44 protein-coding genes (1 of these 44 running past the window's edge) are annotated in these 42,493 nt (G+C 42.0%); 27 read left to right on the plus strand and 17 right to left on the minus strand.

The genetic code is table 11. From position 1 onward, the window contains the following. On the minus strand, positions 1–97 hold the 5' portion of the coding sequence (locus OFN73_RS04930; protein ID WP_270862485.1) for a hypothetical protein. The gene continues 35 nt to the left of window position 1, outside the view; the window shows 97 of its 132 coding nt (coding positions 1–97); the start codon lies at positions 95–97; its stop codon lies off the left edge, out of view. Between OFN73_RS04930 and OFN73_RS04935 the strand changes: the two genes are divergently transcribed. Continuing rightward, on the plus strand, positions 81–242 hold the full coding sequence (locus tag OFN73_RS04935) for a DUF1328 domain-containing protein (protein WP_270862486.1): 162 nt from the start codon (positions 81–83) through the stop codon (positions 240–242). The genes OFN73_RS04930 and OFN73_RS04935 overlap by 17 nt on opposite strands. Before the next feature lie 93 nt (positions 243–335). Continuing rightward, entirely contained in the window at positions 336–1,520 is a 1,185-nt protein-coding gene (locus OFN73_RS04940) for a replication-associated recombination protein A (RefSeq protein WP_270862487.1), read from the plus strand. Between the two features lie 171 nt (positions 1,521–1,691). Here the strand turns inward: OFN73_RS04940 and OFN73_RS04945 are convergent, their stop codons facing one another. Beyond that, the gene (locus OFN73_RS04945) at positions 1,692–1,943 is read right to left on the minus strand and encodes a hypothetical protein (protein ID WP_270858814.1); all 252 of its coding nucleotides are present in this window, start codon (positions 1,941–1,943) and stop codon (positions 1,692–1,694) included. Between the two features lie 337 nt (positions 1,944–2,280). Here OFN73_RS04945 and OFN73_RS04950 point away from each other — a divergent pair, with 337 nt between their 5' ends. Further along, on the plus strand, positions 2,281–2,421 hold the full coding sequence (locus OFN73_RS04950; RefSeq protein WP_270858815.1) for a hypothetical protein: 141 nt from the start codon (positions 2,281–2,283) through the stop codon (positions 2,419–2,421). 159 nt (positions 2,422–2,580) lie between these two features. Here the strand turns inward: OFN73_RS04950 and hemC are convergent, their stop codons facing one another. The 4 genes from hemC to lolA are packed head-to-tail and all read right to left on the minus strand — an operon-like array spanning position 2,581 to position 4,997. Then, on the minus strand, positions 2,581–3,522 hold the full coding sequence (hemC, locus tag OFN73_RS04955; protein WP_270862488.1) for a hydroxymethylbilane synthase: 942 nt from the start codon (positions 3,520–3,522) through the stop codon (positions 2,581–2,583). Continuing rightward, a complete protein-coding gene (locus tag OFN73_RS04960) occupies positions 3,523–3,963 on the minus strand; it encodes an FxsA family protein (protein ID WP_270862489.1) in 441 nt (146 codons plus the stop codon). A gap of 35 nt (positions 3,964–3,998) precedes the next feature. Continuing rightward, positions 3,999–4,475: a low molecular weight protein-tyrosine-phosphatase gene (locus OFN73_RS04965; protein ID WP_270862490.1), complete on the minus strand. Its 477-nt coding sequence runs from the start codon at positions 4,473–4,475 to the stop codon at positions 3,999–4,001. A 9-nt stretch (positions 4,476–4,484) separates the two neighbouring features. Beyond that, positions 4,485–4,997 (minus strand): LolA-like outer membrane lipoprotein chaperone, encoded by a 513-nt coding sequence (gene lolA / locus OFN73_RS04970; RefSeq protein WP_270862491.1) that lies wholly within the window; start codon positions 4,995–4,997, stop codon positions 4,485–4,487. 121 nt (positions 4,998–5,118) lie between these two features. Here lolA and secA point away from each other — a divergent pair, with 121 nt between their 5' ends. The 12 genes from secA to OFN73_RS05030 all read left to right on the plus strand — a co-directional run bounded on the left by secA (position 5,119) and on the right by OFN73_RS05030 (position 16,574). After that, on the plus strand, positions 5,119–7,785 hold the full coding sequence (secA, locus tag OFN73_RS04975) for a preprotein translocase subunit SecA (protein WP_270862492.1): 2,667 nt from the start codon (positions 5,119–5,121) through the stop codon (positions 7,783–7,785). 95 nt (positions 7,786–7,880) lie between these two features. Further along, positions 7,881–9,014 carry an ABC transporter permease gene (locus OFN73_RS04980; RefSeq protein WP_270862529.1) on the plus strand — a complete coding sequence of 378 codons (1,134 nt, stop codon included), beginning with the start codon at positions 7,881–7,883 and terminating at the stop codon, positions 9,012–9,014. A gap of 24 nt (positions 9,015–9,038) precedes the next feature. Next, a complete protein-coding gene (locus OFN73_RS04985) occupies positions 9,039–9,242 on the plus strand; it encodes a hypothetical protein (protein WP_270858823.1) in 204 nt (67 codons plus the stop codon). Between the two features lie 126 nt (positions 9,243–9,368). Beyond that, positions 9,369–10,223: a bifunctional methylenetetrahydrofolate dehydrogenase/methenyltetrahydrofolate cyclohydrolase FolD gene (gene folD, locus OFN73_RS04990; RefSeq protein WP_270862493.1), complete on the plus strand. Its 855-nt coding sequence runs from the start codon at positions 9,369–9,371 to the stop codon at positions 10,221–10,223. Then, on the plus strand, positions 10,224–11,069 hold the full coding sequence (lepB, locus tag OFN73_RS04995) for a signal peptidase I (RefSeq protein ID WP_270862494.1): 846 nt from the start codon (positions 10,224–10,226) through the stop codon (positions 11,067–11,069). Positions 11,070–11,078: 9 nt separating this feature from the next. Continuing rightward, positions 11,079–11,597 carry an RpiB/LacA/LacB family sugar-phosphate isomerase gene (locus tag OFN73_RS05000; protein WP_270862495.1) on the plus strand — a complete coding sequence of 173 codons (519 nt, stop codon included), beginning with the start codon at positions 11,079–11,081 and terminating at the stop codon, positions 11,595–11,597. Positions 11,598–11,605: 8 nt separating this feature from the next. Next, on the plus strand, positions 11,606–11,848 hold the full coding sequence (locus OFN73_RS05005) for a hypothetical protein (RefSeq protein WP_270862496.1): 243 nt from the start codon (positions 11,606–11,608) through the stop codon (positions 11,846–11,848). Then, positions 11,845–12,408 carry an adenine phosphoribosyltransferase gene (apt, locus tag OFN73_RS05010; RefSeq protein WP_270862497.1) on the plus strand — a complete coding sequence of 188 codons (564 nt, stop codon included), beginning with the start codon at positions 11,845–11,847 and terminating at the stop codon, positions 12,406–12,408. The genes OFN73_RS05005 and apt overlap by 4 nt, the downstream gene beginning before the upstream one ends. Before the next feature lies 1 nt (position 12,409). Continuing rightward, positions 12,410–13,033: a DedA family protein gene (locus tag OFN73_RS05015; RefSeq protein WP_270862498.1), complete on the plus strand. Its 624-nt coding sequence runs from the start codon at positions 12,410–12,412 to the stop codon at positions 13,031–13,033. Further along, on the plus strand, positions 13,002–14,465 hold the full coding sequence (locus OFN73_RS05020) for a leucyl aminopeptidase (protein ID WP_270862499.1): 1,464 nt from the start codon (positions 13,002–13,004) through the stop codon (positions 14,463–14,465). Before OFN73_RS05015 ends, OFN73_RS05020 begins: the two co-directional genes overlap by 32 nt. After that, positions 14,465–15,568, plus strand: coding sequence for a redox-regulated ATPase YchF (gene ychF, locus OFN73_RS05025; protein ID WP_270858831.1), 1,104 nt, complete (start codon positions 14,465–14,467; stop codon positions 15,566–15,568). The genes OFN73_RS05020 and ychF overlap by 1 nt, the downstream gene beginning before the upstream one ends. 190 nt (positions 15,569–15,758) lie before the next feature. Next, positions 15,759–16,574, plus strand: coding sequence for a transporter substrate-binding domain-containing protein (locus OFN73_RS05030; protein WP_270862500.1), 816 nt, complete (start codon positions 15,759–15,761; stop codon positions 16,572–16,574). A gap of 381 nt (positions 16,575–16,955) precedes the next feature. Here the strand turns inward: OFN73_RS05030 and recG are convergent, their stop codons facing one another. Genes recG through OFN73_RS05055 form a run of 5 tightly spaced genes read right to left on the minus strand, consistent with a single transcriptional unit; the run spans position 16,956 to position 22,449 of the window. Next, positions 16,956–18,794 carry an ATP-dependent DNA helicase RecG gene (gene recG / locus OFN73_RS05035; RefSeq protein WP_270862501.1) on the minus strand — a complete coding sequence of 613 codons (1,839 nt, stop codon included), beginning with the start codon at positions 18,792–18,794 and terminating at the stop codon, positions 16,956–16,958. After that, complete coding sequence (locus OFN73_RS05040; protein ID WP_270862502.1) at positions 18,791–20,053, minus strand: M16 family metallopeptidase; 1,263 nt, start codon at positions 20,051–20,053, stop codon at positions 18,791–18,793. Before OFN73_RS05040 ends, recG begins: the two co-directional genes overlap by 4 nt. Then, positions 20,050–21,099, minus strand: coding sequence for a dehypoxanthine futalosine cyclase (locus OFN73_RS05045; RefSeq protein WP_270862503.1), 1,050 nt, complete (start codon positions 21,097–21,099; stop codon positions 20,050–20,052). The genes OFN73_RS05040 and OFN73_RS05045 overlap by 4 nt, the downstream gene beginning before the upstream one ends. 19 nt (positions 21,100–21,118) lie before the next feature. Continuing rightward, positions 21,119–21,517 (minus strand): NfeD family protein, encoded by a 399-nt coding sequence (locus OFN73_RS05050; protein ID WP_270858836.1) that lies wholly within the window; start codon positions 21,515–21,517, stop codon positions 21,119–21,121. Next, positions 21,514–22,449: an SPFH domain-containing protein gene (locus tag OFN73_RS05055; protein WP_270858837.1), complete on the minus strand. Its 936-nt coding sequence runs from the start codon at positions 22,447–22,449 to the stop codon at positions 21,514–21,516. Before OFN73_RS05055 ends, OFN73_RS05050 begins: the two co-directional genes overlap by 4 nt. Positions 22,450–22,604: 155 nt before the next feature. On the opposite strand from OFN73_RS05055, the gene OFN73_RS05060 reads away from it, so the two are divergent. The 9 genes from OFN73_RS05060 to OFN73_RS05100 all read left to right on the plus strand — a co-directional run bounded on the left by OFN73_RS05060 (position 22,605) and on the right by OFN73_RS05100 (position 33,788). Next, positions 22,605–23,807, plus strand: coding sequence for an MFS transporter (locus tag OFN73_RS05060; protein ID WP_270858838.1), 1,203 nt, complete (start codon positions 22,605–22,607; stop codon positions 23,805–23,807). Positions 23,808–24,338: 531 nt separating this feature from the next. Next, the gene (locus tag OFN73_RS05065; protein ID WP_270862504.1) at positions 24,339–27,725 is read left to right on the plus strand and encodes a DUF748 domain-containing protein; all 3,387 of its coding nucleotides are present in this window, start codon (positions 24,339–24,341) and stop codon (positions 27,723–27,725) included. A 514-nt stretch (positions 27,726–28,239) separates the two neighbouring features. Beyond that, positions 28,240–29,001, plus strand: a complete 762-nt coding sequence (gene dapB, locus OFN73_RS05070) for a 4-hydroxy-tetrahydrodipicolinate reductase (protein ID WP_270862505.1) — start codon at positions 28,240–28,242, stop codon at positions 28,999–29,001. A gap of 1 nt (position 29,002) precedes the next feature. Next, complete coding sequence (purF, locus tag OFN73_RS05075; RefSeq protein WP_270862506.1) at positions 29,003–30,349, plus strand: amidophosphoribosyltransferase; 1,347 nt, start codon at positions 29,003–29,005, stop codon at positions 30,347–30,349. A gap of 2 nt (positions 30,350–30,351) precedes the next feature. After that, a complete protein-coding gene (locus OFN73_RS05080; protein ID WP_270862507.1) occupies positions 30,352–30,561 on the plus strand; it encodes a tautomerase family protein in 210 nt (69 codons plus the stop codon). 34 nt (positions 30,562–30,595) lie between these two features. Continuing rightward, positions 30,596–31,063, plus strand: a complete 468-nt coding sequence (gene bcp / locus OFN73_RS05085) for a thioredoxin-dependent thiol peroxidase (RefSeq protein ID WP_270862530.1) — start codon at positions 30,596–30,598, stop codon at positions 31,061–31,063. 109 nt (positions 31,064–31,172) lie between these two features. After that, entirely contained in the window at positions 31,173–31,937 is a 765-nt protein-coding gene (locus OFN73_RS05090) for a polysaccharide deacetylase family protein (protein ID WP_270862508.1), read from the plus strand. Positions 31,938–32,152: 215 nt separating this feature from the next. Beyond that, a complete protein-coding gene (locus tag OFN73_RS05095; RefSeq protein WP_270862509.1) occupies positions 32,153–32,830 on the plus strand; it encodes a hypothetical protein in 678 nt (225 codons plus the stop codon). A gap of 79 nt (positions 32,831–32,909) precedes the next feature. Further along, positions 32,910–33,788: a hypothetical protein gene (locus OFN73_RS05100; protein WP_270862510.1), complete on the plus strand. Its 879-nt coding sequence runs from the start codon at positions 32,910–32,912 to the stop codon at positions 33,786–33,788. A gap of 181 nt (positions 33,789–33,969) precedes the next feature. Here OFN73_RS05100 and OFN73_RS05105 read toward each other — a convergent pair whose 3' ends face one another. The 3 genes from OFN73_RS05105 to OFN73_RS05115 form a co-directional block, all read right to left on the minus strand. Further along, positions 33,970–35,307, minus strand: a complete 1,338-nt coding sequence (locus tag OFN73_RS05105) for an acetyl-CoA carboxylase biotin carboxylase subunit (RefSeq protein WP_270862511.1) — start codon at positions 35,305–35,307, stop codon at positions 33,970–33,972. Further along, positions 35,304–35,765 carry an acetyl-CoA carboxylase biotin carboxyl carrier protein gene (gene accB / locus OFN73_RS05110; protein WP_270862512.1) on the minus strand — a complete coding sequence of 154 codons (462 nt, stop codon included), beginning with the start codon at positions 35,763–35,765 and terminating at the stop codon, positions 35,304–35,306. Before accB ends, OFN73_RS05105 begins: the two co-directional genes overlap by 4 nt. Before the next feature lie 147 nt (positions 35,766–35,912). After that, a complete protein-coding gene (locus OFN73_RS05115) occupies positions 35,913–36,962 on the minus strand; it encodes a type II asparaginase (protein ID WP_270862513.1) in 1,050 nt (349 codons plus the stop codon). 131 nt (positions 36,963–37,093) lie between these two features. Between OFN73_RS05115 and dcd the strand changes: the two genes are divergently transcribed. The 3 genes from dcd to OFN73_RS05130 are packed head-to-tail and all read left to right on the plus strand — an operon-like array spanning position 37,094 to position 41,095. Beyond that, the gene (gene dcd / locus OFN73_RS05120) at positions 37,094–37,654 is read left to right on the plus strand and encodes a dCTP deaminase (RefSeq protein WP_270859947.1); all 561 of its coding nucleotides are present in this window, start codon (positions 37,094–37,096) and stop codon (positions 37,652–37,654) included. 9 nt (positions 37,655–37,663) lie between these two features. Further along, the gene (gene topA / locus OFN73_RS05125; protein WP_270862514.1) at positions 37,664–39,892 is read left to right on the plus strand and encodes a type I DNA topoisomerase; all 2,229 of its coding nucleotides are present in this window, start codon (positions 37,664–37,666) and stop codon (positions 39,890–39,892) included. Between the two features lie 54 nt (positions 39,893–39,946). After that, positions 39,947–41,095, plus strand: coding sequence for a cation:proton antiporter (locus tag OFN73_RS05130; RefSeq protein ID WP_270862515.1), 1,149 nt, complete (start codon positions 39,947–39,949; stop codon positions 41,093–41,095). A 76-nt stretch (positions 41,096–41,171) separates the two neighbouring features. Here OFN73_RS05130 and OFN73_RS05135 read toward each other — a convergent pair whose 3' ends face one another. The 3 genes from OFN73_RS05135 to OFN73_RS05145 all read right to left on the minus strand — a co-directional run. After that, positions 41,172–41,759 (minus strand): hypothetical protein, encoded by a 588-nt coding sequence (locus OFN73_RS05135; RefSeq protein ID WP_270862516.1) that lies wholly within the window; start codon positions 41,757–41,759, stop codon positions 41,172–41,174. Between the two features lie 187 nt (positions 41,760–41,946). Beyond that, positions 41,947–42,270, minus strand: coding sequence for a tetratricopeptide repeat protein (locus tag OFN73_RS05140; RefSeq protein ID WP_270862517.1), 324 nt, complete (start codon positions 42,268–42,270; stop codon positions 41,947–41,949). Positions 42,271–42,286: 16 nt separating this feature from the next. Further along, the coding region (locus tag OFN73_RS05145) for a hypothetical protein (protein ID WP_270862518.1) at positions 42,287–42,493 on the minus strand (207 nt) is incomplete at its 5' end.

Here is a 42,493-nt window from a genome sequence, read left to right on the forward strand (position 1 = left end):
CACAAATCTTTATCATTTCATTACCAAATAGAGTTAAAATTTCCCCAATCGCTTTGGCGAAATTTTTAATGGAGGCTAAAATGCTAAGATACGCCATAATCTTCCTAATCATCGCAATCGTGGCTGGAATTTTCGGCTTTGGCGGGATCGCTGGTACAAGCGCAGGTATTGCGAAAATCCTGTTTTTTGTCTTTCTTGTGCTTTTTGCGATTTCATTTGTTTTAAAATTCATCAAACGCTAGCTTACGAAGCCTTTGCGCTTCGTAAATTTGGCGTGTAACTTAAAATTTATCCTTACTTCGCTACAATCACGCATTAAATTTCAAAGGTTAATCATGCAAAGTCTAGCGCTAAAATTTCGTCCCAAAAGCTTAAATGAAATTCTAGGTCAGAAAAAAATCGTGGAGCTTTTTAAAAAATTTATCGCTTCTGGCAAAATTCCGCATAGTATATTTTTCGGCGCGGCAGGGTGTGGCAAAACCACTATGGCGCGCGTGCTCGCAAGCGAGCTGAACTACGATTTTTACGAGCTTGACGCCACGAGCCTAAAAGTCGAAGATATCCGCAAAATCCTATCTGCGCACTCTGGCGTGCTAGCCAAACCGCTGATTTTCATCGACGAAATCCACCGCCTAAGCAAAACCCAGCAAGAGGTTTTACTAATCCCAATGGAAAATTACGAAGCGATTATCATCGGCGCTACCACGGAAAATCCGCAGTTTGTCATAAGCTCCGGGATTCGCTCTCGCTCGATGATTTTTGAGTTTGAGCCTTTGGGGGCGCAGGAAATGAGCGAGCTTTTTGAGCGAGTGCAGGGCGAGCTGGACTTCGCGTGCGATGATGACGCCAGAGAGTATCTTATACACACTAGCGCAGGGGACGGGCGAAGTCTTTTAAATTTGCTCGAATTTGCGATTTTGGCTGATAGCAAAATCTCTCTCGATACTCTAAAAACACTGCGCGCGAGTGCCGTCGCACAGGGGGTAAGCTCGGACGATACGCACTACGAGCTAGCAAGTGCGATGATAAAAAGCCTGCGTGGAAGCGACGCGGACGCCGCCCTATACTATGTGGCGCGCCTAATCGAGGCTGGGGAGAGCGCGGATTTCATCGCTAGGCGCATGGTAATTCTAGCTAGCGAAGATATCGGCAACGCCAATCCAAATGCCCTAAATATGGCGGTTAATACACTTTTGGCAGTCAGCAAAATCGGCTACCCAGAAGCTCGCATAATACTGGGACAATGCGCGGTATATTTGGCACACTCGCCCAAATCAAACTCCGCTTACAACGCCATAAACGAGGCTTTGAAATTCGTGCGAGAGGGGGAAATTTTGCCTACGCCAAGGCATTTGATAAACTCGGACAAAGAGATCGCAAACTACCTTTATCCGCATGATTTCGGCGGCTGGGTGGAGCAAGAATACACTAGCGCGAGAGTGAAATTTTACCACAGCAAACAAATCGGCTTCGAAAAAACGCTAGATGAGTGGCTTAAAAAGATAAAGGGTGAAATTTGAATTTTACGCAAAATTTAGCGTAGAATTTTACAAATTTATCATTGCAAAAGCGATATTTTGGCTTTTATATATTTTTTTATCTTTAATCTTTGCTATTTTCTTGCTATAATCTTTGTAAAACCGCAGAAAATGGGAGTTGAAATGTTTTTGGTCATTTTGTTTTCTATCATCTTATTTTTTTGATAAAAAAATATGGCTCTTTGGTTTTTGCGCTGTTTTTAGCCATTTTTGGTGGCGAGTATGATACAGACTTTTAATCATACTATGCGTTAAGCTCTCGCTCTCGCGAGTTGTTTTTAAATTCTTTATTTTGGTAAATTTCACTTTTTTGATACAATACAAGCGTAATAAGTGGCAGATATACCATGTGGTCGTGTTGCGCCGTTTAAATAGTGCCATCGCGAGTTCAACTCTCGTCACCATTTATTACCTTTGAAATTTTTATTAAAGCTTTATGTTGAATTAAGACTGCGATCGCCACCCAAAAGTAGCCACTTTGGGTAAGTTCAGCCCTTTTGTTAGGGTCGCGGGTATAAGTCTTTACCGCAAACATAAATGCCAAGAGCTTGGCTAGCTCTTTTAAAATCTAAGAGTTGATGGCGGTAACATAGTAGTCCGGGCAATCCCTTTAAAAGCAGGATAAGATTGCGTATTGTAGGTGCGAGTCCTACCGCTCTTAGATTTAAATTTTATATAATCTAAATAAGCAAAGCAAAGGCGTAGCCAAAGCAGAGCAAATTCATCATACAAAGGCAAATTTATGGAAAATGTCGCGCTAGGACTTTTATATGTGTTTATCATAATCGGCTTAATTTCATGGGTGGGAAAAAGGTTTTTTGATTTGCCGACTGGCTGGTCGATTTTAGGCTTTTTGGCTCTTTTGGGCGGTTGTAGCGAGTAAAAACTTGTTTTAGCCTTTCGATGAGTTCTTTGAAATAAGCGCAAATTATCCAAAAATAAAATTCAAGCTTAGTGTTTCGTGGAATTTGAAATTTTAAAATTTTGTAGATTAATGCCCTGCAATGGTAAATTTGCGCCACCGCAAGGCATGAAGTGTGATTTACGCCATAGCTTCGGCGCGGGCTAGAAGCTCTTTTGCCCCTTTGGCGATAAATTTATCGCCAAAATCTGTGCCGATTTTTTGCGCCATTTTCGCATTGATTCCTGCGCGTGCAAGGCAGAGTTTATCCTCGATAAACTCGCTTCCATCAGGCAGTCCCACGACTGCGCGCACGATCACGCTATCATCTGAGATTTGCGCATTTACGCCGATTGGCACTTGGCAACCGCCCTCCAATCTCGCCACAAATGCCCTTTCTAAATTTGTCGCAAGCACGCTGTTTTCGTCGTTTATGAAATTTAAAATTTCGAGCAACTCTTTTTTGTCGGCACACTCAATCCCAAGTGCTCCTTGACCCATTGCAGGCACCATTTCATCGAGCTCGAAGGTATAAACATACGCCACTTCGGCTCTTAAATTTAGCCTATTTATCCCAGCCATTGCCAAAATTATCGCGTCAAATTCGCCGTCTTTTAGCTTTTTGAGGCGTGTTTGGACATTTCCGCGAAGCGAAATAATCTCCAAATCAGGGCGCATTTTTAGTAGTTGCATTTTACGACGAAGGCTTGTGGTGCCGATTTTCGCACCCTTTGGCAGGTCGCTAAATTTAGCGTATTTTTCGCTAATCATCGCGTCCCTTTCGTCCTCCCTAGCACCGATTGCAGCCAAAACTAGACCCTCGGGAAACACAACCGGCACATCTTTTAGGCTATGCACGGCTAGGTGGGCTTCGCCTCGGAGCATACACTCTTCTAGCTCTTTGGTAAATAGCCCCTTGCCACCGATTTTTGCAAGCGGTGTGTCTAAAATTTTATCGCCCTTGGTTTTCATACTTTTTAGCTCGACCTTAACTCCGTGTTTTTGCTCGATTAGCGATTTTATGTGTTCGCTTTGCCATAGAGCCAGCACGCTTCCGCGGGTGGCTATGATTAAATTTTGCATTTATTCTCCTTTTTTCTCTTCGATGATTTCAGCGTCGATTATATCGTCGTTTGCGTGGTTTTTGGGTCTGTAATGGGTGCTGTTTTGCGCGCTATAATCACTGCTGTTTCGATAAAATGTGTCGTTTTTGGAAGCGGGGTTTTTCAGGTATAAAATTACTGCCGCTACGAGCAAGCAAACGCCCAAAATATCGCTAAGTATGAGTGGCACACATAGCGCAAAACCAGCCGCGACAAAGCCAAATTCACTCAAAATATATTTTGGCGTGATACGGGCGAAATTTGCCAAATTTACCATTGGGTGTTTTGTCATCAAAAATAGCCCCAAAATCGTGCTGGCAAGGACTTCGATGACAAAAATCACAAATCCGTTTGCATGCAAAAAATGGTATGTGATTATCATTTCTAGCACCAAATACGGAAGTATCAAAAACCTAAACATTTCTATCCTTGCTGAAATTTAAAGCGCCAATTTTATCAAAAGCTTTCTAAATTTTCTATTTTTTGCATTAGCGCTTCGCACGATTTGGCGATATCGTCATAACAGCTCTCAAAATCGCGTGTGTAGTATGGATCTGCGATGATTTTTTGCGATTTTGGCGCGTTTTGGCCTACCGCAAATTCGAGTAAGAATTTTACTTTTGGCGAATTTAGCCCAAAAATTCGGGCAAGGGCGCGCATATTTTCCTCGTCCATACACAAAATCAAATCAAAATTTTCAAGATCAGCTTTTGTGATTTGCGTGGCAACATGAGTCATGAGAGGCACGGCCTTTTCGCGTAATACTCGCTTGGTTTCGTAGTAGGGCGCAGAGCCGATTTCATCGGTGTGAGTGGCTTTGGAATCGCAATGAATTTTATCCTGCAAACCGCGAATTCTTACTAAATTTTCCATGATAGCCTGCGCCATTGGCGAGCGACAAATATTTCCGTGACAAACGAATAAAATTCTCATTTCTGCCCTTTATTGCGTGATTATGTCGTAGTGATTAGGGATATTTGGTGCGAAAATTTTCTCGTCTATTTTCTCATTTTTGCGCACGCTTTGCAGATTTATCACGACTTTATTATCGAGTTTGTCGGTGTATGAGATTTGGCTAGGGGCGTCGTTTTGGGTGGTGATGAAGTATTTCACGCCGTCAAGCTCGGCTTCGTAAGCGCCTGATTTGTTTTGTTTCGCGCCAGATAAAATCGCCACTAAATTCGGCGTTTCTTTGATATTTGTGATGATAGCTTGCTCCAAATCAGGCTCGATGACCGTAACCTTTGTGAAGCTAAAAAATATATTTTTTTTCGTTGGGCTTGTGTAGTGCCACACGGCATGCTCTTTGGTCGCGCTAAAATCGCCTGTGTAGTTGATTTTGGCGTCTTCGCTTTGGACGCTTTGGGTGAAATTTGCGCTTAGAGTGTCGAATTCGAGCGGATTTGCGAGCGAAAACGAAGCGCAAAGTGCCAATACAAAAACAGATTTTTTCATATCTCAAACCTCTTTAAATTTAAAATTTTGCGTTATTATAGCTGTTTTTATTAAGTTTAATTAAATAAAAACTAAAAATATGGTAATATGTTCGGTTAAAATTTTAAAATGAAGGTTTGAAATGTTTAAAAGAGTAGTTAGAGGGATTTTTGGCACGAAAAACAATCGTGTGGTCAAACAATACGCAAAACGCGCAAAAGAGATAAACGCGCTAGAAAAAAAATACGAAGCACTCGATGACGAGGCGTTAAAGGCTGAATTTAACGCGCTTAAAGAGCAAATCCAAAATGGCGAAACGACAACTGATAAAATTTTGTATGATGTTTTTGCTATCGTCAGAGAGGCCTCAAAAAGGGTGCTAAATATGCGCCATTTCGATGTCCAGCTAATCGGCGGTATGGTTTTAAACGACGGCGCGATAGCTGAGATGAAAACAGGCGAGGGAAAGACACTGGTCGCAACTCTTCCTGTGGTTTTAAATGCTATGAGTGGCAAGGGCGTGCATGTCGTGACGGTCAATGACTACCTAGCCAAACGCGACGCCGAGCAAATGGGCGTTTTGTATAATTTCTTAGGACTTAGCGTTGGCGTAGTAGTCGGTGGCGAGTATAACGATACTAAGCGCAAAGAGGCTTACGCTTGCGACATAACTTACGGCACAAACAACGAATTTGGCTTTGATTATTTGCGTGATAATATGAAATTTAGCAGCGAAGACAAAGTGCAAAGAGGTCATCATTTCGTAATCGTCGATGAAGTCGATAGTATCTTAATCGACGAGGCTAGAACTCCACTAATCATTTCAGGCCCTACAAACCGCACACTTGATGGCTATGTCAAAGCAAACGAAGTAGCCAAACAAATGGTGCAAGGCCAGGCGCCAGATGATCCAAAAGAGAAGCCAACTGGCGATTTTATCCTAGATGAAAAAAATAAAAGCGTGCTAATTACCGAAGCAGGTATCGCAAAGGCTGAAAAACTCTTTGGCGTAGATAACCTATATAAGCTTGAAAACGCCGTTTTGAGCCACTATTTAGACCAAGCATTAAAAGCAAATTATATATTTAAAAAAGATGTCAATTATGTCGTGCGCGACGGACAGATAATCATCGTAGATGAATTTACAGGCAGACTAAGCGAGGGGCGTCGTTTTAGCGAGGGCTTGCACCAAGCCCTAGAAGCCAAAGAGGGCGTGCAAATCCAAGAAGAGAGCCAAACCTTAGCTGATATTACATTTCAAAACTATTTTAGAATGTATGAAAAACTAGCAGGCATGACCGGCACAGCCCAAACCGAGGCGACTGAGTTTTCTCAAATTTATAAATTAGAGGTCGTTTCAATCCCTACAAATATCCCAGTGCAAAGACTAGATCAAAACGATTTGATTTACAAAACAGAGCGCGAGAAATTTAACGCCGTAATCGAGGAAGTAAAAAGGCTAAACAAAAAAGGTCAGCCAGTCTTAGTGGGCACCGCGTCGATCGAAAAATCAGAGCTACTTCACGAACTTTTGGTTAAAGAAAAAATCGCTCACTCTGTGCTAAATGCCAAAAACCACGAAAAAGAGGCGCAAATCATCGCCGAAGCCGGTGCAAAGGGCGCTGTAACAATCGCTACAAATATGGCGGGTCGCGGTGTAGATATCCGCATAAATGATGAAGTCAGGGAGCTTGGCGGGCTTTATATCCTAGGTACAGAACGCCACGAAAGCCGCCGTATCGACAACCAGCTCCGTGGTCGCTCAGGCCGTCAGGGAGATCCAGGCGAGAGTAGATTTTATCTGAGCTTAGAGGATAATTTGCTTCGAATTTTTGGTAGCGATAAGATTAAAAATATCATGGAGCGTTTGGGTTTGCAAGACGGCGAACATATCGAGTCGAAAATGGTCTCTCGTGCCGTAGAAAATGCGCAAAAAAAGGTCGAGAGCCTGCATTTCGAGGCCAGAAAACATATCCTAGAATACGACGATGTCGCAAACGAGCAGAGAAAGACGATTTATAAATACCGAAACGAGCTTTTGGATAAAGAATTTGACCTAAAAGACAAAATTTTGCAAAACCGCGAAGAGTATATAGCAAGCGTGCTAGATGATTTGGAGATTTTCGACGGAGATGAGAAGGAAAAATTTGATTACGAGGCGATAATAAACCGCATTTTAAATGATACTGGCGAGATGCTAAATGAGGCGAATTTGAAAAATGCTAATGATTATGGCGAGCTAAAAAGCGTGATTGTAGAGCAACTTCAAAACTCTTACGAGGAAAAAATGAGCCAAATCGATCAGGCTCAGCGCAAAGAGATCGAAAAAATGCTTTATCTGCAAATCGTAGATCGCGATTGGAGAGAGCATTTATACCAAATGGATACCCTAAAAACGGGCATTGGACTAAGGGGATACAATCACAAAGACCCGCTAACCGAGTATAAAAAAGAAAGCTACAATCTCTTTATGGAGCTTGTTTTGCGCCTAAAAAGCGATAGTATCCGCACCTTGCAACTAATTCGCTTCAAAACCCAAGAGGAAATCGACGCCGAAAGAGAGGCTATGCAAGAGCAAATGCGTAGCGAAGCGCAGGACGAAATAAACAAAGCTAACACAAATGAAGATGAAATTTCAAATTCAAGCGAAAATTCAAATTCGAGTGAAAATCAAACCGCAGAAAATAGCGAATTTTCGCTAGGCGCGAAAAAACCTAAACGAAATGACCCATGTCCATGCGGAAGCGGTAAAAAATACAAAGACTGCCACGGTAAAGGTGGCCCTAAAAAAGGCGGTTTTGCAAGGTAACTTGCAAACGCCTAATTTTAAAATTCGCAGGGCAGACTTTGATAAAATATCTACTTTTTAAATATTTGCGTTTCGACAAATCTCAGCCATTTATCATGCTTTCTGCGATTTTGGCGTTTTTGGGCGTGAGTATCGGACTAATGGTGCTAATCATCGCAATGGCGATAATGAATGGTTTCGATAAAGAATTCCAGCGCAAACTCTTTACGATGAACTATCCTATCACGATACACAGCCAGTTTCGTGGCGGTATCACAAACGATGATGTCGAAATTTTAAAGGGTGATTTCCCAAATTTAAAATTTAGCCCATATATCAGCTCGCAAGTCATCGCTAAAAATGGCGATAGATTAGAGGGTGGAATAATCTTTGGCGTAAATTTGGCTGATGAAATTCAAATAAACTCAGTCGTCGCACAGGGGGCGAAAGACGCGAATTTGAGCGAATTTGGCATTATGGTCGGTAAGGGCATAAGGGACGAATTTATGCTGGATATGGGCGATAAAATCACAATGATTTTTACCAAAAACGACCCAGGCGGATTTGCGCTGATTCCTAAAATGAAACGATTTGAGGTGCGCGCTAGCTTTGATTCTGGTTTGATTGCTTATGATAAGGCGTATTCTTACGCTAGCGTGGGCGATTTGGCGAAAATTTTGGGCTATGACGATGGGCGATATGACGGGGTGCATGTTTTTTCAGACGATCCATTTAAGGACTTAGAAATCATTAAAGAAAACCTCCCGCCGAGCGCGCGCGCCGTTGGCTGGTGGCAACAAAACGGCAACTTTTTCTCAGCCCTTGCGCTTGAAAAACGGGCGCTTTTTTTGGTACTTTTGCTAATAATCTTAGTGGCTAGCTTAAATATCATTAGTTCGCTTTTGATGACCGTGATGAATCGTCGCCAAGAAATCGCGCTTTTGCTTAGCCTTGGAGCGAGCAAAAAAGAGGTGAAAAAGACATTTTTCTCGCTTGGGGCGACGATTGGCGGAAGTGGAATAATCTTTGGCCTTATTTTGGGGCTTTTTGGGGTTTGGTTGCTTGGAAATTTCGATATCATCGACCTGCCAGCCGATGTTTATGGAAGCAGCAAACTGCCTATGGAGCTCTCATTTAGCGATTTGATTTCTACCGTGGTAGGAGCTGTGATAATAGTAGCGCTCTCATCGTGGTATCCAGCCAAAAAGGCCACCGAAGTCGATGTTTTGCAAACTTTGCGTAATGAATAATTTAAATTTAATAAAGGAGAATTTATGAAAAAGTTAATTTTATGCGCCCTAGTGGCTGGGTTTTTTATCGGTTGTGCTGGCACAAAAGAGCCGGGCGTGAGCGAGAGCGCGCCAATCGAGCAAAAAAAAATTGAGCCAAATTTCAACCAAAATAGCGCTGGTTGCACCACAGGCTGCATGGACGCCGTAATCAAAGCCCAAGAAGCAAACAAAAATATAAAAAGATAAAATTCAATGGTAGTTTTTTTAACTACCATTTCCACTTAAAATTCCCAAATTTAGCCCAAAAATAAATCTGATTTTTATTAAATTTAAGGTAAAATTGAAGCTTAAATTTTTATTTAAAGGTTTTTTATGACTTTAATCGACGGAAAAGCGATAAGCGCAAAGGTCAAAGAAGAGGTAAAAATCGCAGCCGCAGGGCTTAGTGCGAAGGGTGTAACTCCGGGGCTTGCGGTGATTTTAGTGGGCGAGGACAAGGCTAGTGCTACTTATGTGGCTAGCAAAGAAAAGGCGTGCGTAGCGTGCGGGATAAATTCTTACCCATATCATCTAAGCGCGCAAACTACCGAAACTGCGCTATTAGAGCTAATTGATGAGCTTAATGCTGATGAAAATGTCGATGGCATACTTGTCCAACTTCCACTTCCAAAACACATTGATACAAATAAAATTTTAGAAAAAATCGATCCTAGCAAAGATGTCGATGGATTTCACGCTGTAAATGTCGGCAGATTGGTTAGTGGATTAGAGGCTTTTGTGCCATGCACGCCACTTGGCATTATGCGACTTTTGGCTGAATACGGCATAGAAACAAACGGCGCAAACGCTGTGGTAATTGGCAGAAGCAATATAGTCGGCAAACCTATGGCAAATTTGCTTTTAAACGCGAATTCTACCGTTACTATCACACACTCTCGCACCAAAAATTTAGCCGAAATTTGCTCGCAGGCTGATATCTTAGTCGCAGCGATTGGAAAGCCAAATTTCGTAACCCCTGATATGGTAAAAGATGGCGCAGTGGTCATTGATGTAGGTATAAACCGCCTAGAAAACGGCAAACTAACTGGCGATGTGGATTTCGACGCAGTCGCGCCTAAATGCTCGTTTATCACGCCAGTTCCTGGTGGCGTGGGTCCTATGACCATAGCAATGCTACTTCAAAACACAATCACATCGGCGCGCAACCGCCTAAAAAGAAGCAAATAAATGAAATTTTTAGGTTCGCTTTATCGCTTTTCATCTAGCTGGGTTGGCACGATTTGCATTGTGCTTTTTATCATACTTTTTGTGGCGCAAGCTTTTGTGATTCCAAGCGGATCGATGAGAGTTACGCTTTTGGAGGGCGATTTTTTGTTTGTGAAAAAATTTAGCTACGGAATACCAACTCCTCATATCCCATTTATCGAGGTTCCAGTAGCCCCAGATAGTGACGGAGATGGACATTTAATCCAAGGCAAACGCCCAGCTCGTGGGGATATTGTGGTATTTCGCTATCCAAAAGACGAGAAAATTCACTATGTTAAGCGAAATTTCGCCGTTGGTGGAGATGAAGTGATTTTTGATTTGGAAAATTTTTATCTTCGTCCAAACGAAGGCGATGAATTTATAGAGCAAAACTACGATAAAAGCGATATTGTCATCTTAAACGGACAAAAATATGTAAAAGAGCCGTATAAATTCAAAGGCATAAATTATAATCCGCATTTTAGAAACGCTATGCGGGCAAGCATGCTTGGAAATTTAGAGCGCAAAAGCCTAGCAATGCGCCCTATAATGGTGGCTGAGAGCGAGAAGGTCTATGAATACGGCAGTGTGAAATTTAACGCATTTTATATCAAAGTTCCGCAAGATGAGTTTTTTATGATTGGCGATAACCGCAACAACTCGGGCGATAGCAGGTATTGGGGCACCGTGCCGTATCGCCTAATCGTAGGCAAGCCGTGGTTTACTTATTTTAGTATCGACTCGGATAAAAAAATCCGCTGGGAGAGAATAGGGCGTTTCATCGACACGCTTCAAAGCGATGAGAGCTTGATTTATGAGCAAAAATAAAGGGAAAATATGCAGATAAAAAAGGTTTTTATTGCGGGTGATCACGCTTCGCCGGCTGTGAAGGAAGAGGTCAAAAAAATAATCGCAAATTTGGGCTATGAGTTCGAAGATTTAGGCACAAATGACGCAAATATCAGCGTGGATTATCCTGATTTCGCGAAAATTTTGGCTGATAAAATTTTGGTTGAAAGCAAAAATTTAGCTAGCGCAAACGGCGAGCAAAACGGCGAAGATAGCACAAAATTTGGAATTTATGGAATTTTAATTTGTGGCACAGGCATTGGGATTTCGATTGCGGCAAACCGCCACGCACATATTCGTTGCGCGCTTTGCCACGATAGCTTAACTGCTAGGCTTTGCAGGGAGCATAATAACGCAAATGTGCTTGCATTTGGCGCAAGAGTGCTAGGAATCGCCGAGATCGAGGATATGATAAAGACATTTTTTAGCACAAATTTTAGCGGCGGCAGACACGAAAGACGCGTGAATAAGCTAGGCGTGATTGCCTGCGATATGAGCGCAAAATAGGGCGAGATATGATAGTGGTTTTTGAAATTTTAAGCTTTGTTTTGGCTGTATTGTTGGTGCTTTCGATTCGTAAAAATATAAAAATTTACGATAAATTGGCAAAATGCGAAGACGAAATTTCAAAACTAAAAGAAAATCAAGAAAAGCTAAAATCTGCGTTGGAGCTTAGCATACAGGCCTTGCAAAGCGACGAAGCAGAAAAGTTAAATTTAAGATTGCAAAATGCAAAATTATTAAAGGATAAACAATGAAAAATCTAAGCAATGATGATAAAGCTTATCTTTTTAAATCATTAAGGACTATCGAGGATTTCCCTAAACCTGGGATTTTGTTTTACGATGTAACGACGCTTTTGGGCGATAAAAAGGCATTTAGCTTTTTACTAGATCATCTCGTAGATCGCTACAAGGATTACGAGCTTGATTATATCGTAGGGATTGAGAGCAGGGGATTTATCTTTGGTGCGGCACTTGCGGCTAGGCTGAATTTAGCTTTCGTGCCGATTCGCAAACCAAAAAAACTTCCATATATCACCATTTCGCAAAAATACTCTCTCGAATACGGCTTCGATCAAGTTGAAATGCATGTCGATGCCTTTGACGCAGTCGCAAACGCGCAAAACCGCAAAGCCAGAGTGCTTTTAATCGACGATTTAATCGCTACTGGTGGCACTGCCAAAGCCGCGCTTGATTTGATCGCACAAACAAACGCCGATTGCGTGGAAGCGTGCTTTTTGCTAAATTTGCGCGCATTAAACGATTTGGGTGAATTTGAAGCAAGAACGAAAGTTTATTGCGTTTTAGAGGCTTAGTTTGGAAGAAACGCTCAAAGAAATTCTAACCCAGTATCATCAATACGCTTATATCGTGCTTTTTGCGTGGTGCGCATTAGAGGGCGAAATCGCGCTAGTTTTGGGCGGGATTTTGGCACACGAGGGGCATATAAATTTACCGCTTGGAATTTTTGTCGCGGCGTGTGGGGCGTTTGCGGGCGATCAATTTTATTTTTATATCGGCAGGTATAATAAAAACTACATTAGCAAAAAATTAGCCACCCAACGGCGCAAATTTGCTATCGCGCACCTGCTTTTACAGCGTTGGGGCTGGATTTTGATATTTATCCAGCGATATATGTATGGGCTTCGTATGATTATTCCGATGAGTATCGGCATTACTCGTTATAGTGCCAAAAAATTTGCATTTATAAATTTTATAAGCGCGGTTGCGTGGGCGAGTATGACGATGATACCTGCGTGGTATTTCGGCAAGCAAATTTGGCAAGCGATAAATTTGATCGAGCAATACTGGTATTTTGCAATACCGCTGATTGCCGGAATTGTCTTTGGGTTTTATAAAATTTTTGCAAGATTAGAAAATCATTTTATAAATTTAAGAAAGGATAGAGATGAAGGTAACATTATTGAATCAAAATTTTGACGCGATAAATGCGGATTTTGAATTGATTTTTATCGTCGGTGGCGACACAGCTCACCGCTTTGTCAAAGACGGCGATAAATTTGATTTTTTTGATTACAAAGGCGAGGGAAATTTGCTTTTAAGCGAGCAAAAAAGGCTATATATAGGCATAAAAGCCCTAGAATATGACCGTGTGAGAGTGGGCGTAGCGCAGGCATACAACACGCTAAAAAATCTTAAAATTTCAAATTTTAAAATCGCATTTTATGATTGCGGTTGCACGAAAAAAAGCGCAATGGCTATGGCCGAGGGCGCAGTGCTAGGCGCGTATGAGTTTAACAAATACAAAAGCGAAAAAAAATCCTACACTCTAAATGAAATTTTTATCGCTAGCGACACATACACAGGCTCTACGCTAGAAGCCGATAAAGCTGGTCGTGGCGTGAAATTTGGCATTATTATGGCGGACGCGGCGAATTTCGCCAAAAACGGTGTCAATGAAATCCCTGAAATTTACACTCCGCACAAAATGGCAGACGAGGCTGAAATTTTGGCTTCAAACTACGATGATGTCAGCGTAGCTGTGTATGATGAGAGATTTTTGGAAGAAGAGAAAATGAACGCGTTTTTGGCTGTCAATCGCGCCTCAGCTCATCGCCCACGCCTAATCCACCTTACCTACAAACCTGAAAAATGCCTTCAAAAGGTCGTTTTCGTGGGCAAGGGTTTGACCTATGATAGTGGCGGACTTAGCCTAAAACCGAGCGATTATATGCTGACAATGAAAGCCGACAAAAGTGGCGCGCTTGCAGCTATGGCGATTATCAAAGGTGCTGCCGAGCTTGATTTGCCTTTTGAAATACACGCTATCATCGGCGCTACCGAAAACATGATAGGCGGCAACGCTTACAAACCAGATGATGTGCTAATCTCTCGCTCTGGCGTGAGTATCGAGGTGCGAAACACAGACGCAGAGGGTAGGTTAGTGCTAGCTGATTGTCTAAGCTACGCTCAGGATTTAAACCCTGATTTGCTAATCGATATGGCGACACTTACAGGGGCTTGCGTAGTGGGACTTGGCGAATACACAAGCGGAATTTTAGGAAATAACGAAGAGTTAAAGCTAAAATTTAAAAATTTAACCAAAGCTAGTGGCGAGTTATTTACGATTTTAGAATTTAATGATTATTTGCGAGAACTTATCAAATCAAATATCGCAGATGTCGCAAATACAGCATCTAGCAGATACGGTGGCACGACCACAGCGGGACTTTTCCTTGATAAATTTATCAAACCTGAATTTAAAGACAAATGGCTCCACCTCGATATTGCAGGCCCAGCCTATGTCGAAAAAGCGTGGGGATATAACCAATTCGGCGCGACAGGTGCGGCAGTTAGAGCAAATCTATACTACCTAATGGCTCTGCAAAAAGAGCTAGAAAAGAGGGGCTAATGGGGCTTTCTGTTGGAATCGTAGGTTTGCCAAATGTGGGCAAATCTACCACTTTTAATGCACTAACAAAGGCGCAAAATGCCCAGGCGCAAAACTATCCATTTTGCACGATCGAGCCAAACAAGGCTATCGTGCCGGTGCCTGATACTAGGCTCGATGAGTTAGCCAAAATCGTAAATCCAGAGCGTATCATGCACTCGACAATCGAATTTGTCGATATCGCTGGACTTGTCAAAGGTGCTAGCAAGGGCGAGGGTTTGGGAAATAAATTTCTCTCAAATATCCGTGAAGCTGAGATTATTTTGCATATAGTGCGTTGCTTCGAAGACGGCAATATCACGCATGTCGAGGGCAGTATCGATCCGATCCGCGATATCGAAATCATCGAAACCGAGCTTGTTTTAGCCGATATCGAGCAGTTAGGCAGAAAAATCGAGCGGCTAAACAAAGAGGCCAAAGCAAACGCCAAAGGCGCCAAAGAGGCCTTGGCACTCGCAAATGAGCTTTTGGAGCATTTAAATTTAGGCAAACCTGCTTCAAATTTCGCAGACAAAGACAGCGAAGTGTTTGCGAGCCTAAACAAAGAGTTGCGTCTGCTTTCTGCAAAAGAGGTGATTTATGGCGCAAATGTCGATGAGGACGGCATAGCGCAGGATAATGAGTATGTAAAAGCCGTCAAAGAGTATGCAAATGCGCGAAATGCCGAAGTTATCAAGCTTTGCGCTAAAATCGAAGAGGAATTAATCGGTCTAGGTGATGATGAGGCGCACGAAATGCTTCAAAGCCTAGGCGCAGAAGAAAGCGGACTAGATAATATCATCAGAAGATCTTTTGCGAAGCTAAATTTGATAAGCTATTTTACCGCTGGGGTTATGGAAGTGCGCGCATGGACGATAACCAAAGGCTGGAAAGCGCCAAAGGCGGCTAGCGTGATACATAATGATTTCGAGCGTGGCTTTATCCGTGCAGAGGTCATTAGCTACGATGATTTCGTGGCGCATGGAGGCGAAAGTAGGGCAAAAGAGGCAGGAAAAATGCGCCTAGAAGGCAAGGATTATGTCGTAAATGATGGCGATGTAATGCATTTTAGGTTTAATGTGTAATTTAATTTTTTTTTGAAATATGCAAATTTTGATTTTTTTTCTTAAAATTTAAGTTTTTTTACATTAAAATTGCTTGAAATTTTTGAGGTGAAATTTGCAAATTTATCTAAAATTTATGGTAAATGGGCGCGCGTTATCTTTCTATTTACTTTTTTTAGGTATTTTTCGGTTTTATTTTTAAGGAGTTAAAATGAAAAAGTTTTTAGGTCTTTTGGCATTAGCAGGCGCAGTGACTTTTTCTGGTGCTAACACACTAGAACAAATCAAAGCGAGCAATACGCTAAGAATTGGTGTAGGTGAGCACGATGCTCCAATGAGTTCTATTTCAAAAAGTGGCAAATTTCAAGGTTTTGAAATTGAGTTGGCGAAAGAACTAGCAAAAGCTATTTTAGGTGACGGCGGTAAGGTAGAATTTGTCGCTGTTAAAGATGCTGAGCGTATGGACGCAGTAACTCAAAACAGAGTTGATTTGCTAATCCACAATTATTCAAGAACACCTGAGCGCGAGAAATCAATGGACTTTTCTATGCCTTATCTTTCAACAATGGATGCTGTTGTTACTAAAAAAGATTTAGGTGTCCAAAGACTAAGCGATTTAAGAGGTAGAAGAGTTCTAGTTGTTCCAGGCACATCAGCTGAAGTCGCTCTTAACAAAGAACCACAAATCCAACAAGTTCCTTGCTCTACATCAAAAGAGTGTTTGGATAAGCTAAGAGCTGGCGAAGCTGACGGCTATGCTAGAAAAATCACAGCAATCGCTACTATTCCTTTTGTTGATGATAGATTTGAGCTTGCTATCAAACGCATAGGAGCTATCGCTTTCAACTGCGTAGGCACTCAAAAAGGCAACCGCGATTTAATGGAAATCGTGGATAGCAAAATCCTATCTCTATCACAAGAAGGCTTCTTTGCTGATATGTATGAGCAAACTTTCGAGCTATTCTATCGTGGTGAGCTAGAAGAGAAAATGTTCGTTCTAGATGATATTTATGAAGCATTACTATAATTAGTGCTTTTTGATACTATACTTGGGCGCCTTTTTTAAGGCGCCTTTTTTTATGGCTGAAAATTTTATTTGTCTAATCTGTCATTGCGATAAAACTAAGTTTTTGAGGCAATTCAGTAAAATTCTTTAATCTCTAATTTGTCATTGCGAGGCGACGCAGTCGCCGTGGCAATCTACGAGTGAAAAATTTAAGGTCAGTATTTTTGCAAATTCACCGCAAAGAATTTTAAACTCGTAGATTGCTTCTCTTTCTACGAAAGCTCGCAATGACAAATCGGGGCAGTATTTAAAAACTTGCGGTAGCGAAAATATCGCAATGACAAATCAGGGCGAATTTACTCCACTAGCTCGCAATGACAAATCAGGGCAAATTTGGCGATTTTAAAATTTAATCTCGCTACTTGTTTGCGTATCGGCGAAATTTTGCGCTCTGCTTTTGGCTCGTTCGGTTATATCTTCTTCATAATCATACCACGAAAATGTCGCTCCGTGCTGAACCGAGCCATCGAGCAAATCCCCGCCTTGGCGGTTTTTCAAATCAATTCCTGCGACCTTAAATCCATCTAGCGTTTGCGCGAATTCTTTTAGCCTTTCTGGTGCTTGCTTTAATTTCGTGTAGAGATAGCACCAGCCCTCGCCGCCGTTTCGCCCCACGCGACCGCGCAATTGGTGAAGCGAGGCTAGTCCCATGCGCTCGGCTCCGACGATTAAGATTATGCTAAGTCTTGGTAGCGAAATGCCCACTTCTACGACGGTCGTGGTGATTAGTAGTGAGCCATTGTCGCGGAATTTCAGCAAAATTTCCTCTTTTTCCTTGTCGCGCCCGTGCGTAACATACACGCCAGAGAATTTCGCCTGCCAAAACGGCGCGGCTTCCTCGACGCTTTGGTAAATCAGCTTTTCGGATTGTTCGACGAGCGGATAGACGATGATTGCTTGATTTTCTTTGTCGATTTCGCGCTTTAAATGGCTCATAAAGCCCTCAAATCCGTCATTTTGCAAGATTAGCGTGTGGATATGTTTTTCGTAAGGCATTTGCTTTAAAAAGCTAAAATTTACAAGCTCGGATTGGATTAGCGAGAGTGTGCGCGGGATCGGCGTGGCGCTAAATTGCACGAAGTGCGCGCGATATTCGCCATACTGGGTGAGGGCGTTGATTTTTTCGCGTTGATTTGAGCCGAAGCGGTGCTGTTCATCGACCATGATGAGATTTGAGGGCGTCAAATCATGATAGAGCAGGGCGTGCGTGCCGATGACTAGGTGCGCACCCTCTAAATTTAGCGATTTCTCGCCACCTTTAACTTCCAAAATATTCATAAACTCTGGCAAAAGCCGCACCGCTTCTGCGTAAATTTGATCGGCTAAAATCGAGGTTGGCACCATTAAATAGCTGGTGCGTGGATAGTTTAGCAAGGCTGCGCCAAGGATTATTAGCGTCTTGCCCGAACCCACATCGCCCATTACCACTCTGCGCTTTGCAAGCGGGCTAGATAGGTCGGCTCTGATATCATCAAGTGCCTTTATTTGGTCGTTTGTGGGGGTAAAAGGCAGGGTGCTAAGCCACGAGGAAATGTCGTTTAAAGGGTAAATTTGCGCTTTAAAATCCATTTTTTTGGCTTTTAATTTTCTTAAATAATTATAAATTTCAACGAATTTTAAAATTTCAAGCCCGTTTTCGTTTTCTTCTAAATTTTGCACCAAACGCACGCTGTTTTGGTCGTTTTGGTGAATTTGCATTAAAAATTCAGCCTCATTTTCACCAAGCCCCTCATCAAGCAAGGCCTGCTTGGAAATGTAGCTTGAAATGAGCTTTTGCGTCGCAGCGTCCGTGAGGGCGTTTTTGTATTTGGGGATAATTTCGCCTACTTTGGTGACGATTTTGGGATTTACGAACTGCCACGCGCCGTAAGCGTTGTCGCTTTTGCCGTGGATAAACATCTGCTTGCCGATTTTAAAGACGCCGTGGTGCCAGCTTTTGGCGTTGAAGATGACGATTTTGATTTCGCACTCCCAGCTTAGGCAAAATGCGCTGATGATGAGCATGCCATTGGCGCGACGGCTTGCTGTTTTGCACTCGATCAAAACCGTGTTTTCGCCGGTGTTTGGCTCATCTTTGACGCTTAAATCATCATAGCTTTTTGGAAGTGCCAAGGCTAAATCAAGCAGTGAAAAAACGCCGATTTTAGCGAGCGTTGCGCTGTCTTTGGGGCTAAATTTCATAATTTAAAATTTGACTTTGCGACTTCTGAGCAAACCACGCAAAAGCTTAAATTTAAAATTTCAGCGTGCGAGGCGATAAATTCATTTAGCGTGCGCAAATCTAGGTTTTTCGTGCGCTCTAAATTTCGCTCAAACTCGCCAAATTCGAAGCCTTGATAGTATTCGTTGGCGCTGATATTTGCGCGCTTAAACATAGTCTCTTTTTGCAAAACTGCGCTTCCTAGGATAAATTTTTTCGCACTTTCTAGCTCGCTCTCGCTTACGCCGTTTTGGACGAAATTTGCGATTTCGGATTTGATTAGCTCGTAGGCTTTGGCTAAATTTTCGTTTTTGGTCTGCAAAAATCCCCAAAAATCGCGCTTAGACAGGTCAAAATTCGCTCTGGCATACACAGAGTATGCAAGTCCGTGTTTGACGCGGATGTTTTCCATGAGGCGTGAGCCAAATCCGCTCGAACCAAGGATAAAAAGCGCCACATTTGCGATATATTTTTCTGCGATCTCGGCGTAAAATGGCGCGCCAAAATAGATATAGGCTTGCTCGCTTTTTTGGGCGATGATTTGGGATTTGGGGGTAGAATTTGTCGCAAAAACGGGTAGTTCGCGCGCGCTTGTGGCATTAAAATTTTCTAAAATTTTGGTTATGTTTTTGCGCACAAGGCTAGCCTCATCGCTTGCGCCCTGCGCGTCGCCCACTACGAGGACATAGGCGTTTGCAAGATCAAGCGAGGCGAAAAATTCCTTGACATTTTCAAGGCTGATTTGCGCGATACTAGCCTCGTCGCCGATTAGTGGTGAGGCCAGTTTGGTGCCCAAATAAAGGCAGTTTTGCAAGCCTTGGTTTGCGATATAGTCAAATTCGCTCTTTAACATATCAATTTCGCCTAAAATTTGGGTTTTGATTTTATCTAAAATTTCATCTGTGAAATTTGGCTCTTTTAGCAAGCTATCCAGCATTTCTAGGGCAAATTCGAAGTGTTCTTTGAGCGAATTTACCTCGATTACGAAGGTCTCAAACCCTGCGTCGATATCGAAATTTATCGCATAGATATCGAGTTTTTCGTAAAATTTATTTACTCCTAGGCTCTTTGTGCCCTCATTTAGCATTTTTGCGGTGAGTTTGGCTAGGCCATTTATCTTTTCGCTCACTGCGCCACTGGCTTTGAAAACGAGCTTGAAACTCGCCACCGGCAGGGAATTTTCGATTTGTGTGAGAAAATCTACTTTGGTGTTTTTTGCCAAAATTTCGCTTTTTATCATTTATAAATCTCCAAAATATCATAGTTTGTGTTGCGTTTGGCTGGGATTTCGCCGATGTCTTTGATTAAGTTTATCATTTCGTTTGCGCTCATGCGAAAGGACGCACCAGCGGCTTTTACGACATTTTCTTCCATCATGGTCGAACCCAAATCGTTTGCACCAAATTTTAGTGCGAGTTGCCCTATGTAACTGCCTTGCGTAACCCACGAGCTTTGGATATTTTTAAAATTATCCAAAAACAGCCTTGCCACAGCTAGAAGCCTTAAATAGCGATTTGAGCTTGTTTTTTTGATTTCTGGGTATTCGGCGATTAGTTTTGTGTTTGCTGACTGAAAACTCCACGAGATAAAAGCGCGAAATCCACCCGTAATATCTTGCAAATTTCGCAGTTTTTCCCAGTGCTCGATGATTTCTTCATCTGTTTCGACCGTGCCAAACATCATCGTGGCTGTGGTTTTCATGCCTATTTCGTGGGCGGCTTTATGCACGCCTAGCCAACTGTCTGCGCCGATTTTTTTAGGCGAGATTATATCTCTAACTCTATCGCTTAAAATCTCAGCTCCGGCTCCGGGAATTGAATAAAGTCCTTTTGCTTGAAGCCTAGATAAGACTTCCTTGTGCGTTAAATTTGAAATCTTTGTGATATAATCAATCTCGATTGCAGAAAAGCCGTGAATCGTGATTTGCGGGTATTTTTGCGCTATGTGCTCCACTAGATTTTCATACCAATCGATTTTTAGTTTCGGATGAACGCCGCCTTGAAAGAGAATTTGCGTCCCGCCGATTGCGATTAGTTCGTCGATTTTCGCGTCGATTTCATCGAAGCTCAAAATATAAGCGTCTTTTTCATTGATTTTACGACAAAACGCGCAAAATTTGCAATCCACAAAGCAGATATTTGTGTAATTAATGTTGCGATCGACTACAAAAGTCGTGATTTTATCAGGGTGCAATTGCAGCTTTTTTTCATACGCCATAGCTCCAAGCTCGTGAAGCGGGGCGTTTTTTATCAAATTTAATGCCTGTGATTTAGTGATTCTACTCAAATTTAACCTTCTTTTTGATTTATTTTTCTAGTATGATTTGTCCGTCTTTGACGCCACGCACGCGCACTTTCGTGCCTTCTGCCATGTTTTTTACCTCATCGCTTTGCCATAGCGTGCCCTTGAAATAGACCATGCCCTCTTTGACATAGCCCTCGCCACTCTCGTCTAAGAAATTGTCTTTAATCTCTTCGGTTGGCTTGAAAAATTTTGATTTTAGTGGCTTTTTTAGGGCGAGCAAAAGCGCGAAAGATAGCACGAAAGAAGCTAGGATTTGCACCTCCCATGATAGCGGAAGCGCGAAGCTAAATAGCCCCACGATCAAAAATCCTGCGCCAAAAAACACAAAGGTGAAATCAAGCACCAAAAGCTCGATAATCACCAAAATAACGCCAATTATGATAAAAATAAGTGGGCTCATTGATTGTTTTCCGTGATTAAATTTTTATCCCCAGCCTTGCCTAAAAATTCGCTTAGCACAGAGAGCGAGCCGATGATTTCGCTGGTTTCATACGGTATGATGACCTTGTCCTTGCTTGCGCTTTTTGCTAGCTCGTTGAAGGCATTTACGCGACTTTGCGCGAGCAGGTATTCAGCGGCGAATTTCGACGCAGCCATAGCCATATTGATATTATCCATAGCGTGTTTTTGACCCACAGCTAGGGCGATTTGCTCGTATTTTTTCGCGTCTGCCATTCGCTCGATAGCCTCAGCTTCTAGCACTTTTTCTTGTTTTTGCGCTTCGGCTGTGCGAATAAGAGCAGCTTTTTCGGCTTCGGCTTTTAGCTCGATTGCCCGTTTTTCGCGCTCGGCTTTCATTTGCATATTCATAGCGTCTTCTATGCCTTTTGGGACTGAAATTTCAGAAATTTCGACACGCATGATTTTCACACCCCAGTTATCGGCCGCATCTCCAAGGGCGACTTGAAGTTTTGAGTTTAGTTGATCGCGGCTTGATAGGGTCTGATCTAGGCTCATTTCGCCGATTGCTGAACGAAGTGTAGTCATAGCCAAATTTGATATTGCTTTGCGATAATCCTCGACATTATAAAGCGCCATTTTGCCATTTACGATTTTCAAAAATACGATTCCATCGACCATGATATTGACATTGTCTTTGGTGATGACTTGCTGTTTTGTGATATCTACTAGCTGTTCGCGAACGCTCATTTTAGCGCGCACGCTGTCAAAAAACGGCACAATTACATGAAATCCGCCGTCTAAAACCTTGTGAAATTTACCAAGTCGCTCGATAATCATAATCTCAGATTGCGATACGATTTTGACACCAAGCTTCAAAACTAGCGCGATTAGCGCACAAATCACCACAACGGTAGCTGCGAAACCTTCCATTTTTTCTCCTAAAATTTCTAAAATTTAAATTTGGCGATTATAGCAAGTTAATGTTTAATACTAAATTTAAGATTTTTGGTAGTTTTATTTAACAAATCCAAAACACATAATTAAGCCAAATTTGGCTAAAATGCGAAGTTTTTTGAAAGGCAAAAATGGTTAGATATTATATTTTACTTCGCAATTTTCGCAACTATCGCTTGCTATTTAGCGCGGGATTTATCTGCATGTTTGGCGTGTGGTTTTCGATCGTAGGTATCGCTACGCTACTGATCGAGCTGGGCGCGCCTGTGTGGGCGATCACCGCTGTGGGCGTGGTGTCATTTATACCAAATATATTTTTAGCCCCGATTAACGGCATTATCGTGGATAAATTTCGCCCAAAACCCCTAATGGTGAGCATGTTCGCCATAGAGATTGTGACGATTTTCATGCTGATTTTTATCAATGATTTGGCGTATTTGTGGCTACTTTTGGGTATCGTCGTGGTGCGAAGCGTGGCTGGGACGCTCTTTTATCAAACCGAGTCTTCGACCCTGCCGAAATTTCTACCAAAGCCGTATTTGAAGCTAGCAAACGAGCTAACTAGCATTAGCTGGACGATTACTTATACCCTTGGTATGGCGCTAGCTGGGGTGTTTATACATTATTTTGGGGTTAGAGCGGCGTTTATTTTGGATTTTTGTTTGTATGTTTTTTCGTTTTTTATCCTAATTCGCCTAAATTTTAAAGATATTGCAGGAAGTAGCACGCAAGGCGCGATAAAAATGCTAAAAGAGGGCTTTACTTACATACGCTCGCGCCCTTTGGTGGTGCATTTAATCGTAATTCACGCCTTTGTGGCGGTTACGACTTATGATAATCTCATCGCGTTACTAGCGAAATTTGAGTATAAAGAAATCCTAAGCGCGTCGCTGGTGATTGGGCTGATGAATATGGCGCGCTCAGCCGCGGCGTTTTTTGGGCAGATGTGGCTGACGCGTATCGTAAATTTGAAACGGTATTTTTGGATTTTGCTAGGGCAGGGCGGTGGAATCATGCTTTGGGCGGCGTTGGAGTTTAATTACTGGCTTTCGTTTATCGGTATTGTGATGGCTGGATTTTTTATCACGACGGTGTGGTCGTATTCTTTCACGCAACTCCAAAGCCATGTCGATAGGGAGTTTTTCGGGCGGGTGATCGCGTATAACGATATGGCGTATTTCATCGTGGCAACTCTGACCTCAGCGGCTATCGGTGCGCTGTATTCGCTAGGGCTGGCGCTGTGGCAGATAACATTTCTAATGGGATTTATGTTTATAATCGCTGCGGTGTATTATAAATTTATCGTGTATGATAGGTATCTAAGCAAGGAGTGAGGTTTGATGCTTTGTCGTTGCGAGCGAGTGTAACGAGCGTGGCAATCCAGGGAAATTTATATAGAATTTATTAAAATTTATTTGAATTTCCCTGGATTGCTTCGTCGCTGTTAAAACAGCTCCTCGCAATGACAATAGCGAGCAAATTTGCCTAATTTGTCATTGCGAGAGCCGAAAGGCTCGAAGCAATCCAGTAAAATTTAAATTCAAAATTCAACCTAAATTTAGCATTGAATTATTTTTTGAATTTAACCTGTGCCGTGAAATTCCTTGTAAGGGGGAGGGCGCGCTTTTTAGGAGACGCTACCCTCCCCCTTACCAACCCCCACCCCTGTAAAACCTTAGAAGTGGCTAAATTTTAAAAAGCGTTGCTTTTTAAAATTTAGCTGGTTTTATTTTTCGTTACGGCTTCGCCGTGCTGGATTGCCACGGCGACTGCATCGCCTCGCAATGACACGAATCATAGCGTTCGGTTATTTTTAATTTGCTATAATTTTAGATTATTAAATTTAACAATCAATAGGCGCAAAAATGGTGAAATTTTTACAAAAACACAAGAAAAAATTTATTTATAGTATTTGTGGGATTGGCGCGTTTTACACGCTTTTTGGCTTTTTTGGCGTGCCGCTTCTCATCGAAAAAGCAGTTCCAAAAATCCTAGAAAACGAGGCAAATTTCAGCGTTAAAAGCGCGAAATTTAACCCCTTTACCTACGAGCTAAACATCACAGCTCCCTCGCTTTCGACTTTCAAACCGCTATTTTCGGCCGAGAAAATCGATGTCAAGCTGAAATTTGGCGAGCTGTTTAACAAAACCATAGATATCCAAACCCTGCGCCTGCAAAGCCCTAAAATCAGCATTTCGCGCGAAAATAACGGCTCGTTTAATTTCGAGAGCCTTTATGCTAATAGCGAGAGCGAAAAAAGCGACGAAAATTCGAGCATAAATGTCAAGCTGGATAATTTCAAAATCGAAAACGGCGGAGTTTTTTACGAAGATTTGAGCCTAGAAAGACCCTTTAAAATCGAGCTTGGTAGCTTAAACTACGAAATTGCTGGCCTAAATTTGGCTAGCAATTCTATCGGAAACCACGATTTTAACGCCTCTTCGCAGACTTTCGATAATATCTTTCACTCAGGCTCAATCAGCCTAAATCCGCTTAAAATCGAGGGAAATTTAAGCGTAGAAAATCTCAAAATCAATCCGTTTTGGTTATCGTTTTTGGACATAAAAGACCTTAATCTACTCGGTGGAAAAATCAGCGCAAATGCCCTTTATGAGGTGATTTTGGACGAGGAAATCGCGCTAAATTTGAAAAAAAGCAAAATCGCACTAAACGACCTTGCCCTGCTTGCTAGTCAAAATTTAATCAAATCGGAGCAAATTTCGCTTGCAAATATCGATTTTGACGCCAAATTTGGCCGAAATTTAGCCGCCACTTTGGGCACTGGTGAAATCACGCTTAAAAATAATGATTTTCTAAGCGCAGAAAATAACGCGAGTTTGGGCGAATTTAGGGCTTTTGATTTTGGTTTAAAATTTGGCTTGGAGGGCGAAAATTTGGGCTTAAATGCGAATTTAGACAAGATAAATTTAAGCGAGTGCAAATTTAACGATAGCCTAATAAATTTAAGCGCAAATGGTGGCGAAATTTCGCAAATCAGCGCAAATTTTAGGGGCGAAAACAACGCCTCCAAAACAGAGGCAAAAGTCGCAAAAATCGAAATTTTGCCACTAAATTTAGCCTTGGCGAAATTTGACAAAATAAATTTGGCAAATTTAAGCGCAAATGATTTTAGCTTCCAAATGGGCGAAAAAGGTTCAAATTTGGCCCTAAATTCGGCCAAATTTGGCGAATTTGACCTAGCTAATAAAAACGAAAAATTTAGCGGAATTAAAAATTTAAGCGTGCAAAAACTAAGCTTTGCCCTAGATAAACTTGCCCTAAATATCGACAAAATCGGCATTGACGCGCCGTTTTTTAACTCAGAGATTAGCGAAGAGGGCGCAAAAAGCATAAACGATTTAAGCGTGATTTCTTACGCGCCTAGCAAGGCAAAAAATGCGAAATTTAGGCAAAATTTATTAGCTCAGATACACTCGCTCGCCCCAGAGGGAAATTTCACGCAAAATAGCGAAAATAACGGCTCCACGCGCAGTATTTCACCAGCCAAAAATGAGCCAAAATTTAGCTTTGCTATCGCGCAAATCACGCTAAATGGCGGCCACGCGAAAATCACAGAGAGCTTCGTAGCCCCACAGATGACCCACAACCTCGCTAAAATTGACGCTAGCGTGCAAAATCTATCTAGCAATTTTAGCGCCCCTTTTAGCGCCAAAGCAAGCGTCGCAAGCGATGAAATAGGCGCCAACGCAACCTCGAAAATCACCATAAATCCGCTAAACTTAGAAATTGATTTTGATGTCGCTCACCCTGATTTGCGCAAAGCGAACCCGTATTTGGAGCAGTTTTTAAACGCAAAAATCGCAAGCGGTAGCGCAAATTTAAAAGGAAATTTCAAATTTAGCGATAAATTCGCGCTAAATGCTGAAATTTCGGGCAAAAATTTGGCCCTAAACGACGCAAAAGGGGCGAAAGTTTTTAGCATAAATAGCGCAAAAGTGGGCGCACTAAGCCTAAATGAGAGCAAGATTGATATCAAAAATATCGCCATAAACGCCCCTTACGCGAAAATCCATATCGCCAAAAACGGCGAGATAAACCTAGCCAAACTAGCCAAAACTTCGCCAAAATCCACAAGCAAACCAGCCTCCAAATCGCCCGCACCAAAAGCCCAAACAGGTGGGCAAAAAGGCGCTTTTGGCGTAAATATTTCAAATGTGAGCGTGCAAAACGGCTCGTTTAATTTCATCGACGATACGCTCTTTATGCCACTAAATATCACGGTCTCCAAAATCAAAACTACAATAGATAAAATCAGCGACAAATCCCAAGCAAACCTCAAATTTAACGGCCTTGTGGGCAAAAGTGGCTTAGGGCAAATAGCGCTAAAAGCCTATCCTTTCGCGCCAGAGCAAAAAAGCGATATTAGCGTGGTTTTAAAAGATGTCGCACTCAGTGATATCACCCCATACAGTGCGAAATTCGTGGGCTATGAGATAAAAAGTGGCAAGAGCAATTTAAAGCTAAATTATAAAATCAACGCCTCCAAACTAAACGCCACAAACGATATAAACCTCGATAATCTCGTGCTTGGCGAAAAGGTTGAGAGTAAAGACGCGCTGGATTTGCCGCTGGATTTAGCGATTTCGATTCTCAAAGACAGCGACGGCCAAATCAATGTCAGCCTGCCAATCAGCGGGAATCTAAACGATCCGAAATTTAGCTTTGGTGGCGTGATTGTGGGGGCTGTGACAAAGCTATTTAGCGATATCGTGCTAAGTCCGTTTAGGTTTTTGGGCAAAATCGCTGGAATCGATACTGCCTCGCTTGATGGGATCGATTTCGAGCCTGCTAGTAGCGAGATTTTGATCAGCGAAAACGAAAAAATCGAGAATCTTGCCACGATTGCAAAATCAAAGCCAGAAATCAAAATCACCCTAACCCCAGCATATAACGAGAAGCTCGATACTAGGGCGTTTAAGCTCGTCACGCTAAACGAAAATATAGACAGGGTAATGCTAAAAGAAAATCTCTCATCTGACGCTGCGATTGCGAGCCTAAGGGCGAAACACCGCATAAAAGAGGGTGGCGAAGAGGGGTTTGAAAAACTCATACAGGCGCAAAAATTCACAACCTCGCGTTTGGAGAATTTAGCCGTCGCGCGCGCTAAATCCGTGCAAAGCGCGCTTGCGAATTTGGGCGTCTCAGACTCACAAATCGTGATTAAAAAGCCTGCAAATGTCAGCGCGAAGCAAGATAGCTTCATCAGCGTCGGCCTTGGCGTAGAGAAGTGAAATTTAAAATTTCGTAATTGCAAGAGAAATGCGAAACATTTCCGTAAAAATAAGATCAGCTAAATTTAGAAAAACGCAGTTTTTTCTAAATTTAGCCACCTTAAAAGCGTCGTCGGGGGTTGGGGGTTTGTAAGGGGGAAGGGGCGCGACCTCGCAATTCAAGCCCCCTTCCCCCTTACGAGAAAAGCACGGCGCAGGTTAAATTCAAAAAATCGTTCAATGCTAAATTTAGGTTGAATTATTTTTTAAATTTTAGGCAAAATTTTGAAATTCTTCGTAAGGGGGAGGGCGCGCTTTTTAGGAGACGCTACCCTCCCCTTTACCAACCCCCACCCCTGTAAAACCTTAGAAGTGGTTAAATTTAGAAAAACTTCGTTTTTCTAAATTTAGCTGGTTTTATTTTTCGGAAATACTTCGCATTTCTTTGCGCTATAAATTAATCACAACACAATTCAGAAATAAGCTAAATTTGGCTATACTACGCCAAATTTTTACAAATTCAGAAAGGGTTAAAATGGTTAGGATTGGTATCCACGGCGGCAGCGGTAGAATGGGAAGTATGATTTATGAGTGTCTGAAAAACTACGAAAACGCGGTAGTTAGCGCGATTTATACTATCGAGGAGCTATCATACAGCCCCAAATGCGTAATCACGGACGATTTGGCGAAGTTTTTTGATTCTTGCGATGTGGTGATTGATTTTACCATTAGAGATGGGGCGATAAATTTATTAAAATTCGCCCAAACTCACCCAAAACCCCTTGTCATCGGCACTACTGCCCTAGGCGATGAGGGCGAAGCACTGCTAAAAGAGTGCGCGCAAAAAATGCCAGTTTTTCACGCGACAAATATGAGCCTTGGCGTGGCTGTGCTAAACAAGCTCGTAAATCTAGCTAGCAAGGCTTTGCGCGATTTTGATTGCGAAATAGTCGAAATGCACCACAAACACAAAAAAGACGCCCCAAGTGGCACAGCTATGACACTAGCCACTACTGCTGCAAATGCGCGAGATTTAGATATCAAAAAAGTGCGAGTTAGCGGGCGCGACGGGCTAATCGGCGAAAGAAGCAAAGACGAAATCGCTGTCATGGCGCTTCGCGGTGGCGATATCGTCGGACGCCACACGGTAGGGTTTTACAACGAGGGCGAGTATATCGAGCTAAACCATACCGCCACGAGCCGTGCAACCTTCGCCAATGGCGCGATTAAAGCTGGAATTTGGCTTGCCACACAAAAAAATGGCCTTTATAGCATAAATGATTGTTTAGGATTTTAAAATGTGTGCGATAGTAGGAGTTATAAATTCAGCCAATGCGGCTAAAACGGCGGTTTATGGGCTATTTTCGATGCAGCACCGTGGCCAAGAGGCAAGCGGAGTAAGTGCTAATCACAACCACCATATAAACACGGTAAAAGGTCAAGGACTAGTAACTAAAATTTTCACCCCACAAGCCCTTGAAATTTTAAAGGGAAATAGCGCTATTGGCCACAATCGCTACTCCACAGCGGGCAACGAGAGTATCCACGACGCGCAACCAATCTCCGCTAAATACGCCCTAGGCGAAATTTCAATCGTGCATAATGGAAATTTGATAAACAAAGATAGCGTTAGATCTGAGCTAATCGCCGAGGGAGCGATATTTCAGTCAAATATGGACACAGAAAATATCTTGCATTTAATCGCTAGAAGCAAAGAAAAAAAATTGCAAAACCGCATAATCGAGGCTGTGAAAAAATGCGCTGGAGCGTATTCGCTTCTGATTTTAAGTCGTAGCAAAATGTTTGCCCTGCGCGATCCGCACGGTGTAAGGCCTCTTAGTATCGGAAGACTCGGCGATGGCGGATATATCGTAGCGAGCGAGACATGCGCCTTTGATTTGGTGGGAGCGGAGTTTATACGAGATGTGAAGCCCGGCGAAATGGTAATTTTCGAAGAGGGCAAAGATGAGATAAAATCGCTTCAAATTTTCGAAGAGGTTGATCCTAGAATTTGCGCGTTTGAATACATATATTTCGCCCGCCCAGACAGCACGGTCGAGGGCAAAAATGTCTATAATATCCGCAAAAAACTAGGCGCAGTTTTGGCCGAAAAATGCAAAAATATCAAGGCTGATTTTGTCGTCCCTGTCCCAGATAGTGGCGTGCCAGCGGCTTTGGGATACTCGGCTGCAAGTGGCGTGCCTTTTGAGCTGGCAATCGTGAGAAATCACTATGTGGGGCGCACCTTTATCGAGCCGACACAAGAAATGCGAAATTTAAAGGTCAAACTCAAACTAAACCCTATGAGCGAGGTTTTGAAAGACAAAAGCATAGTCGTCATCGACGATAGTATCGTGCGAGGCACAACTAGCAAAAAAATCGTCGAGCTTCTGCGCCACGCTGGGGCGAGGGAGATTCACATGTGTATCGCAAGCCCAGAAATCAAACACCCAGATAGATACGGCATAGACACGCCAAGCTACGCCGAGCTAATCAGCGCAAACAAAAGCACCGAAGAGGTGCGCGAGTATATCGGCGCGGACAGCCTGACATTTCTAAGCATAAATGAGCTTGTCGGCGCGCTAGGAGATGAGCGAAAATATTCGCTAATCAGTTTTGACGGAGATTATTTTATAAAGGAGTAAAAATGCCAATCATCAATATCCACCTAACCAAACCAGCCCCAAGCAAGGAGCTACAAGACAAAATCGCTGGTGAAATCACCAAAACAATGGTCGAAAACCTGGGCAAGGTGCCAAGTCGCGTGGTCGTGAAATTCGAATACGACGAGGCTGAAAATTTCTATTTCGGTGGCGAAAGCGTCGCAGATATGCGCAAAAAGGCGCAAAATGGCTGAGACTACATTTAGCGCAGAGGATTTAGCGCGCAAAATCACGCTTGCTAAGGGCGATATGGCGCCAAATTTCGCCCTAGAAAACGCCGATGGCGTGCAAATTCGCCTAAGCGATTTTATCGGCAAAAGGGTCGTTTTGTATTTTTATCCTAAGGATAATACGCCGGGTTGCACCACCGAGGCGTGCGAATTTAGCGAGCTTTGGGATAAATTTATCGCCGAGGACGCCCTGATTATAGGCATTAGCCCAGATAGTGTGAAATCACACGCCAGCTTTATCGCCAAAGCTAGCCTGCGCCATATCTTGCTAAGCGACCACGAACGCGAAGTCGCCAAGGCTTACGGCGTGCTTCAAGTGCGCAAAAACTACGGGCGCGAGTATCTAGGGATCGTGCGCTCGACATTTCTCATCGGCAAAGACGGCAAAATCGAAAAAGTCTATAAATCTGTCAAAGCCAAAGACCACGCCGCAAAGGTGCTTGGCGACATTTTGGCGCAAAAATAAACAAAATTTAAGCGCAAATTTGGGGTAAAATTTCGAAATTTAGCGAATTTCAAAATTTGCCCCTTTTTAAATTTAGCCAAAATTTAGCCGAATTTACAAGGGGAAATCAATGAAAAAATTTTTAATTTTTATCTGCGCTTTGGGGGTTTTGTGTGGCGCGCAGGGCGAAAATTTGACCAAAGAGCAAATTTTGCAAAAATACTCTGACGCAAAGCCTAGCCTTTGGGGCGAGGAATTACAGGGCGTGATTAAAAATTTCAAAACTGGCAAAAAACAAATCGCCCTCACGCTCGATCTGTGCGGAAGCAAAACGGACGATTTGGACGAGCGAATCGTGGAATTTTTAGAAAAACACAGCATAAAAGCTACATTTTTCGTAAATTTGCGCTGGATAGAGAAATTCCCGCAAAAATTCGAGCGTTTGCGCCAAAATCCAAATTTCGAAATCGAAAATCACGGCACCGCACACTCCCCAGCCTCGCTAAATGGGGCTAGCATTTACGGCATAAAGGGCACGGCGGATGCTGGCGAGCTATACGATGAAATCGCGCGAAACGCCGATTTAATCGAAAAAATCACCGGCGCACGCCCGAAATTTTACCGCTCAGGCACGGCGTATTACGACGAGTTTGCCGTGGCGCAGATTTATGATATGGGATACGCGCCCGTGGGATTTAGCGTGCTAGGAGATGCTGGGGCTACGATGAGCGCAGAAGGGGCGCGCACTGCTGTGTCTAGTGCGCATGGTGGCGACATCATCATCGCTCACGCCAACCACCCCCAAAAGCCAAGTGGCGCAGGCGTGGTGGGGGGCCTTAAAATTTTGGTTAAAAATGGCTTTGAGTTCGTGCGATTAGACGAGGTTTTGGAGTAAATTTCGCCCGTTTTGTCATTGGCAAAATTTGCGAAATATTTTGTGGCGATTCAGAGAAATTCCCTAGCCCTTGATTTGTCATTGCGAGCAAGCTTGCTTGCGTGGCAATCTACGAGCTTGAAATTCAAAAGTAAGTTTAAATTTGTGAATTTAATAAATTCGGTATCGGCGATACTGACCGAATTTGAATTTGCAAAAAAACACAAAGGAATTATATGGATATTTTAATTGTTAATTTAATTGTGGCATTTGCTTGTGCGTTGTGTATAAAATACATCGCAAATTCACAGATAAACAAATTTGCAAAAGTATTTTTTATCATCTTATTTTTGCTTTTTATTTTCTTTGGATTTTTTGTGTTTGTGTTTTTTCTGACTTTCTTATTTTTAGCATTAATCAAGAAAAAATACAGAGTTAAAATTCACAAAATAGACGAAAAAATAACTTATGAAAAAGTAGAAATTTCAAAAAATGATAAATTTTTATTTGCAAGTAAAGCCCGTTTTTTTGCTACTTTAATGGTTTTATTTTTCACTTGCGGATTTGTATTTGACGGGTTTAAGGCTGTTATCTTTTATTATGATTGTTTGATAAAAAAAGACTATAAATTTGAAATTTTAGATAATAACTACACATTAAGCGATATAGAAATAAAAAATTGGAGATGGAAAGATAGTCAAACGCTGTATATCCACAATAAACCAATAGGCAAATGGATAAATAATTGCTATATGGAATATAATCCATTTATTTCTAAAATGCTTTCTATTGAAACAGATATCAATGGTGCTTCATGCGATAGCCTACTTGGCAATAAACGAGCCAAAATTATACAGCAAACATTAAAAGAAAATCTAATAAACACCAATTTACAAGGAGCAAAAAATGAGTAGTAATTTCTCAAATTACAAAATTTGTAAATTTAAAAAATTCGGTATCACAGATAACTGATACGACCTGAAAGGAAAATTTATGGACTTAATTATAACTTTTGTATTTGCCGCTTATGTAGTAGTAAGCGTTATAATATGCGTTATTGTGGGTGCAGTTTCAAAAAGCAATAAAGCAGTGGCTATATCTGTTGCCTTGTGTGTTTTGGTGCCGTTTTACGATGTTGTTCCTACTAGGATTATCGCAAATAAATATTGCCAAATAGAGCCTAAATCCAAGATTGATAAAATTGTAGAATATCCAAAAAGTGTATATGTCAAAATTGACAACGCCAAAGTCGGTGATATAGATACTAGCTTACATTTAATAGAGGCTTTATTAGACGGAATTCATATTGAAAAAATAGCAATCGAGTGTAATAGCAAAATAACGGATAAATATAAATGCAGCAATGGAAAAGTAGAAGAAGTATATTTTGATAAAAATTCAACCCATTACACGCAATACATAAATTTAATTTCGCAATATCAAAATTTACACACCGATAAATCAGCTCAATTTCACTTTTATAGAGAAAATGAAAAGGCTATCAAAGAAGCCAAATTCAAAATAACAAAACGCAACGAAGCGGAAAAAGATAGAGATATTATCAAAAATTACAACTATTCTATAATAATAAATAAAAGTGAAAAAATCTCTGATAGTTTATTTGAAAATGCTTTTTATCATATCGTAAATGTATCTATTGTAGAAAATAAAACAGAAAAAGAGATAGCTTTTTGGAAAATGTATATTAGAAATAGAGAAGAAGCGACTTTTATTTTCCCTGAAATATTAATGCCGCATTTTACCGATGATTACCAATTTACGAATAAAGTATGTGGCAAAATACAAGAAATAGAAAAAGTCTTCGATATGGATAAATGGAGCAAAGGTTTATCTATTGATATTTATCAATAATTATTTAAAATAAAATTTTTCAATAAGGAGAAATCTAATGAATACATTAGAACAAAACATTACAGAATTCGGGCTGTTAGCCGAAATGGCTTATTTAAAGCACAATAAAATTTTTAATGAAATGAAATAAAAATGAATAATTTAGCTAAATTTAGCCCAAAAATGGGCTAAATTTAGAATTTTAGTGTTTTGACAGATAATTTGTATCGTAGTCGTTGTTGATAAAATCAGGGTTATTCATCATAGCGATGTGGAAATCGCGGGTTGATTTGATACCGCCGATGACGAGCTGGGATAGTGCGATTTTCATCTTCGAAATCGCGCGAAGCCTGTCTTTGTCATGCACGATGAGCTTGCCAATCATACTATCGTAAAATGCCGGCACGCTGTATCCCTCATACACATGGCTATCCATACGCACATTGCGCCCACCTGGGGCTATGTAGCGAGTGATTTTGCCCGGATTTGGCATGAAGCTTTTCGGATCTTCGGCTGTGATTCTGCACTCAATCGCATGTCCGCTAAATTTAATCTCATCTTGGCTAGGGAGCTTATGACCCTCGGCTACCCTTATCATTTGCTCGATCAAATCAAGCCCTGAGCGCATTTCGCTGACCGTATGCTCGACCTGCAAGCGCGTATTCATTTCGATGAAATAAAATTTCTTATCCTTGCTGTCGTATAAAAACTCAAATGTTCCCGCACTGACATAGCCAATCGCCTTAGTCGCGCGAACAGCTGTTTCTAGGAGCTTGGCGCGTGTTTCTTCATCGAGTATCACCGCTGGGCTCTCTTCGATTAGCTTTTGGTGGCGGCGTTGCATAGAGCAGTCGCGCTCGCCCACATGTAGGACATTTCCGTGCTCGTCGCCGATGACTTGAACCTCGATATGGCGCGGATTTGTGATATATTTTTCCATATACATTGTCCCGTCGCCAAACGCGCTCATAGCCTCGCTCTCAGCCGACCAAAAAAGCTTTTCTAAATCCTCTTCTTTTTCTACCACTCTCATACCGCGTCCGCCACCACCAGCGGCTGCTTTGATGATGACAGGATAGCCGATTTCTTTGGCTAGTTTGCGCGCAGCCTCGACATCGGCAATCGCGCCATCTGATCCTGGCACTACTGGGATTCCAGCTCTCATCATTACTTGCTTAGCCTTGCTTTTATCGCTCATTAGCGTCATAGCTTCAACACTTGGGCCGATAAATTTAATGCCGTGTTTAGCGCAAATTTCGACGAAATTTTGATTTTCGCTCAAAAATCCATAACCAGGGAAAATCGCATCAGCCTCTGTCAGCTCGCATGCTGTGATGATTGCGGGGATATTTAAGTAGCTATCGGTTGAGCGCGGCCCACCTATGCAAATCGCAGCATCAGCGTATTTGACATAAAGTGCGTCTTGATCGGCTGTTGAATGCACGACAATGGCCTTTTTGCCCATTTCCTGAATAGTGCGAAGTGCGCGAAGTGCTATCTCACCGCGGTTTGCGATAAGAATTTTATTTAGCTCTTTCATAGCTTTTCAACCTCAAATAGCGACATAGCGTATTCTACTGGCTGTCCGTCCTCTACTAGCGATTTGATGATACGACAATCAAACTCGGCCTCGACCTCGTTCATAATCTTCATCGCTTCGATAATGCCGATAGTATCGCCTTTATGCACAACTTGACCAGCGCTTACAAATGGGTTTGCGCCCGGGCTTGCAGCCTTGTAAAAAGTGCCAACCATAGGACTATCGATAGTATCCATGCTAGCCTTGCTAGCTGCGTGAGAGTCGCCTACGACGACATTTACAGCTGGCACAGCAGCTGGGGCGTGCGGTGCAGGTGTGGCACATGCTGTGCCGGTTTCGATATCTGCGCCGAATTTTTTAATTTCGATTTCAAAATCGTCGTTTTTAATTTTAATCTTGCTCAGAGATGATTTTTCGTCGAAGAAAGTCATCAATTCCTTAATATCTTCTTGTTTCATTTATTTCTCCTAAAAATAGAAATTCCAAAGGCGCATTTTACCTAAATTTAGTTAATTCTTACATTAAATTTAAATTTGGCGGAATTTTGTGAAATTTGAAATTGAGTAAAATTTAAAAAAGGGCGCAAAATCTGCGCCCAAGAGTTATTAATGAGTAGCGTAAATTTCAGCAATTTTCGCTTTGTCTAGACCTTTTGAAAGGGCAAGTTGTAGTAAAACCCTAGCTTTGGCAGCGTTTAGGTTATCGCTTGTCAAAAAGCCATATTTTGCGTCATCAACCTCTGCGCCAACGCTTGTTGAGCCAGAACCTGTGCGAGAAGCGCGAACTACGACAACGCCGTTTTCGCTAGCTTTTGCAAGTGCAGCTTCGACGGTTGGGAAAGGATTTCCGTTGCCCATACCAGCTAGCACGATACCTTTGGCGCCGTTTGCAACAGCAGTTTCAACGAAATCAGCGACATCTTGTGCATGAGCGAACAAAATATCAACGCGTGGAAGCTCTTTTACATCTTTGATGTTAAATACGCTATCGACTGTGTGTTTGCGAAGTGGATTCATATAGAAATTTACGATTCCGTAATTTACGGTGCCGATTTTGCCTGCGTTTGGTGAAGCAAATGTATCAACAGCAGTTGTGTTTGTTTTAGTTACTTCGCGTGCAGCGTGAATTTCATCGTTCATTACGACCATTACGCCTTTTTCGCGAGCGCTTGGATTGATTGCGACATTTACGCCGTTAAAGATATTTAGCGGGCCATCTGCGCTTAGTGAAGTGCCAGATCTCATCGCGCCAACCATTACGATAGGTTTTTTAGTTTTTACAACCAAATTTAGAAAATACGCTGTCTCTTCCATAGTGTCAGTTCCGTGAGTGATGACTACGCCATCGACATCGTTTTTCGTAAGTAGCTCATTTACGCGGTTTGCTAGTTTTAGCCAAACTTCATCGTTCATCTCTTGTGAGCCGATTTGTGAAATTTGCTCACCTTTGACATTTGCGATGTCGTTGATTTGAGGAACAGCAGCTAGCAATTCATCGACAGTTTTTGTGCCTGATGTGTAATCACCGCTAACAGCGCTATCGCCTCCACCAGCGATTGTGCCACCTGTGGCCAAAATGTAGATGTTTGGTTTAGCCGCAACTAGTGATGAAGCGATAAAAAGTGCAGCGAACGCAAATTTGCCTAAGATTTTCATCTTGTCTCCTTAAAATTTGATAAATTTCTGCATTTAATTGCAAAATTAAATTTGAATTATAGCACCAAATTTGTAAATCGTGGAATTTTATTGCTATAATGCGCGAAAAATTTTTCAGTTTAAGGATAAATATGGGACTAAAAAGCGATAAATGGATTAGAGAAATGTCGCAAAAGCACGCTATGATAGTGCCATTTGCCGAAGAGCAAGTGGGAAAAGGCGTGGTGAGCTATGGCGTATCTAGCTACGGATATGATATCAGAGTGGGAAATGAGTTTAAAATTTTCACAAATATCGGTGGCACGGTCGTCGATCCTAAGAATTTCGACGAAAAAAATGTCGTGGATTTCGTAGGCGATATCTGTATCGTCCCACCAAATTCTTTCGCGTTGGCTCGCACAATCGAGTATTTTAATATGCCTTCTGATGTGCTTGCAATCTGCCTTGGCAAAAGCACTTACGCAAGGTGCGGAATCATCGTAAATGTAACGCCTTTTGAGCCGGGATTTAAGGGGCATATCACAATCGAAATCTCAAACACAACCCCGCTTCCAGCCAAAATTTACGCAAACGAGGGAATCGCGCAGGTGCTGTTTTTGCAAGGCGATGAGCCGTGCGAAGTAACATACGCCGACAAAAAGGGCAAATACCAAGCCCAAGAGGGCATTACGCTACCAAGAATTTTAAAATAAGAGAGAAATATGAAAAATTTAGTCATAGTTGAATCACCAGCCAAAGCCAAAACGATAAAAAAATTTTTAGGCGAAGATTACGAAGTAATCGCTAGCAAAGGTCATATCCGCGACCTTCCGCAGAAAAAATTTGGCATTAAAATCGACGGCAATAAATTTAGCCCCGAATACGAAACCAGCGCGGACCACGAAGCAATCGTGTCGCAGATAAAAAATTTAGCCAAAAAGGCAGGTCAAATTTACCTAGCAACCGACGAGGATAGAGAGGGAGAGGCGATAGCATACCATATCGCAGAATCAATCGGCAAAGCCCCAACCAGCCTGCCTCGCATTGTATTTCACGAAATCACAAAAAGCGCGATTGATAACGCCATAAACTCACCACGCACGCTCGATATGAATAGCGTAAATGCCCAACAAGCGCGTCGCTTGCTAGATCGCATAGTAGGATACAAGCTAAGTCCGCTACTAAACACCAAAATCCAAAGAGGGCTAAGCGCTGGGCGCGTCCAAAGCGCGGCTTTAAAAATCATTGTCGATAAAGAGCGCGAAATAAGAGCGTTTGTGCCAGTAGAATACCACAGCATAGACGCTGTTTTTAAGAAAAAGCTAGAAGCCGAATTTGTCAAATTTAACGGCGAAAAAATGGAAAAACTATCCATAAAAACAAAGTCTGAGGCTGATAAAATTTTAAAAATTTTAAAAAGCGAAGAATTTAGCGTTAGCGCGATTGAGAGCAAATCTCGCAAAACAGCCCCAAGTGCGCCATTTATGACAAGCACACTTCAACAAGCAGCCTCAACTAGCCTTGGCTTTAATCCACGCAAGACTATGAGCCTAGCCCAGAGCCTGTATGAGGGGGTAAATACGAATTTTGGCGGTGCGATTACATATATGAGAACAGATAGTCTAAATTTAGCCAAAGAGGCCGTTGCTGCCGCACGCGATATGATCGAAAAAACCTATGGCGCGCAGTATCTGCCAAAATCGCCAAACATTTACACCACCAAATCCAAAGGCGCGCAAGAAGCCCACGAGGCGATTCGCCCTACAAACATAGCCTTTACGCCACAAATGGCAAAGGCCACACTCCCACGCGACGAAGCTAGGCTTTATACGCTGATTTATAATCGTTTCATCGCATGCCAAATGAGCGCTTCTACCTCAGATATCCAAACAATCACGATTTGTGGGGCGAGCGCTGAATTTCGCATAAGCGGGCGCAAGGTTACATTTGACGGATTTTACAAGGTTTATGGCGATTTGGATAAGGATAAAATTTTGCCAGAGCTTAAAAAAGGCGATAAAATGGAGCTTGAAAGCCTAGGAAGCGAGCAACATTTCACAGAAGCACCAGCTAGGTATTCAGAAGCTAGTTTGATTAAAAAGCTAGAAAGCCTAGGCATTGGCAGACCAAGCACTTATGCCCCAACTATCACGCTTCTAACCTCGAAAAAATATGTCGAAATCGACAAAAAACAGCTAATCCCAGCCGAGGTCGCCTTTAAAATCACCGAGGTTTTGGAGGGGCATTTTAAAAATATCGTTGATAGCAATTTCACCGCCAAAATGGAAGAAAAACTCGACGAAATCGCCGAAAATAAGGCTGATTGGCAAGAAATTTTGGCGAATTTTTACTACCCATTTATGGACGAAATCGCCAAAGGCAAGAGCGAAATCGCTAGCCAAAAAATCTCCGAACCAATCGGCGAGAAATGCCCACAATGTGGCAAAGAGTTAGTAAGGCGCGCTGGGCGTTTTGGCGAGTTTATCGCGTGTGAGGGCTATCCGAAATGCAAATACTCTCGCAATCTAGGCGAGAGCGCAGATGAGGCAAGCAAATCCGAGCCTGAAAAAATCGGCGAGAAATGCCCACAATGTGGCAAAGAGCTAGTCAAGCGCGCTGGGCGTTTTGGCGAGTTTATCGCGTGCGAGGGCTATCCGAAATGCAAATACTCTCGCCAAATCGAAGGCGCAGCCAAAGCCCCAGCCAAAAAGGCCACCAGCACCGGCGTAATCTGCCCAAAATGCGCCAAGGGCGATGTGGTCGAGAGATTTTCGCGCAGGGGGAAATTTTATGGTTGCTCGAACTATCCAAAGTGCGATTTTGTGAGCAACTACGCCGTGCTTTCGCGCAAATGCCCTGAGTGCAAAAACACCTACATGGTGCGAAAAGAGCTGAAAAAAGGCAATTTCGCCGAGTGCCCGAAATGCAAATTTAAAGAGGAAATCGAATAAACAAATTTAGCCATTGCCAAATTTGGCGTGGCTAAATTTCGAAATTTAACCAAAATGAGCGAAATTTTAATTTTAATCACGCTAGGATTTTTCATATTTACCTCGCCGTATCTAGCCAAAGTGCTAAAAATCCCAGTCTCGCCCACAGAGATAATCCTAGGCATAATCGCTGGAAATTTGGGCCTGCTTTATGCTAATCCTACCTTTGATTTCGCCTCTAAAATCGGGTTTTATTACCTTATGTTTTTGGCTGGGGCAGAGGTGGATTTTCGCTTTTTATTTAAAATTTCGCGCCAAATTTTAAAAAAATCGCTTCTGTTTTTGACTCTGCTTTATATCTTGGGCGCAATTTTGGTAGCAATTTTTGATTTGCCAAATTTAATCATCATCGCCGTGCCACTTATGAGCGTGGGACTACTCTCGACGCTGTATAAGGACTACGGCAAGGACGAAGAATGGCTCAATCTAGCCATGCTAGTAGGCGTGCTTGGCGAGATAGTGAGCATCGTAGCCCTTAGCGTGGTGGGGATTTACCTAAAAGATGGCTTTGGGGCGAGCATGCTGCTTAAAATCGGCTCGCTTGTGGGATTTATCGGCGCAATCGCGCTAGTGTTTAAGTCCCTAGAAATGGTGTTTTGGTGGTATCCGAGCCTAAAAACCATAATCATGCCACACTATGACAAAAACGAAAAAGACATACGCTTTGCTATGGCAATTTTTTGCCTAGTTTGCGCGAGCGCGTCGTGGCTAGATATCGAAATCTTTATCGCGGCCTTCATCGCGGGGGCGTTTTTGCCGACATTTTTCTCGCACAAAGAGGGTCTCGTGCCGAAGCTATCGTCGTTTGGCTTTGGCTTTATCGTGCCGATATTTTTCATACACACAGGCGCGGCGGTCGAGCTGGACGCACTGCTAATGCCCGGGGTTTTGAAATTTTGCCTGCTGCTAGCTGGGATAATGATTTTTACGAGAATTTTGTGCGCTGGGGTGTTTTGGGAGATACTGCGCGCGCGAGCAGGCGCACTTTTTGCGCTTAGCCTCTCAATGCCACTGACGCTTTTGATCGCGACTGCGACGCTGTTTTTCGAGGCAAATTTCATAAGCAAAGAGATTTATTATGCTATGATCGTCGCCTCGCTGATTGAAGCTTTGGTAGCGATGATACTGATAAATTTTATTTTTAATTATAAAAAAAGAAGTTAATTGAAAAATTGCGCAGTATCGTTGAAGCCAAAATTTTAAAAATGCAATTTAACAAACTATTATCAGATAACTTCGACTAAAATTTTCTAGAAAGAGATTTATATCTCCTTTTTATTAATTTAGTTAAAGTTATTTGTAAAATCAAAAGAGCCAAAGCTCCACCGCCCCATTTTTTATAAGTATTTCTGTAATAATCAGAGATTAAATAGTTGTAATATTCCATACGACCTTCGTATTCATATTTCATAAAATATTTGTCGTTTTTCATATACTGAATTTGCTCTAATTCTTTCGTGTATGGCTCTGTTGTTGGAAACCAAATTCTAATATCTTCTCCGATTAATTTTACATAGTTTTCAAACGGATAGTTTGAACCAGTCCCAAAATATAAAATATGTTTTGTATTATTTTTATCTATAAATTCTAATCTTCTATTAGTTTCTTTTCCGATTTTCTTATCGTTTAGTTTTAAAATTTTACCTTCTAAAACTTGCATTTCTTCTAGCTTATGTGGTGGTTTTTTATCATAAGAAGTCCAAAGAAAACCAAGTCCGTGAAAAGCGAACATAAAAAATACACAAGCAAGTAGGGTATTCATATTTTTAAAACTTTCGAGTTGCTGTTTGCTATACTCTTTACTAAGAATTTTATCTACAAAATTCATCTCTTTCCTTTCAAATTTTATTAGCAAATTCAAATTCAGTCAGTATCTGTGATACCGAATTTATTTAAATTCACAAATTTAAACTTACTTTTGAATTTTAAAATTTAGGCAACGAGTAAATTTAAAATTATAAATTCGCTTACGGCTCCTAGATAAATTTCATTTTTCATTACAAAATATAAACTTATCACCATTTTTTTAGTTTTTTATACTCATCACAAGCGAGCGCATAGCCAAGGTCGCAAGATTTGCCAAAATAATATTTGGCTCTGGTTTTATTGCGATCTGCATAGACCCCAGCGATAAAGCACGCGATTTCATGCCCCAAATCGCAGGCTTTTTGGGCGAATTCTTCGGCTTTTGCCTCGTCGCGCTCCACGCCTTTGCCGTAATAATACGCCTCGCTTAGCCTCGCGCAAGCCAAAGCTTTGCCGTGCTCATTGCACCAAATTTCATTGAGGCTCAAATTTCCAAAATGATAAGAGCCATTTTTATCACCGACCCTATCCACCCACAATCGTATCGCCTCATGGCATTTGTTTAAATTTTAAAATTCTGCAAAATACTGACCCTGTAATTGATTTAAAATTTGATTGACATAAAAATTTAATTGATTTAAAAAAGCATAAAGAATAAAAACAAAGTCCGCAACGACCTACTTTCCCGACATCCGAGTAACGGAGAGTATCATCAGCCATGATGAGCTTAGCTTCTTGGTTCGGTATGGAGCAAGG

The sequence above is a fragment of the Campylobacter sp. JMF_14 EL1 genome (genome assembly GCF_027737585.1).
Taxonomy (GTDB): Bacteria; Campylobacterota; Campylobacteria; order Campylobacterales; family Campylobacteraceae; genus Campylobacter_B.

Bases quoted from the DNA above. Each gene is read 5' to 3' on its own strand.
- OFN73_RS04935 (WP_270862486.1), top strand. From the start codon at position 81: ATGCTAAGATACGCCATAATCTTCCTAATCATCGCAATCGTGGCTGGA.
- OFN73_RS04940 (WP_270862487.1), top strand. From the start codon at position 336: ATGCAAAGTCTAGCGCTAAAATTTCGTCCCAAAAGCTTAAATGAAATT.
- OFN73_RS04945 (WP_270858814.1), bottom strand. From the start codon at position 1,943: ATGGTGACGAGAGTTGAACTCGCGATGGCACTATTTAAACGGCGCAAC.
- OFN73_RS04950 (WP_270858815.1), top strand. From the start codon at position 2,281: ATGGAAAATGTCGCGCTAGGACTTTTATATGTGTTTATCATAATCGGC.
- hemC (WP_270862488.1), bottom strand. From the start codon at position 3,522: ATGCAAAATTTAATCATAGCCACCCGCGGAAGCGTGCTGGCTCTATGG.
- OFN73_RS04960 (WP_270862489.1), bottom strand. From the start codon at position 3,963: ATGTTTAGGTTTTTGATACTTCCGTATTTGGTGCTAGAAATGATAATC.
- OFN73_RS04965 (WP_270862490.1), bottom strand. From the start codon at position 4,475: ATGAGAATTTTATTCGTTTGTCACGGAAATATTTGTCGCTCGCCAATG.
- lolA (WP_270862491.1), bottom strand. From the start codon at position 4,997: ATGAAAAAATCTGTTTTTGTATTGGCACTTTGCGCTTCGTTTTCGCTC.
- secA (WP_270862492.1), top strand. From the start codon at position 5,119: ATGTTTAAAAGAGTAGTTAGAGGGATTTTTGGCACGAAAAACAATCGT.
- OFN73_RS04980 (WP_270862529.1), top strand. From the start codon at position 7,881: ATGCTTTCTGCGATTTTGGCGTTTTTGGGCGTGAGTATCGGACTAATG.
- OFN73_RS04985 (WP_270858823.1), top strand. From the start codon at position 9,039: ATGAAAAAGTTAATTTTATGCGCCCTAGTGGCTGGGTTTTTTATCGGT.
- folD (WP_270862493.1), top strand. From the start codon at position 9,369: ATGACTTTAATCGACGGAAAAGCGATAAGCGCAAAGGTCAAAGAAGAG.
- lepB (WP_270862494.1), top strand. From the start codon at position 10,224: ATGAAATTTTTAGGTTCGCTTTATCGCTTTTCATCTAGCTGGGTTGGC.
- OFN73_RS05000 (WP_270862495.1), top strand. From the start codon at position 11,079: ATGCAGATAAAAAAGGTTTTTATTGCGGGTGATCACGCTTCGCCGGCT.
- OFN73_RS05005 (WP_270862496.1), top strand. From the start codon at position 11,606: ATGATAGTGGTTTTTGAAATTTTAAGCTTTGTTTTGGCTGTATTGTTG.
- apt (WP_270862497.1), top strand. From the start codon at position 11,845: ATGAAAAATCTAAGCAATGATGATAAAGCTTATCTTTTTAAATCATTA.
- OFN73_RS05020 (WP_270862499.1), top strand. From the start codon at position 13,002: ATGAAGGTAACATTATTGAATCAAAATTTTGACGCGATAAATGCGGAT.
- ychF (WP_270858831.1), top strand. From the start codon at position 14,465: ATGGGGCTTTCTGTTGGAATCGTAGGTTTGCCAAATGTGGGCAAATCT.
- OFN73_RS05030 (WP_270862500.1), top strand. From the start codon at position 15,759: ATGAAAAAGTTTTTAGGTCTTTTGGCATTAGCAGGCGCAGTGACTTTT.
- recG (WP_270862501.1), bottom strand. From the start codon at position 18,794: ATGAAATTTAGCCCCAAAGACAGCGCAACGCTCGCTAAAATCGGCGTT.
- OFN73_RS05040 (WP_270862502.1), bottom strand. From the start codon at position 20,053: ATGATAAAAAGCGAAATTTTGGCAAAAAACACCAAAGTAGATTTTCTC.
- OFN73_RS05050 (WP_270858836.1), bottom strand. From the start codon at position 21,517: ATGAGCCCACTTATTTTTATCATAATTGGCGTTATTTTGGTGATTATC.
- OFN73_RS05055 (WP_270858837.1), bottom strand. From the start codon at position 22,449: ATGGAAGGTTTCGCAGCTACCGTTGTGGTGATTTGTGCGCTAATCGCG.
- OFN73_RS05060 (WP_270858838.1), top strand. From the start codon at position 22,605: ATGGTTAGATATTATATTTTACTTCGCAATTTTCGCAACTATCGCTTG.
- OFN73_RS05065 (WP_270862504.1), top strand. From the start codon at position 24,339: ATGGTGAAATTTTTACAAAAACACAAGAAAAAATTTATTTATAGTATT.
- dapB (WP_270862505.1), top strand. From the start codon at position 28,240: ATGGTTAGGATTGGTATCCACGGCGGCAGCGGTAGAATGGGAAGTATG.
- purF (WP_270862506.1), top strand. From the start codon at position 29,003: ATGTGTGCGATAGTAGGAGTTATAAATTCAGCCAATGCGGCTAAAACG.
- OFN73_RS05080 (WP_270862507.1), top strand. From the start codon at position 30,352: ATGCCAATCATCAATATCCACCTAACCAAACCAGCCCCAAGCAAGGAG.
- OFN73_RS05090 (WP_270862508.1), top strand. From the start codon at position 31,173: ATGAAAAAATTTTTAATTTTTATCTGCGCTTTGGGGGTTTTGTGTGGC.
- OFN73_RS05095 (WP_270862509.1), top strand. From the start codon at position 32,153: ATGGATATTTTAATTGTTAATTTAATTGTGGCATTTGCTTGTGCGTTG.
- OFN73_RS05100 (WP_270862510.1), top strand. From the start codon at position 32,910: ATGGACTTAATTATAACTTTTGTATTTGCCGCTTATGTAGTAGTAAGC.
- OFN73_RS05105 (WP_270862511.1), bottom strand. From the start codon at position 35,307: ATGAAAGAGCTAAATAAAATTCTTATCGCAAACCGCGGTGAGATAGCA.
- accB (WP_270862512.1), bottom strand. From the start codon at position 35,765: ATGAAACAAGAAGATATTAAGGAATTGATGACTTTCTTCGACGAAAAA.
- OFN73_RS05115 (WP_270862513.1), bottom strand. From the start codon at position 36,962: ATGAAAATCTTAGGCAAATTTGCGTTCGCTGCACTTTTTATCGCTTCA.
- dcd (WP_270859947.1), top strand. From the start codon at position 37,094: ATGGGACTAAAAAGCGATAAATGGATTAGAGAAATGTCGCAAAAGCAC.
- topA (WP_270862514.1), top strand. From the start codon at position 37,664: ATGAAAAATTTAGTCATAGTTGAATCACCAGCCAAAGCCAAAACGATA.
- OFN73_RS05130 (WP_270862515.1), top strand. From the start codon at position 39,947: ATGAGCGAAATTTTAATTTTAATCACGCTAGGATTTTTCATATTTACC.
- OFN73_RS05135 (WP_270862516.1), bottom strand. From the start codon at position 41,759: ATGAATTTTGTAGATAAAATTCTTAGTAAAGAGTATAGCAAACAGCAA.